General features: G+C 33.4%; 50 protein-coding genes (2 of these 50 cut by a window edge). 34 read left to right on the top strand and 16 right to left on the bottom strand.

What is annotated here, in order from left to right:
- The 3 genes from ABD963_RS09330 to ABD963_RS09320 form a co-directional block, all read left to right on the top strand.
- Positions 1-978 carry the 3' portion of a S41 family peptidase gene (locus ABD963_RS09330; protein ID WP_345276682.1) on the top strand. It extends 606 nt beyond the left edge of the window, so 978 of the gene's 1584 nt are visible here — the last part of the coding sequence; its start codon lies off the left edge, out of view; its stop codon occupies positions 976-978.
- 125 nt (positions 979-1103) lie between these two features.
- Entirely contained in the window at positions 1104-2504 is a 1401-nt protein-coding gene (gene lpdA / locus ABD963_RS09325) for a dihydrolipoyl dehydrogenase (RefSeq protein ID WP_345276681.1), read from the top strand.
- 255 nt (positions 2505-2759) lie between these two features.
- A complete protein-coding gene (locus tag ABD963_RS09320) occupies positions 2760-5381 on the top strand; it encodes an MGH1-like glycoside hydrolase domain-containing protein (protein WP_345276680.1) in 2622 nt (873 codons plus the stop codon).
- 50 nt (positions 5382-5431) lie between these two features.
- On the opposite strand, the gene ABD963_RS09315 is transcribed toward ABD963_RS09320, so the two are convergent.
- The 3 genes from ABD963_RS09315 to ABD963_RS09305 form a co-directional block, all read right to left on the bottom strand.
- Positions 5432-6211 carry a S1/P1 nuclease gene (locus ABD963_RS09315; protein ID WP_345276679.1) on the bottom strand — a complete coding sequence of 260 codons (780 nt, stop codon included), beginning with the start codon at positions 6209-6211 and terminating at the stop codon, positions 5432-5434.
- 65 nt (positions 6212-6276) lie between these two features.
- Positions 6277-6588 carry a GIY-YIG nuclease family protein gene (locus ABD963_RS09310; protein ID WP_345276678.1) on the bottom strand — a complete coding sequence of 104 codons (312 nt, stop codon included), beginning with the start codon at positions 6586-6588 and terminating at the stop codon, positions 6277-6279.
- 41 nt (positions 6589-6629) lie between these two features.
- Complete coding sequence (locus ABD963_RS09305) at positions 6630-7982, bottom strand: DEAD/DEAH box helicase (RefSeq protein WP_345276677.1); 1353 nt, start codon at positions 7980-7982, stop codon at positions 6630-6632.
- A 228-nt stretch (positions 7983-8210) separates the two neighbouring features.
- Between ABD963_RS09305 and ABD963_RS09300 the strand changes: the two genes are divergently transcribed.
- Positions 8211-9587 (top strand): APC family permease, encoded by a 1377-nt coding sequence (locus tag ABD963_RS09300; RefSeq protein ID WP_345276676.1) that lies wholly within the window; start codon positions 8211-8213, stop codon positions 9585-9587.
- Positions 9588-9759: 172 nt separating this feature from the next.
- Here ABD963_RS09300 and ABD963_RS09295 read toward each other — a convergent pair whose 3' ends face one another.
- Entirely contained in the window at positions 9760-10650 is an 891-nt protein-coding gene (locus tag ABD963_RS09295; RefSeq protein WP_345276675.1) for an aldose 1-epimerase family protein, read from the bottom strand.
- 80 nt (positions 10651-10730) lie between these two features.
- Between ABD963_RS09295 and pabB the strand changes: the two genes are divergently transcribed.
- Positions 10731-12023 carry an aminodeoxychorismate synthase component I gene (pabB, locus tag ABD963_RS09290; RefSeq protein WP_345276674.1) on the top strand — a complete coding sequence of 431 codons (1293 nt, stop codon included), beginning with the start codon at positions 10731-10733 and terminating at the stop codon, positions 12021-12023.
- On the opposite strand, the gene ABD963_RS09285 is transcribed toward pabB, so the two are convergent.
- Positions 12020-12712, bottom strand: coding sequence for a hypothetical protein (locus ABD963_RS09285; RefSeq protein WP_345276673.1), 693 nt, complete (start codon positions 12710-12712; stop codon positions 12020-12022). The two genes, pabB and ABD963_RS09285, sit on opposite strands and share 4 nt — an antisense overlap.
- A gap of 124 nt (positions 12713-12836) precedes the next feature.
- Between ABD963_RS09285 and tilS the strand changes: the two genes are divergently transcribed.
- The 27 genes from tilS (at position 12837) to ABD963_RS09150 (ending at position 45590) form a co-directional block, all read left to right on the top strand.
- On the top strand, positions 12837-14156 hold the full coding sequence (gene tilS / locus ABD963_RS09280) for a tRNA lysidine(34) synthetase TilS (RefSeq protein ID WP_345276672.1): 1320 nt from the start codon (positions 12837-12839) through the stop codon (positions 14154-14156).
- A gap of 93 nt (positions 14157-14249) precedes the next feature.
- The gene (ade, locus tag ABD963_RS09275; protein WP_345276671.1) at positions 14250-15872 is read left to right on the top strand and encodes an adenine deaminase; all 1623 of its coding nucleotides are present in this window, start codon (positions 14250-14252) and stop codon (positions 15870-15872) included.
- A gap of 3 nt (positions 15873-15875) precedes the next feature.
- The gene (locus tag ABD963_RS09270; RefSeq protein ID WP_345276670.1) at positions 15876-16838 is read left to right on the top strand and encodes a YheT family hydrolase; all 963 of its coding nucleotides are present in this window, start codon (positions 15876-15878) and stop codon (positions 16836-16838) included.
- Positions 16839-16970: 132 nt separating this feature from the next.
- Positions 16971-17426 carry a (2Fe-2S)-binding protein gene (locus ABD963_RS09265; protein ID WP_345276669.1) on the top strand — a complete coding sequence of 152 codons (456 nt, stop codon included), beginning with the start codon at positions 16971-16973 and terminating at the stop codon, positions 17424-17426.
- Between the two features lie 14 nt (positions 17427-17440).
- On the top strand, positions 17441-19654 hold the full coding sequence (locus tag ABD963_RS09260) for a xanthine dehydrogenase family protein molybdopterin-binding subunit (protein ID WP_345276668.1): 2214 nt from the start codon (positions 17441-17443) through the stop codon (positions 19652-19654).
- 14 nt (positions 19655-19668) lie between these two features.
- Positions 19669-21969 (top strand): FdhF/YdeP family oxidoreductase, encoded by a 2301-nt coding sequence (locus tag ABD963_RS09255; protein WP_345276667.1) that lies wholly within the window; start codon positions 19669-19671, stop codon positions 21967-21969.
- Positions 21970-21973: 4 nt separating this feature from the next.
- Entirely contained in the window at positions 21974-22558 is a 585-nt protein-coding gene (locus ABD963_RS09250) for a DUF4202 domain-containing protein (protein WP_345276666.1), read from the top strand.
- A gap of 124 nt (positions 22559-22682) precedes the next feature.
- Positions 22683-23093, top strand: a complete 411-nt coding sequence (locus ABD963_RS09245; RefSeq protein ID WP_345276736.1) for a response regulator — start codon at positions 22683-22685, stop codon at positions 23091-23093.
- Positions 23094-23636 carry a heme NO-binding domain-containing protein gene (locus tag ABD963_RS09240; protein WP_345276665.1) on the top strand — a complete coding sequence of 181 codons (543 nt, stop codon included), beginning with the start codon at positions 23094-23096 and terminating at the stop codon, positions 23634-23636.
- Positions 23633-25633 (top strand): PAS domain-containing sensor histidine kinase, encoded by a 2001-nt coding sequence (locus tag ABD963_RS09235; RefSeq protein ID WP_345276664.1) that lies wholly within the window; start codon positions 23633-23635, stop codon positions 25631-25633. The genes ABD963_RS09240 and ABD963_RS09235 overlap by 4 nt, the downstream gene beginning before the upstream one ends.
- Positions 25620-25937, top strand: a complete 318-nt coding sequence (locus ABD963_RS09230; RefSeq protein WP_345276663.1) for an Hpt domain-containing protein — start codon at positions 25620-25622, stop codon at positions 25935-25937. The genes ABD963_RS09235 and ABD963_RS09230 overlap by 14 nt, the downstream gene beginning before the upstream one ends.
- Before the next feature lie 10 nt (positions 25938-25947).
- Entirely contained in the window at positions 25948-26658 is a 711-nt protein-coding gene (locus tag ABD963_RS09225; RefSeq protein ID WP_345276662.1) for a LytR/AlgR family response regulator transcription factor, read from the top strand.
- Positions 26659-27108: 450 nt separating this feature from the next.
- Positions 27109-28467, top strand: coding sequence for a UDP-glucose dehydrogenase family protein (locus ABD963_RS09220; RefSeq protein WP_345276661.1), 1359 nt, complete (start codon positions 27109-27111; stop codon positions 28465-28467).
- Between the two features lie 52 nt (positions 28468-28519).
- Positions 28520-28906: a response regulator gene (locus ABD963_RS09215; protein ID WP_345276660.1), complete on the top strand. Its 387-nt coding sequence runs from the start codon at positions 28520-28522 to the stop codon at positions 28904-28906.
- A gap of 44 nt (positions 28907-28950) precedes the next feature.
- A complete protein-coding gene (locus tag ABD963_RS09210) occupies positions 28951-30138 on the top strand; it encodes a sugar transferase (protein WP_345276659.1) in 1188 nt (395 codons plus the stop codon).
- Positions 30139-30162: 24 nt separating this feature from the next.
- Positions 30163-30888 carry a TolC family protein gene (locus ABD963_RS09205; protein ID WP_345276658.1) on the top strand — a complete coding sequence of 242 codons (726 nt, stop codon included), beginning with the start codon at positions 30163-30165 and terminating at the stop codon, positions 30886-30888.
- Between the two features lie 252 nt (positions 30889-31140).
- Entirely contained in the window at positions 31141-33516 is a 2376-nt protein-coding gene (locus ABD963_RS09200; RefSeq protein WP_345276657.1) for an exopolysaccharide transport family protein, read from the top strand.
- Between the two features lie 3 nt (positions 33517-33519).
- A complete protein-coding gene (locus ABD963_RS09195; protein ID WP_345276656.1) occupies positions 33520-34896 on the top strand; it encodes a lipopolysaccharide biosynthesis protein in 1377 nt (458 codons plus the stop codon).
- 2 nt (positions 34897-34898) lie between these two features.
- Complete coding sequence (locus ABD963_RS09190; RefSeq protein WP_345276655.1) at positions 34899-36371, top strand: O-antigen ligase family protein; 1473 nt, start codon at positions 34899-34901, stop codon at positions 36369-36371.
- A gap of 80 nt (positions 36372-36451) precedes the next feature.
- Positions 36452-37438 (top strand): phosphoribosyltransferase family protein, encoded by a 987-nt coding sequence (locus tag ABD963_RS09185; protein ID WP_345276654.1) that lies wholly within the window; start codon positions 36452-36454, stop codon positions 37436-37438.
- 29 nt (positions 37439-37467) lie between these two features.
- Positions 37468-38670 (top strand): glycosyltransferase family 2 protein, encoded by a 1203-nt coding sequence (locus tag ABD963_RS09180; RefSeq protein ID WP_345276653.1) that lies wholly within the window; start codon positions 37468-37470, stop codon positions 38668-38670.
- A gap of 4 nt (positions 38671-38674) precedes the next feature.
- Positions 38675-39832, top strand: coding sequence for a glycosyltransferase family 4 protein (locus ABD963_RS09175; protein ID WP_345276652.1), 1158 nt, complete (start codon positions 38675-38677; stop codon positions 39830-39832).
- Between the two features lie 4 nt (positions 39833-39836).
- A complete protein-coding gene (locus ABD963_RS09170) occupies positions 39837-41048 on the top strand; it encodes a glycosyltransferase (protein ID WP_345276651.1) in 1212 nt (403 codons plus the stop codon).
- The gene (locus tag ABD963_RS09165; protein ID WP_345276650.1) at positions 41039-41653 is read left to right on the top strand and encodes an acyltransferase; all 615 of its coding nucleotides are present in this window, start codon (positions 41039-41041) and stop codon (positions 41651-41653) included. Before ABD963_RS09170 ends, ABD963_RS09165 begins: the two co-directional genes overlap by 10 nt.
- A gap of 9 nt (positions 41654-41662) precedes the next feature.
- On the top strand, positions 41663-42853 hold the full coding sequence (locus ABD963_RS09160; protein WP_345276649.1) for a glycosyltransferase family 2 protein: 1191 nt from the start codon (positions 41663-41665) through the stop codon (positions 42851-42853).
- Positions 42854-42907: 54 nt separating this feature from the next.
- Positions 42908-43384 (top strand): glycosyltransferase, encoded by a 477-nt coding sequence (locus tag ABD963_RS09155; RefSeq protein ID WP_345276648.1) that lies wholly within the window; start codon positions 42908-42910, stop codon positions 43382-43384.
- 172 nt (positions 43385-43556) lie between these two features.
- Complete coding sequence (locus ABD963_RS09150; RefSeq protein ID WP_345276647.1) at positions 43557-45590, top strand: LruC domain-containing protein; 2034 nt, start codon at positions 43557-43559, stop codon at positions 45588-45590.
- A 160-nt stretch (positions 45591-45750) separates the two neighbouring features.
- Here ABD963_RS09150 and moaA read toward each other — a convergent pair whose 3' ends face one another.
- From moaA to ABD963_RS09105, 9 genes are read right to left on the bottom strand one after another with little or no spacing between them, the layout of a single operon-like run.
- Positions 45751-46758, bottom strand: a complete 1008-nt coding sequence (gene moaA, locus ABD963_RS09145) for a GTP 3',8-cyclase MoaA (protein ID WP_345276646.1) — start codon at positions 46756-46758, stop codon at positions 45751-45753.
- Positions 46758-47669, bottom strand: a complete 912-nt coding sequence (gene moaCB, locus ABD963_RS09140; RefSeq protein ID WP_345276645.1) for a bifunctional molybdenum cofactor biosynthesis protein MoaC/MoaB — start codon at positions 47667-47669, stop codon at positions 46758-46760. Before moaCB ends, moaA begins: the two co-directional genes overlap by 1 nt.
- Positions 47670-47672: 3 nt before the next feature.
- A complete protein-coding gene (locus tag ABD963_RS09135) occupies positions 47673-48116 on the bottom strand; it encodes a molybdenum cofactor biosynthesis protein MoaE (RefSeq protein ID WP_345276644.1) in 444 nt (147 codons plus the stop codon).
- Positions 48116-49201 carry a molybdopterin-synthase adenylyltransferase MoeB gene (gene moeB / locus ABD963_RS09130; RefSeq protein WP_345276643.1) on the bottom strand — a complete coding sequence of 362 codons (1086 nt, stop codon included), beginning with the start codon at positions 49199-49201 and terminating at the stop codon, positions 48116-48118. The genes ABD963_RS09135 and moeB overlap by 1 nt, the downstream gene beginning before the upstream one ends.
- Before the next feature lie 4 nt (positions 49202-49205).
- The gene (locus tag ABD963_RS09125; protein WP_345276642.1) at positions 49206-49442 is read right to left on the bottom strand and encodes a MoaD/ThiS family protein; all 237 of its coding nucleotides are present in this window, start codon (positions 49440-49442) and stop codon (positions 49206-49208) included.
- Positions 49426-50010: a molybdenum cofactor guanylyltransferase gene (gene mobA / locus ABD963_RS09120; RefSeq protein WP_345276641.1), complete on the bottom strand. Its 585-nt coding sequence runs from the start codon at positions 50008-50010 to the stop codon at positions 49426-49428. The genes ABD963_RS09125 and mobA overlap by 17 nt, the downstream gene beginning before the upstream one ends.
- Positions 50011-50751: a sulfite exporter TauE/SafE family protein gene (locus ABD963_RS09115; protein ID WP_345276640.1), complete on the bottom strand. Its 741-nt coding sequence runs from the start codon at positions 50749-50751 to the stop codon at positions 50011-50013.
- A complete protein-coding gene (locus ABD963_RS09110; protein WP_345276639.1) occupies positions 50751-51089 on the bottom strand; it encodes a winged helix-turn-helix domain-containing protein in 339 nt (112 codons plus the stop codon). The genes ABD963_RS09115 and ABD963_RS09110 overlap by 1 nt, the downstream gene beginning before the upstream one ends.
- 2 nt (positions 51090-51091) lie before the next feature.
- Positions 51092-52270 (bottom strand): molybdopterin molybdotransferase MoeA, encoded by a 1179-nt coding sequence (locus ABD963_RS09105; protein WP_345276638.1) that lies wholly within the window; start codon positions 52268-52270, stop codon positions 51092-51094.
- A gap of 98 nt (positions 52271-52368) precedes the next feature.
- Here ABD963_RS09105 and ABD963_RS09100 point away from each other — a divergent pair, with 98 nt between their 5' ends.
- Positions 52369-53904 carry a YifB family Mg chelatase-like AAA ATPase gene (locus ABD963_RS09100; RefSeq protein WP_345276637.1) on the top strand — a complete coding sequence of 512 codons (1536 nt, stop codon included), beginning with the start codon at positions 52369-52371 and terminating at the stop codon, positions 53902-53904.
- Positions 53905-54027: 123 nt separating this feature from the next.
- Here the strand turns inward: ABD963_RS09100 and ABD963_RS09095 are convergent, their stop codons facing one another.
- Together ABD963_RS09095 and ABD963_RS09090 are read right to left on the bottom strand one after the other, a co-directional pair.
- On the bottom strand, positions 54028-55101 hold the full coding sequence (locus ABD963_RS09095) for a hypothetical protein (protein ID WP_345276636.1): 1074 nt from the start codon (positions 55099-55101) through the stop codon (positions 54028-54030).
- Between the two features lie 209 nt (positions 55102-55310).
- A complete protein-coding gene (locus ABD963_RS09090) occupies positions 55311-56633 on the bottom strand; it encodes an ATP-dependent 6-phosphofructokinase (RefSeq protein WP_345276635.1) in 1323 nt (440 codons plus the stop codon).
- A gap of 150 nt (positions 56634-56783) precedes the next feature.
- Here ABD963_RS09090 and ABD963_RS09085 point away from each other — a divergent pair, with 150 nt between their 5' ends.
- Positions 56784-57671 carry the 5' portion of a DUF2891 domain-containing protein gene (locus ABD963_RS09085; protein ID WP_345276634.1) on the top strand. The gene runs 225 nt beyond the window's last position, so the window shows 888 of its 1113 coding nt (coding positions 1-888); it begins with the start codon at positions 56784-56786; its stop codon lies off the right edge, out of view.

The raw sequence follows: 57671 nt of genomic DNA, 5'->3' as shown, positions 1-57671 counted from the left end.
TTAAAAGTAACGATCAAGAATAAAGATTCTATTTTCACTAAAAATTTCAAACGCATTCTAAAAGAAGAAAAAAAGGAAGATAGTACTTCTGTTAAAAAAGCGAAGACAAAACCCGAAAATTTAACAAAACAGGAAAAAAGACAAAATCGATTATCAAAACGTAAGAAAAGAAAGGACGACAAAAAATATGGTTACCTGTCGAAAACTAAACAGTATACAAGAAATTTTGATTTCATTGGTAAAGATTCCACAGTTGCTTACATGAAAATTAGGAGCTTTACAAATGGCTCCTACAAAAAATTCTATCAAGAAAGTTTTTCTAAAATAGATGCTGCTAAATCAAAACATGTAATCATTGATTTACGCGAAAATGGAGGTGGTAGAATAGCCGAAATTGACCACCTGTATTCCTTTTTGACAGATAAAAACTATCGGTTTATTAACGATAGCGAGGTAACCAGTCGAATTCCATTTTTAAAATCGTTTATGACCAACACAACACCTATAGGCTTAAAAGTTTTGGGATGCATAGTATCGCCCATTATGGTGGTTCATAACTTGCTAAAAACTAGAAAAGAAGATGGTAAACTTTATTATAGATTTAATAAACATACAAAGGTAAAAGAACCCAATACCTTAAGTTTTAAAGGTAATATTTTTGTGTTGATTAATGGAAATTCTTTTTCGGCTTCATCGCTTATTTCTACACATTTAAAAGCTAATAAAAGAGCAGTGTTTGTTGGAGAAGAAACAGGTGGAGCTTATAATGGAACGGTTGCAGGAGTATACAGAGTATATGAATTGCCAACTTCTAAAATTAAAATTAGAATGGGTCTAATGCAAATTGAAGCGCCTCAAAAACAAATTCCTGATGGATATGGTATAAAACCTGACATAGAAATAACACCAACAATAGAGGATATAAGACAAAAAAGAGATGTTGAATTGGAATGGGTTTTAAATGATATTTACAAATGATATATCCTTAATTTTAAGCTTGTTTTTTTTATGGTCTTCCAACAAAACATTTGTATTTTTGCACTTCAGGTTTAGCTTTGTTATCGTGATAGTAGACAAAGCATATTTTTAAATAAAAATAATTTATGAATTCATACGATGTAGCCGTTATTGGCTCAGGTCCAGGAGGATATGTTGCTGCCATACGTTGCGCCCAATTAGGCATGAAAACTGCCATTATAGAGAAATATGCAACCCTTGGTGGTACATGTTTAAATGTTGGTTGTATACCAAGTAAAGCACTTTTAGATTCATCACACCATTATGAAGATGCTGTAAAGCATTTTGAGGAACATGGTATAGATATTCCTGGTGATATCAAGGTAAATTTAGAAAAAATGATAGCTCGTAAACAAGCTGTGGTTGATCAAACTACGGGTGGTATTGATTTCTTGATGAATAAAAATAAGATTGATGTATATCATGGATTAGGGAGCTTCAAAGACGCAACCCATATTTTAATTAAAGGTGATAAAGAAGAAGAAATTGAAGCTAAAAATACCATTATTGCAACAGGAAGTAAACCATCAAATTTACCTTTTATAACCCTTGATAAAGAGCGTGTTATCACTTCAACTGAAGCATTAAAGCTGAAAGAAATACCTAAACATATGATTGTTATAGGTGGGGGAGTTATTGGATTAGAATTGGGACAAGTGTACAAACGCTTAGGTGCTGAGGTGACTGTAATAGAGTACATGGATAGAATTATTCCTACCATGGATAGTGGACTTTCTAAAGAATTGAATAAGGTTTTCAAAAAGGCGAAATTTAACATAGAAGTATCACACAAAGTAAAATCTGTTGAGAGAAAGGGAGATGAAGTCATTGTAAAGGCAGATAATAAAAAAGGCGAAGAAGTAGAATTTAAAGGTGATTATTGTTTAGTTTCTGTGGGGCGTCGTCCTTATACCGATGGTTTAAATGCTGAAGCTGCAGGTGTGAAATTAACCGATAGAGGACAAGTGGAAGTTAACGCCCATTTACAAACGTCTGTAAAGAATATTTACGCGATTGGTGATGTGGTTAAAGGCGCCATGTTAGCGCACAAAGCAGAAGAAGAAGGTGTTTTCGTTGCAGAAACTATTGCTGGACAAAAACCGCATATCGATTATAATCTGATTCCAGGAGTGGTTTATACATGGCCAGAAGTTGCCAGTGTTGGGAAGACTGAGGAAGAACTTAAGGAATCAGGTATTGAATATAAATCTGGTCAATTCCCAATGCGTGCATTAGGTAGAAGTAGGGCTAGTATGGATTTAGACGGTTTTGTGAAAATACTAGCAGATAAAAAAACGGATGAAATTTTAGGCGTACACATGATAGGTGCCAGAGCTGCAGATATGATTGCTGAAGCAGTCGTAGCTATGGAATATCGTGCTAGTGCTGAGGATGTATCGCGGATGAGTCATGCGCACCCAACCTTTACCGAAGCTATCAAAGAAGCCGCTTTAGCCGCTACCGAAAATAGAGCTTTACACATATAACGGCCATCGCGAGACATTCCTTTATAACTGAATAACGTGACTATATCATTAATAAGAAAAGGCAAACCCAACTGGGTTTGCCTTTTTTGTAATATCATTTCTTTAATTTATTTAAACTTTCTTTATAAATTTTGCAAATTATCTTTCCATTTAAATCAATTAGACAATACTTACTAATGGAGCAAAAATATATTTGAAAAAGCATTATTTTTATTTTGAAACTCATTTACAACATAATACTAATTCATCTAAAATATGATTCAAAAAGGAACGGAGGCAGAACGATTAGCCGTAGAGGATACCTATAAGTACTGGAAAAAATGGGGGCCATATTTAGCCGATAGACAATGGGGAACTGTTCGGGAAGATTATAGTGAACATGGAACATCTTGGGAATTTATAGACCACGATAAGGCTAGGAGCAATGCTTACCGATGGGGCGAAGAAGGTATTGCGGGTTTTTGTGACTCGCGCGAAATTTTGTGTTTAGCACCAGCCTTTTGGAACGGTAAGGATGCCATTTTGAAAGAGCGTTTATTCGGGTTAACTAATAATCAGGGTAACCACGGTGAAGATGTTAAAGAATTGTATTTTCATCAGGTGTCTTCACCCACTCATTCCTATTGTAAATTTTTGTACAAATACCCACAAAATGAGTTTCCTTATGGCGATTTGGTTGGCGGTAATCAGAGAAGTCGAGACGAATTTGAATATGAATTGTTAGATACGGGAGTATTTAAAAATAGCGCGTATTTTGACTGCTTTATTGAGTATGCTAAGGCCGATGTAAACGATATCCTTATGAAGGTTACTGTTGTTAATAGAGGTTCAAAAGCTGCTGATATCCATGTGCTGCCACACCTTTGGTTTAGAAATTTCTGGAAACATAACAAAAGGCATACACGACCAACCATGAAATCGATTTCCGATTCTAGTGTTATGTCCCGAAGCACCAGAAATGGGCGGTATTACTTTTATCATGAAGGTGGTAAGCAATTATTCTGTGAAAATGAAACTAATAACAGTCGTATTTATAATATACCCAATGATGTTGAGTATGTAAAAGATGGTATAAACGAGCACGTTATTCATGGAAAACCAACGGTTAATCCTGAAAAAAATGGTTCTAAATTTGCAGTTTGGCACAAATTAAAACTGAAAGCGGGAGAAGAAAAAACCATTAGAATTCGATTAAGTAAAATTAAATTGCAGGATCCTTGGACAAATTTTGATGCGATATTCTCGCAACGAATAGCTGAATGTGAAGATTTTTACAATCAAACCATAAAGAAAGATATGCCAGAAACGCATCAAGCAATAGCTAAAAGTGCTTTTGCTGGCTTGTTGTGGACTAAGCAATTCTATTACTACGATGTATTCAAATGGCTTTTTGGGGGCCCCGGCGAAATCAGACCTAACCGAACGAACCTCCGAAATTTTAGTTGGCAACACCTCACCAACAGACATATCATTTCTATGCCCGATAAATGGGAATATCCATGGTATGCTGCCTGGGATTTGGCTTTTCACATGGCATCGTTTGTTGAGGTGGATCCGTTTTTTGCAAAAGAACAATTACTGCTTGTCTTAAAAGAAAACTACATGCATCCCAATGGGCAAATTCCAGCTTACGAATGGAATTTTAGCGATGTAAATCCACCAGTACATTCTTGGGCGGTCTGGCATGTTTTTGAAAAAGACAAAACCTACACTGGCAAGGGTGATATCGAGTTTTTGGAAAAAGCTTTTCAAAAACTATTGCTCAATTTTACATGGTGGGTTAACCAAAAGGATAAAAGTGGTACTGATCTTTTTGAAGGTGGTTTTCTTGGCCTTGATAATATTGGGGTTTTTGACAGAAACCACATGCCACCGGGTATAACCAGAATGCAACAAGCGGATGCTACAAGCTGGATGGCTATGTTTACCTTGAATATGTTGCGCATGTCATTAGAGCTCTCCAAAACTAATAAAATTTATGAGGAAGCAGCAGCTAAATTTTTTAGACACTTCTTAAATATTGCTTGGGCTATGCATCATATTGGTAAAAAAGATATTTCGCTTTGGGATGATCAAGATAACTTTTATTACGATGTGGTTGAGATGTCTAGCGGTGTAACCGATCGTTTAAAAGTAAGGTCCTTAGTTGGTGTGATTCCTATGTTTGCTGTAGAAATTATGCACAAGGACTTGTTCGAGGAACTAAAGGAATTTAGAATCAGGGCCAACGAAATTATAAGAACTCGCCCCGATTTAGCATCTTTAATTTCTAATCTGGATGATCCCAATGAGGAAGGTAACTACCTGTTTTCAATAATGAGAGGATTTAGATTAGAACATTTGTTAAAACGCTTGTTGGATGAAGATGAATTTCTATCAGATTATGGCATTCGTTCACTTTCTAAATACCATGAAAAAAATCCATTTGTATTTCAATATCATGGGTACCATCAAATCCAATACGAACCCGGTGAAAGTCGTTCGAATATGTTTGGGGGCAACTCCAATTGGCGTGGACCTATTTGGATGCCTATCAATTATATGATTATCCAATCACTTCGTAAATACTATACATTTTATGGACCAACTTACCAGTATGAATTTCCAACAGGATCTGGTAAAAAATTAAATTTGAAACAAATAGCTAATGAATTAACAAAACGGCTAATTAAGCTTTTTGAAGCCAATTCAAATGGTAAGTTTCAATATCATGCCGATGATTCCAATAAAACATTTACCAAAGATGAACATTTTAAAAACCTTCATTTGTTTTATGAGTTTTTTGATGGGGATAATGGTAAAGGTCTTGGAGCGTCACACCAAACTGGTTGGACTGCTTTAATAGCTAATTTAATTATGGAAATGGATGAGGATTGATAAATTTAGATTTTCTCGTCTACCTTCTCTGGAATGACCGCTTTTAAAGTCTAAAACAAATCATTTAAAATCTTTGCTAATCTTATTCCTGCAATTTGGAGTTGACTTCTAACCGTTTTAAAATTATCGTAAGAATAGCGGCTTCTTAAATTTTCATCAGGTTTAACATTTGCGTAAACTTTTCTGGTAAGTTTGTGCGTTTCGTTTACCCAATCTATAATACTACCTTTTTGTATCTCCTTTATTTGTTGTTTAGTCACATAATTTACATTTACAGCCAATTCAGTATAGCTCATACCATATTTTTCAATCATCTTGCTATCCCATACGCTATGTAAATTGGTATCGTTATTATACCATTGTACTTTAAAATCATTGCCACCTCTATCTTCCTCCAAACCAATGTGCATAGGTTGATGCAAATCACCAATTAAATGAATTAAAAGTTTTAAATAAAAGGCTTTTTCCTCATCGCTGGAGTTTTTGTTTTTAATAATAGATTGGCAATAGGCTATTCCAGAAACCAAATCGCCTTCAGGATGTTGTTTGGCAGAATCGTATTCAGCATCTAACGGCATATTTATAAAATGCCAATTGTAAAATTTTTTATAGCGCTCATCCGATTTAATTTCATCAGCAAACGTTGAGACAAAAGCTAAAGATTCTCTGTTTAACAATCGCTGTATTTCTTTTTTTGTCTTGTAATTTAAGTATTGATTGGCTATTTCACCAACTACTCTGTGGCCCGTTGCTCCCCATTTTGGTTCTGCGTTAGCGGGTTGAAGTGTTGTGAAAAATAATAAGATGATTAAAACGATTTTTGGTTTCATGCTATTTACTTCTTTTATTTATATTTTTTATATGTTCTTGTCATTCCTGCGAAGGCAGGAATCCATTATTCAATTAAACATGACCAATCTGCTGATAAATCATCCCATTTAGAGTTTTTCTGCTCTATTAAATCAATTTTCCATTGACGTTTCCATTTTTTCATATTCTTTTCTCTTTTTATGGCATCATTTACGTATTGGAATACTTCAAAATAAACCAGTTTATCCAAGCCATATTCTTTAGTGAACCCGTCAATCAATTTATTTTTGTGCTCAAACATTCTGCGTTCCAAATTATTGGTTACACCAATATACAAAGTTCCATTTTTTTGATTTGTTAAGATATAAAGATAGTATTGATGAATGGTTTTATACATATACTATTAAAAGTGGATTCCTGCTTTCGCAGGAATGACAATCATTTTCTTTTATTTCGTTTATTATAATTTTTATCACCTCTGGTTTTAGGTTTTTTGTATTTTTTTGCAATCTCCCGTCTGTATGAGCCCCCCAAATTTTCCTTCCGGTTTTTTTCAGCTTTGTCATGGTAAGCTGGTCCAGGAATATCGTCATCGCTTCGTTTGGTTGGGTTGTTACGTTCCTTTATTTGGGGTCGTTCTTCTTCTATAAGCTCATTTGAAATTGAAACACTTTCTGGGATTTCCCACAACGGAATTTCCATTTGCATGAGGGCTTCAATGCGTTTAACAGACTCTTGTTCTATTTCCGTTGAAAGCAAAATTGAAATCCCTTTACGTTCTGCACGTCCTGTTCTACCAATACGATGCATATAATTTTCAGGAAAATCAGGGGTGTCAAAATTAATGACATGGCTTACATGGTCAATATCTAAACCGCGAGCCATTACATCGGTAGCTACCAAAATTCGGTTCTCACCTTCTCGGAATTGCTCAATACTACGCAAGCGGTAATTTTGTGTTTTATTGGAATGGATGACGCAAAGTTCTTCCTTGAAATGTTTATCTAGAGCTTCAAAAAGGCGGTCTGCCATTCGTTTTCGAGCTACAAAGACCAATACTTTATTAAAAGTTTCAGTATCGTTTAGCAAATGCACCAACAAGTTCACTTTAGTGTAAAAATTAGGTACATTGTAACGTGATTGCTCAATATTCTCAAGCGGCGTGCCAGAAACCGCAATAGACACACACTCGGGACTTTTAAAAAATTCGTTAATCAAAACATCCACATCTTGCGTCATGGTTGCCGAAAACATAATGTTTTGTCGCTTTTGGGGAAGGATATCAAAAATATTAATCAATTGATGCCTAAACCCTAAATCGAGCATCACATCCACTTCATCAATCACCAATTTTTGTATGGATTTAAGCTGCAATACCCTGCTGACTGCCAAATCGTATAATCTTCCTGGTGTTGCCACAAGGATGTCTAAACCTTCTGCAATCGCTTGTTTCTGGGTGTTAATATTGGTGCCACCATAAACGCCTAAAACACGATTATTGATGTATTTTGAGAGCTTTTCAATTTCCTCAACCACTTGAACTACCAATTCTCTAGTTGGCACTAAAACTAAAACCCGTGGATGCTCTTGCGTTGCGAATTTTAAATCTTTCAAAATAGGCAGCATATAGGCAAAGGTTTTTCCCGTGCCAGTTTGTGCGATACCCACCATATCTTTACCCGATGCCACCACATTAAAAGCTTCGGCTTGAATGGGCGTAGGCGTGGTAAAACCTAAATCGGTTAAAGCGTTGTAAAGGGGTGTATTTAAATTTAAATCTTGAAACGTCAAAACAAGTAATTTTGCGCAAAGTTACGTTTATTATTTTTTAGTTATAAGCTGTGTTTTAAATAGTTTGTTTATAACTTTTAGGTAAATTCTTACTTGAATTATTGATTTTTATTTTTTGGAAAACTAACTTCGCTTATAGGTGGATATGATTAACCTGTACTGAGCAAAGACGAAGTATTAAAACGAATTCATATCCCAAACGTAATGTCCAATTGAAAAATTAAAGGAATGACCAATAACAAAAATTCAAACAACAACCTTAAACGCTCATTAGGTCTAACTTCACTTATTGCTATTTGCGTCGGGATAGTTGTTGGTCAAGGTCCTTTAATTACAATTTTACAGGGAGTAGGAATAAATGCTACTGGATTTTTTTTAGCTACTCTTATAGCTTTTGTACTAGCATTAGGTTATGTTTTTACGTTTTCCGAACTCACTCTGATGATGCCAAAGGCAGGAGGGATCAGCACCTACACGGAAGTTGCGATTGGACATCTCCCTGCCATCATTGTAACCATTGCAGGCTATTTAGGTATAGCTGTTTTTGCGGGTGCAGCAGATCTCTTCTTACTTGATTATGTCATGGACACTCTTTATCCCGACACCTTTAGCCGTTTTGGGCTTTGGATTTATATTAGCATAATTATTCTGAATATTCTGGGTATTGAAGTTTTTGCGACCGTACAAAACCTTTTGGCATTCATCATGCTAGCTGCATTATTTATAATTGGGATTGCCGGAGTAAGTAGTTCACAGGTTCAGGATATTCCTTTTGACAACTTATTTTTGGAGCTTGGCTCATTGGACTGGAATATACTTTCGTTAACAGTGCTTGCAGTATGGGCTTTTGTGGGAATGGAATTTGTTTGTCCTTTAGTTGAGGAAACAAAACAACCCGAAAAGAACTTACCTAAGGCTATGATTATTTCATGTTTCATTTTGTTATTAGTTTACGGGTTGGTTGCTTTGGCTGGTTATCACAAAGTACCCGGTAAAGAATTAGTTGAATCTTCAATCCCTCATTGGGTTTTGGTCAAGTCAATTTTTGGAGAAAATGCCAGATTCCTAATGGCCGTTCTTGCCATAACGGCAGCTTCAACCTGTTTTAGTACTGGAATAGCCTCTATCTCCCGCATGTTGTATGGTATGGCTAAGAACAATCAATTGCCGGCTGTCTTTAAGCGCCTTCATCCAAAATTCAAAACACCTTGGTTTGGAATTCTTTTTCCATGTAGCCTTGCCATTGGAGTTTATCTCATTTTTCAAGATTCACAAAATGTCATTATCCTATTGATGATTTCTTGTTCTACTATATTCCTGCTTATATATATCACGGCCCACATAGACATTATTATTTTGAGAAAAAGATATCCTCAATTCCATCGCCCTTATCGAACACCTTTTTATCCGGTTCTGCAAATTCTTGGCATCATTGGGATGATCTATCTAATAATTAATAACTCTCCTTCTCCTGAAATGACCAAAACCGTCTATCTAAATACTGGTTTGGTAATAGTGATCACGGGACTTTATGCGGTTCCTTGGATAAAGTACAAGATGAAAAAACCTTACTTTAGAGGAGAGCCAATTGAGAAAGTGCAATAGATGAAAAAAAAATGGACATAACAATGTATATAAAAAATAGACGAATCAATATTAAATCCTGTATATGGATTTCGTCTTAAATTTTGTGCTTAACTAAAAGTTATGTATGTGGTTTGCATTCGTCTACTTTTCATATACTAACCGATAAACGTAACCTAAAATACCTAACTGATTAACTAAGATTTATGTTTTGAATTTCTATGGTATAGCTAGCTTCAAAAGTTTTTCCTGAATCCAACTTTAAAATACCCTCTTTAGTTTTAAAATCTTGGTTTGTATTTTCGCTATCAGCAATTCCCAACCAAGGTTCGATACAAACATAGTTTCCAGTTGGTTTTGCCCAAATGCCCAAGTAATTAAATTCTGGAAAGGAAACCGTTAAAATAGTACCATGATTTTTACTTTTCAAACTTACTTTTCTGGACTTCAAATCTTTAAAGACCAAAGCATCTTTTTCAAATAATTCATGCTGTAATGCTATTTGGTTTGAATGGTTAAAAACGGCTTCGGTTTTATTGGAAATGAGTCCGTTTTCCATATTGATGAGGTGTCTTTTGGAGTTTTCAACATGTTCAAATTCCAAGTAATAATCCTCATAAGTATCATTTTCAAAAACAGGACATTTAAAAGCAGGATGCCCACCAATCGAGAAATACATGGTTTTGGTATCGCAGTTTTTCACTTTATGGGTTACGGTTATTGCATTATCAATAAGCGTGTAAGTGATGTGAAATTCAAACTTAAAAGGATAGCTTTTTAAAAGCTCATCGTTATAAGTTAACTTAAAGGTTAAACTATTTTGGGTTTGTTTATGCAATTCAATATTTTGATTATGACGCACAAATCCATGCTTGGGAAGTGTATATTTTTTACCTTCAAAAATGTAAGTATCGTCTTTTAAAGCCCCAATAATGGGGAATAAATTAGGCGCATAACTACCCCAGATATCTGGTTTCGCATCCCACATAAAATTTGTTTTGTTTTTAATCGCCGAAATTTCACAAAGCTCAGCACCTGTTTTTTTTACGACTATCTTAAGATTGCTATTTTGAAGGGTGTACATACTTTTATATTTAAATCTAAGGTACAAAAATCTTAATTTTTTAAGTATTCTAAGTAACTTTGTTTAGTAATTTCTGTTTATTGAGAACGAAGCATATCCATAACATAAAAAACGCCCAATTATTTAAAAATCAGTTACTGGTTTGGGCGCAACAATTTGATGATGTTGTCTGGTTAGATTCCAATAATTACTCACAAAAATATGGCGATTATGATGCGGTTTTAGCGGTTGATGCCTTTACAAGTATCCAAACCGATTTTCAAGATGGTTTTGAGAAATTAAAAGAATACCAAACCCTAGTTAAAGATTGGATTTTTGGATATTTAACCTACGATTTGAAAAACGATGTTGAAGCGTTGAGTTCCAATAATTTTGATGGTTTGGAGTTTCCAGATTTGTATTTTTTTCAACCTAAAAAACTGTTTTTTCTTAAGGATAACCAAGTTGAAATTCAATATTTATTTGCAGTTGATGATGATATTGAAAGCGATTTAAATGAGATTCGTCATTGCCAGGACAAAGGACGTGGCAATCTAAAAAATGATATTAAAATCCACTTGCGAATCCATAAAGACGCCTATTTTGAGAAAGTAAGCGCCATGTTGGAACATATCCATAGAGGTGATATTTACGAAGCCAATTTTTGTCAGGAGTTTTATGCTGACGATACCGAGATCAACCCTTTGGATACTTACAACAAGTTGAATACGATTTCCAATCCGCCATTCGCAACTTTTTTAAAATGTTATGATAAGTATTTGTTATCGGCATCGCCCGAGCGTTATTTAAAAAAAGAGCAACAAACCATTATTTCGCAACCTATAAAAGGCACTGCAAAACGTTCTGAAAACATTAAGGAAGACGAACAGTTGAAATCTGATTTATTGAACAATCAAAAAGAGCGAAGCGAAAATATTATGATTGTGGATTTGGTGCGAAACGATTTATCTAAAACCGCCATAAAAGGAAGCGTTAAAGTGGAAGAATTATGCAAGATTTACACCTTCGATCAAGTGCATCAAATGATATCAACAGTTACATCAAAAATTGATGAGACCGTTCATCCAGTGGATATTGTTAAAAGTACGTTTCCCATGGGAAGTATGACAGGTGCTCCAAAAATTTCAGCAATGAAAATTATTGAGGAATTAGAGGAAACCAAACGTGGACTATACTCAGGGTCTATTGGTTATTTTTCACCTGAAGGCAATTTCGATTTTAATGTGGTCATTCGAAGTATTCTTTACAACCAAACCAGAAAATATGTGTCCTATTCCGTTGGTAGCGCCATCACTTCAAAAAGCAATCCGTTACACGAATATGAGGAGTGTTTAGTTAAAGCCAAGGCCATGCGCACCGTATTGGAAAATTAGCCCAAGTTACTTTTTAAAGATTCTATGGCTAACGTTAAAATACGTCTTACACGATTCGTTTCAATATTTTTTATTTTTGCGATCTCATCATAATCTAGTTTGCCAAATACAAAAAGATCCACAATATCCGATACGGTAAAGGGCAAAACCGAGTAGAATTTTCCGAGGATTTTTCTATTATTAACAGCAGATAAGTCTTTAATTTCAAAGGCATTCATAACGGTTCTATTCTCATCATCGTACAAAAATAAATGTTTGTGGTTGTTGCCTTGTTTATAGGAAATATCATTTAATTCTTCTTTCATAATAAAATCAAAATCCTCATCAACTGTATAAACTTCTTCTAATCCCTCTAATTCTTCTTTTAAAATGGTATCGGTACTGGTGGTGTTTTTGTGAAAAGCCTCTCTTTTAAAAAGCTCATCCAAATCAGCATCTACAATTTTAAACAGTCTTAGTTTTATGTTGGAGACATCCATATCAATGTCGTATCCATTTTCATAAAATTTTGCAATGGCTTCATCAATCAAATCGCTAGAAGTGTACATATTTTTTGGGATAACACGAGTAGATTCGGCTATATAAAGTCGATGTTTAATATAAGCTTGTAAATGTTGCGTTACTGAAACCACCTTTTTATCAAAAGCAGTTTGAGTTGCTTTGTCGTTTAATCTTTCAAGTGAGCTCATAATAAAAAGTTTTAAATTGATATTTTAAAGTTACAAAACCCTTGATATTATGATATGATAATTATCATGTGATATAAAAAAGTAAAAGCTTTAATTAAATAGTCAAAGTTGTATATTTGAGTTCATGCTTGAGCAACTGAAAAACCATATAGATCACAAGCTTGCTTTTCTACATGAAAGCAAAATAATTATTGCCATTTCAGGTGGTGTTGATAGTGTGGTTTTAACCCATTTGTGCCACAAAATGGGTTTGAATATTTCGTTGGCGCATTGTAATTTTAATTTACGAGGCGATGAAAGCGATGCCGATGAAGATTTTGTTTTGCAATTGGCAGAAAATTTGGATTTAGAAGTTTTCATTGAAAATTTTGATACCGAACTGTATGCCAAAGAAAACAAGCGTTCCATCCAAATGGCAGCTCGTGAATTGCGGTATCATTGGTTTGAAGAATTGGCAGAACAATTGAAATTCGATTATATTTTAACGGCACATCATGCCGATGATAATCTAGAAACGTTTCTAATCAATTTTACACGCGGCACTGGTTTAGAAGGTTTAACGGGAATCCCCGAGGTTAATGGGAAGTTTGTGCGTCCGCTATTGCAATTTTCAAGTGAAACTATTCAAAATTACGCCAAAGAAAACCATATTAAATGGCGAGATGACAGCAGTAATAAATCGGTTAAATATCTGCGCAATAAATTAAGACATGAAGTCATTCCTGTTTTAAAAGAAATTAACTCGAGTTTGTTGGATAGTTTTCAAAGTACCCTAAATAATTTGCAAGATTCATCTGATATTATTGCGGATAGCTTGGATGTTTTTCTGAATAAAGCCATTGAAAGTTTAAATGAAAATGAGGTGAAATTTAAAATTTCAGAATTTAAAAAAGTGGCTAATCCTAAAGCGTATTTGTATGAATCGTTCAAAGAATTTGGCTTTACACAATGGAATGATATTGTTGATTTATTGGATGCCGAAACTGGGAAACAAGTGTTTTCGACGACACATCGTTTAATTAAAAACAGGAAACATTTATTGTTAAGTAGTATACAAGCGTATGATGCTGATGAAGTTTTAATTTCTGAAATTAAAAGCGAGGTTAAGACATCTTTTGGCATTCTGTTTTTAGAAGAAGTTGATGTTGTTTTACAAAAAAATACTAATGTGATTTATGTCGATAAAGACACTTTGAAGTACCCCTTAAAAATTAGAAAAAAACGCGAAGGCGATGTGTTTTACCCCTTGGGTATGAGTGGAAAAAAGAAACTCAGCAAATATTTTAAAGACGAAAAAATGTCCTTATTGGATAAGGAAAACACTTGGTTATTGTGTTCAAGTGATGACATTGTTTGGGTAATAAACAAACGCTCCGACAATCGATTTCGAGTGACCGATAGCACCAAACATATTTTAAAAATAGAATTGAAAGCCAACTTATAAAAGATCAAGTCACACTGAGCTTATCTAAGTGTTTAATAAATAATTTGTCATTCCTGCCTAGGCAGGAATCCACTTTGAACAACAAATATTAAATTGAAAATACAGGGAAATATAGTAGATATACCAAACAAACGCATTTATAAAGGTGAAATCACTGTAGTAAATGGTAAAATAAAAGCTATTTTCGAAAAAGAACATGATGTTAACCATTTCATTTTGCCCGGTTTTGTTGATGCCCATATTCATATAGAAAGTTCCATGTTGGTTCCTAGCGAATTTGCTAGATTGGCAGTTAAACATGGTACCGTGGCAACGGTTTCCGATCCACATGAAATCGCCAATGTTTTGGGTATTAAAGGTGTTGAGTTTATGATTGAAAATGGAAAAAAAGTCCCTTTTAAATTTAATTTTGGCGCACCTTCATGTGTTCCAGCAACAACGTTTGAATCGGCTGGAGCAGTCTTGGATTCGCATGATATAAAAACGCTTCTTCAAAACGCTGATATCAAATACTTAGCAGAAATGATGAATTATCCGGGAGTCCTTTTTGATGATGAAGAAGTGATGAAAAAAATAGCTTGGGCAAAACACTATAACAAACCAGTTGACGGGCATGCCCCAGGCTTAAGAGGTGACGATATATCAAAATACATTAATGCAGGTATTTCAACCGATCATGAATGTTTTACCTATGAGGAAGCTTTAGAGAAACTTCAAAAAGGCATGAAAATACTAATCCGTGAGGGGAGTGCCGCTAAAAATTTTGAAGCCTTGATTGATTTGTTGCCCGAACATTTTGATAAAATGATGTTTTGCAGTGATGACAAACACCCTGATGATTTGATTATCAATCACATCAATAAACTCTGTGCTAGAGCTGTTGAAAAAAGCATAGATGTTTTTAAAGTATTGCAGGTGGCGTGCATAAACCCCGTAAAGCATTATAATTTGGAGGTTGGTTTATTAAATGAAGGAGATGATGCCGATTTTATAATAGTTGAGGATTTAAAACACTTTAAAACGATTCAAACCTACATTAATGGTCACCTGGTTTTTGATAAGGATAAGGCGCTCATTGAAAGTGTTTCATTTAAAAATATTAATAATTTCAACTGCGATAAAAAGAAAGTATCCGATTTTAAAGTTGCATCCTCTGCTAATAAAATACGCGTTATTGAAGCTTTAGAAGGGCAATTGGTGACCAACGAACTTATAGAAGAAGCATTAATCGAAAATGAAAATATCATTTCAAATATTGAAAAAGATATTTTAAAAATGACGGTTGTAAATCGTTACAACAATGAAAAACCAGCCATCGCCTTTATTAAAAATTTTGGATTAAAAGAAGGTGCTATTGCCAGTTCGGTGGGTCATGATTCTCATAATATAATCGCCGTTGGGGTTTCAGACGAAGCTATTTGTAAAGCAGTGAATTTGTTGATTGAAAATAAAGGTGGTATTTGTGCAATTTCCAATTCCGAAGAAAAAGTAATGCCTCTTCCTATTGCTGGTATTATGAGTGATCAGGAAGGAGAAACCGTAGGTAAACTATATGCCGAATTGGACCTAGTGGCAAAACAATTAGGCTCAAAATTACAGGCACCCTACATGACTTTATCCTTTATGGCATTGTTGGTAATTCCATCATTAAAACTAAGTGACAAAGGCTTGTTTAACGGAAATACTTTTAAATTTACACCTTTAGAAGTCAACTAGTTTATGCCAGTAATTCAATCAACTTATAAACCTCCTTTTTATTTTAAAAATGGATTTGTTTCTACGGTTTATTCTGGGTTAGTAAGACGCGTTTCTTTGCAACAAGAACGCGAGCGAATCACTTTAAGCGATGGCGATTTTCTAGATTTAGATTGGAGTTATTCTAAAGAAAAAACCAATAAGCTTATTATTTTATTACATGGGTTGGAGGGTCATGCACAACGCCCTTATATGACAGGCGTTGCGAAGCTTTTCAATGAACATGGTATAGATGCTATCAGCATGAATTATAGAGGTTGTAGCGGTGAAGCCAATCTAAATTATTACAGTTATCACTCTGGGTTTACAGACGATTTGGAAGCAGTGATAAATCATGCAATCTCAAACAAAGGGTACTCAGAAATTTATTTGAATGGCATTAGTTTGGGAGGGAATGTTATTCTTAAATATTTAGGAGAATCAACTGCGATTCCATCACAAGTAAAAGCAGGGATTGCAGTTTCAACGCCCTGTGATTTGTATGGCTCATGTAAAGAGTTGCATAAAATAAAAAACAAGTTATTTCATGATCGATTTTTGAAAGATTTAGTAAATCATTTAAAATTAAAACAAAGCCTTTTTATAGAAAAACTAACCTTGGAGGAAGTAAACTCAATTAAAACACTATTAGATTTTGACAATGTGTATACTTCAAGAGCCCATGGTTTTAAAGATGCTTTAGATTATTATGAAAAGAGTAGTTGTTTGCAATATCTTCCAAATATTAAAACCCCATCATTAATAATTAATGCACTTAACGATTCGTTTTTGTCCTCAGAATGTTATCCCGTGAAAGAGGCAAAAAACAATTCTAATATTTATCTTGAAATGCCCAGTTATGGAGGACATGTTGGTTTTATTGATAAAAACAATGTTTATTATAATGAAAAGCGGGCATTAGAATTTTTAAGCCATATAAATTCTTAAGCCATTGAGATAAAATCTTCAATGAATTATTTGGGTTTTATTTAAAATAAATGTTAAAACCCAATTGTTCTCAAAAATAACCTTTATTTTTTGTATTTTTATTAGCATCATTAATGACTTACTTCTAACACTATGCCAACATTCAATTTAAAAATTAATAAAAAAAGTTATTCTGTGGAAGCAGATATGGATACGCCCTTATTGTGGGTGCTAAGAGATCATGTAAATTTAGTAGGTACCAAATATGGCTGTGGAATTGGTCAATGCGGTGCTTGCACGATTCACGTTGATGGTAATGCGATGCGCAGTTGTATGCTGCAAGTTTCCCAGGCTCAAGGAATGGAAATAACAACCATAGAAGGACTTTCAGAAGATGGCGACCATCCAGTTCAAAAGGCTTGGTTGGAACATGATGTACCCCAATGTGGCTACTGTCAAGCAGGACAAATTATGAATGCAGCTTCCTTGTTGAAAAACAACCCAAACCCATCAGATGATGATATCGAAGCTGCTATGAATGGTAACATTTGCAGATGTGGTACATATGTAAGAATTAAACAAGCCATAAAAACGGCAGCAAAACTTTAAACTAGCAACAAACCATGACAAAAATAAAAACACAATATAATCGTCGTTCATTTATCAAGATATCAGCTGCCGCCGGTGGAGGCATGCTTATAGGTTTTAGTTGGTTAACGGGATGTACTTCAGATAAAAAATTAAAAGAAAAGATAGCTATTCCAAATGAATGGTATGATTTAAACGGATATATTAAAATTGGTGATACGGGATTAGTTACCATATACTCGCCAAACCCAGAAATAGGGCAGAATGTCAAAACCTCCATGCCGATGATTGTTGCCGAAGAATTGGATGTAGATTGGGACAATGTCGTGGTTGAACAAGGCTCTTTGGATGAAGATGCCTTTAAAAACCCTCAATTTGCGGGAGGAAGTTTATCCATTAAATTAAGTTGGGATGCGTTGCGAATGGCCGGAGCTACCGGAAGACGGATGTTGTTGGAAGCAGCGGCTAAAGAATGGGGGATTTCTGTTTCAGATTTAGCTGTGAGTAAGGGCATTATTAAAGAAAAGAATGGAGATCGAACCATAAGTTATGGAGACATTGCATCTAAAGCAGTAGGAATTGAAATCCCAGAAGAAGTAGAGCTTAAGGATGTTAAGGATTTTGAAATAATTGGTACCAGCAAAAAAAATGTAGATGGCAAGAAAATTGCTACGGGTGAGCCTTTATTCGGTTTAGATTTTCAACGTGAAGGCATGAAATTGGCTATGATTCAACATCCACCTGCTTTTGGTATGCAAGTTAAAGATTTTAATGTAGATGAAATTAAAGCCATGCCTGGGGTATCCGATGCCTTTATTATTGATACAACTATTGGTGATTCATCTTGGTCTGACGAAAAAGGATTCAATCAACTCATCGCTGTTGTTGGAGATTCAACTTGGCAATTAATGAAAGCTAAAAAAGCCATTAGAGCCAATTGGGAAGTGGTGAGCGACCTGGAAAGTTCGGAAACCCATCAAAAAAGCCTAGAAAAAGCTTTAATGTCTGGTAAAGTTAAGGATATTAGAAAAGATGGTAACCCAGATGAAGCTTTTAAGAAAGCAGTAAAAATAATTGAAAGAACATACAGCTCACCTTTCATACCTCACAATACTTTGGAACCGATGAATTTCTTCGCCAATGTCACAGAAGATTCAGCAGAATTAATTGGTCCAACACAAACTCCAAAAGCTCTTGAAGATTCTGTTTCAAAATTATTAACCTTACCAATTGAAAAAATTACGGTTGATATGACCCGTATTGGAGGTGGTTTTGGGAGAAGACTCTATGTGCATTTTGGTGTAGAAGCTGCAGCTATATCAAAGAAAATAGGTAAACCTGTAAAACTTATCTATGCAAGGGAAGATGATATGACTCAAGGGACCTATAGACCGGCATATTTATCAACTTACAAAGCGGGTTTAGATGAAAATAACAACCTTATTGCATTATCTGTAAGAGGTGCAGGGTTACCAGAAGGACCTGTGTTTCCTAATCGCTTTCCTGCTGGTACTATTGATAATTATATAGCTGAAAAAATTGCAGGAGAAACCAATGTTACCACGGGTGCTTGGAGAGCGCCGCGTTCGCATTTTACAGCAGGAGCCGAGCAAGCTTTTTTAGATGAAGTAGCAGAAGCTGCAGGAAAAGACCCCATAGATTTTAGATTGGAGTTGTTCGATAGGGCTATTAATAATCCAGTTGGAGAGAAACATGATTATGATGCTGAACGTTATGCAGGCGTTTTGAAATTGGTTAAAGAAAAATCCAATTGGGGAGAAAAAAAACCTGGTGTTTATCGTGGAGTAGCGGCTTATTATTGCCATTTTTCTTATGTAGCCGAAGTCGTTGATTTGGTTATGGAAAATGGTGAACCCAAAGTCCAAAAAGTTTGGTGTGCCGTGGATTGTGGTATCGTAGTGAATAAAGATGCTGCGATAAATATGATTCAAGGTGGTGTTGTTGATGGAATAGGTCATGCTATGTATGGCCAATTGACATTTGATAATGGGTCACCTAATGAAATGAATTTTGATAGATATCAGCTCATTCGTCATTCCCAAGCTCCTAAAGATATTGAAGTGTTTTTTGTAGAAAATGATATCGCTCCAACAGGTCTGGGAGAACCTGGTTTGCCCCCAGCAGTAGGGGCTTTAGCCAATGCACTTTATCAAGCCACTGGTAGGCGACTTTCAAAACAACCTTTTTCACGTTATATGAATGTTGAAGATAAGCAACTTATAGGTTAAACTGTTACTGCCCCATGAGCAAGTCTCCTGAAGAAAAGTCTAAAACACCTGAGACGTTTTTGAATTTAGAAATACGGAATCCGCCTAATAATAGCGCAGGTTTTAGTGCAATAAAATCATCGATAAGTCATGCCACCAAGTACTTAAAAAACACCGATGCTTTAAAATTATCGCTAAAAATAAACCAAAAAGGAGGTTTTGATTGCCCAGGTTGTGCATGGCCAGATCCTGATGATGACCGTTCATCTTTAGGGGAATATTGCGAAAATGGCATTAAGGCAATTTCAGAAGAAGCCCAAAATAAAACCATAGGCAGACAGTTTTTTGCAAAACATTCGGTTGATGAATTATCAACTTGGTCAGATTTTCAAATAGGCAAATCGGGTCGTTTAGCTGAACCTATGTTTTTAGAAGAGGGAGCTACCCATTACCAACCTATTTCTTGGGAAGATGCTTTTGAAAAAGTAGGTAAGCATTTGAATGCTTTAGACAATCCTGATGAGGCCGTATTTTACACATCAGGTAGAACCACCAACGAAGCGGCCTTTTTATACCAATTATTTGTACGTGAATACGGTACTTCTAATTTACCAGATTGCTCCAACATGTGTCATGAAGCTAGCGGAAGTGCTTTATCTGAAACTTTGGGAATTGGTAAAGGCTCGGTAACTTTAGATGATTTATATAAAGCTGAAGTCGTTATGGTAGTTGGTCAAAACCCAGGAACCAATCATCCACGCATGTTATCTGCTTTAGAGAAATGTAAAAAAAATGGTGGTAAAATAATTGCTGTTAATCCTTTACCCGAAGTTGGACTCATCAAATTTACCAATCCTCAAAACCCTATAAAATTACTAACAGGTGGTACCCAAATAGCTGATGTGTTTGTTCCAATAACCATTAACGGCGATGTCGCTTTTTTCAAAGCATTACTTCTTAAATTATTGGAAAAGGAAGAGGAAACTAGTAGTGTTTTTGATAAAGAGTTTATTGAGAAATTCACTCACGGATACGAAACTTTCATTTCAGATTTAAAAACTTTTAATTTTGATGACTGTCTTAAAGCCTCGGGTATTTCAAAACAAATATTTGAAGAAGTATTTCATTTGATCTTAAACAACAATAAGATTATAGTTTGTTGGGCGATGGGTTTAACCCAACACCAAAATGCTGTAGACAATATTCGCGAAATAGTTAACCTTTTATTACTTAAAGGGAGTATTGGCAAGGAAGGTGCAGGCACTTGTCCGGTTCGAGGTCATTCGAATGTTCAGGGAGACAGGACTGTTGGTATATGGGAATCGGCGCCACAAGCATTTTTAGACAAGATAGAAGAAAAGTATGGCTTTAAGCCTTTAAATAAACATGGGTATTCAGTCATAGAAGCCATAAAGGCCATGTATGAAAAGAAAGCTAGGGTGTTTTTTGGCCTAGGTGGGAATTTTATTTCAGCAGTTCCCGATACTGATTATTCGGCAAAAGCCCTAGCCAATTGTAATTTAACGGTTCATGTTAGTACCAAACTGAATCGTTCCCATTTAGTGACAGGTAATGAAGCTCTTATTTTACCGTGTTTAGGAAGAACCGAAAAAGATTACCAAAAAACAGGTTTACAAATTCAAAGTGTTGAAAACTCAATGGGTATTGTCTCGTCAACAAAAGGGATTTTAGAACCATGTTCAGAGGCATTATTAAGTGAGGTAGCTGTTGTATGCGGTGTTGCTAATGCCACTTTAAAAAACAAATCAAAAGTGAATTGGTTGCAATACAGAGATGATTATAATTTGGTTAGAAATGATATTTCTGAGGTGGTTGCTGGTTTTGAAAATTATAATAAACGGTTGCAAAAACCCTCCGGGTTTTACTTGCCCAATGGAGCACGTAGCAGAGAATTCAGTACTAATACAGGTAAAGCCCAATTTTCTATCAATAAACTACCCAATTGGAAGCTCACGGATGATGAATTAATTATGATGACCATAAGAAGTCACGACCAATTTAATACCACCATTTATGGATTAAACGACAGGTATCGAGGGGTTTTTAACGAAAGGCGCATAATTTTTATGAACCGAGAGGACATGAAAGCACGGAAATTGGTTGAAAAACAGGTTGTCAATTTAAAATCGGAATACAAGGGTGTTATCCGCGAAGCTCATAATTTTAAGGTAGTACCTTATGATATTCCTAAAAATTGTTGTGCAACATATTTTCCGGAAACCAATGTTTTAGTACCATTAGATAGTTTTGCACATACTGCCAAAACGCCCGCTTCAAAAAGTGTAGTTATTACTGTTGAAGCTGTTAAAAATTAAAAGAATGGAGCCAACAAAATTTGAATCTGCAATCGCGTTAATAGATAAAAAAAACAGTGAGGACCCCAATATATATTCCTTATTTGGTTTGGATTTCCCCAAGGAATTGTTGTATTCAAAACGTATGACCAGAAAACTACTTCAGTTTGAACCAGAAGCTACAGAAGCATTACAAATTGCTACTAGGGCGCAACATATTTGCCGATGGAAAATAGCCAGAGACACCTATTCTATGGATAGAGTAGGGTATTTAAAATGGCGAGAAACCTTGAAGAAACTACACGTGGACTTAACTTCTGAAATTTTGGAACAGGTTGATTATGATTCAGAATTTATTAAACGAGTATCCTTTTTAATCAGTAAAAAAATGATTAAGAAGGATTCAGAAAGTCAGACACTTGAAGACGTTATCTGTTTGGTTTTTTTGGAGTATTATTTTGAAGAATTCTCAGAAAAACATGAGGATGAAAAAGTCATTGATATTTTAAGAAAAACATGGATAAAAATGTCTGATAAAGGTCATGAAGCGGCTTTAAAAATTAATTTTTCTTCTAGTAGCCTGTCTTTGATAAAACAAGCTATATCTTAATTTTAGAAGCCATTCGTCTACAGATAACGGTCATTCATCTACACTTAATCTATTCACAACGAAATATAATATAAACCCATTTCTATTAATTTATTTTTACTTTTAAAATTTGTCTATGAAAGAAATGAAAAATCTGAATATACTATTAATTGAGGATGATATGATTGAAGTTATGAAACTTAACAGAGCAGTTTCCTCTCTTAAACTTGAACATAAAATAATTGAAGCTAATAATGGTGAAGAGGCCTTAAGAATTTTACAAAATAAAAAGAACTTGCCTGATATTATTTTATTAGATTTAAATATGCCTAAAATTAATGGTATTGAATTTTTAAATATTTTGAAAAAGGATGAAGTTTTAAGGTACATTCCAACGATTGTTTTAACTACTTCTAGTAATCAAAAGGACTTGTTGGAGTGTTATGAAATAGGGATAGCAGGTTATGTTTTAAAACCGTTAAGGTATGAAGACTATATTTCTAAAATAGAGAAACTATTAGCTTATTGGAGTATTAACGAACTAAAGAAAATATAAATGAAGGGCATTATTTTTACAGAATTTTTAGATCTTGTAGAAGATAAATTCGGACTAGAAATGGTCGATAAAATTATTAATAGTTCAAATTTAGAATCTGGGGGAATTTACACATCTGTAGGTACCTACAAATTCTCAGAAATGTTACAGTTATTGCAACATTTAAGTGCCAATACAGATATTTCTATTGATGATTTATTATTGGTTTATGCCGAACATTTTTTTGGAATCATTGAAACCAGCTATCCCGGACTTTTGGCTACGTATAGTGATCCGATTGAGATGCTCTCATCTATCGAAAATCATATTCATGTGGAAGTTAGGAAAATATATCCTGATGCCGAATTACCAACATTTGAAGTGCTTGAAAAAACAGATGATAATTTGGTGATGATCTATAAATCGAGCAGAGCGATGCATCATTTTGGTCTAGGATTAATGAATAAAACCTTTGAACATTTCAATTCTAAAGCCTCTATTGTACTTGAAAAACTGAAAGAGGATGGTACTGAGGTAAAGTTTGTGATTAATAAAAATCTATGAGTCAAGAAAAAATTGACATATTAGAACGGGCACTTGCAAGAGAAAGAGCGGCACGAAAACAAGCTGAAAAAATACTTGAAAGTAAGTCTGAAGAATTATATAAATTAACTCAGCAACTTAAGGAATCAAACACCAAACTAGAGAAACTGGTTAGAGAAAAAACATCTGAATTAAAAGGTGTTTTCGAAAATATTGTAGATGCCTACATAGTAATGGATCTTTCTGGCAATGTTATTAAAATGAATGATCCAGCAATAGAATTACTTGGTTATGATAATAAAATTGAAGAATTTAATCTACTTAAATTAGCAGATAGTTCTGAAGTAGATAATATAATTAATGGGTTTCACTCTTTATTTTATGAAGGACATATTACTAACTTCGAAGTAAGAATCAATACAAAATATAATGAACAGAAACTTGTACATATAAACGCAAGTATTATAATAGATGAACAAAATAATCCTATTGCAGCTCAAGGGATTGTTAGAGATATAACAACCGTAAGAGCTGCGGAAGAAAAATTAATTCAATCAGAAGATAGATTAACATCTTTAATTTTGAGTTTAGATGTTGGTATATTACTTGAAGATGAAAACCGCAAGATTGTGCTTACCAATAATAAATTCTGTGAATTTTTTCAGATACCAGCTTCTCCTGAACAATTGATTGGTTTAGACTGTTCAAACTCTGCAGAGGAATCCAAGCATTTTTTTGAAAACCCTGAATCTTTCGTTGATGATATAAATAAAATAACAGCCAAAAGAGAAACTGTTTTAGGCGAAGTATTAACCATGGTGAACGGTAAAATATTTGAACGAGACTATATTCCCATTTTTAGTAATAATGAATATAAAGGGCATTTATGGAGTTATAAGGATGTAACATTAAGGCTTAATTATAAAAAAAGCATAGAGTCGCAGAGGAAAAAATATAGAGATATTATTGCCAATATGAATCTAGGCTTAATTGAAGTTGATAATGATGATGTTATTTTAATGATTAATCATAGTTTTTCTGAGATGTCTGGTTATACAGAAGCAGAATTAATAGGAAGAAAGGGAAATGAAATATTTCCAATAGGAGACGGTTCTCAAAAAATCCATGAAGAAAATAAAAAAAGACTTAAAGGAATATCTAATTCTTATGAATTAAAAGTTAAAAATAAGTTTGGAGAGGTTAGGCATTGGCTAATTAGTGGAGCTCCTAATTACAACATGAATGGAGATGTTACAGGTTCCATTGGAATTCATTTGGATATAACCGACTTAAAGAATTTGCAGTTACAAAAAGAAAAACTTTTGGCCGAACTGGAAAAGAGTAATGATGAATTGCAAGAATATGCACACATAGTTTCTCATGATTTAAAATCGCCTCTGCGAAGTATATATGCTTTAGTTTCTTGGATTAAAGAAGATAATGTAGGGCGATTGGATGACACAAGTTTAGAAAATTTCAAGCATATTGAAAATTCATTGGAAAAAATGGAACAGCTCATTACTACCGTATTAAATTATTCTAAAGCTGGAGTAGATTTTCAGGATCCTGAAGAAGTTGATATTAATGAAATGGTTCATGATATTATTGAATTCTTGTATGTCCCTAAGCATATTTTTATAAAGATATTGAATCCCTTGCCTATTCTTAAAGGAGATAAAATTAAACTTCAACAAGTATTTCAAAATATCATTAGCAATGCTATAAAATATATAGACAAAGAAAAAGGGTTGGTTGAAATAGATGTAGATGAAACAGAGGATTATTACAAGTTTATGATTAGAGATAATGGCATGGGGATTGAAAAGCAATACCATGAAAAGATTTTTAAGATATTTCATACTTTAAATAAAGTTAAAGATTCCACGGGTCTTGGCTTATCTATTGTAAAAAAAATTGTGAATTTACATAAAGGTGACATTTGGTTAGAAAGCGAGCCTAACAAAGGTACTACCTTCTATTTCACTTTAAAAAAAATATATTCAAATGGAGACACCTAATTTATCCTACATAACAAGTATGTCCGGTGGTAATCTGGAGTTTGAAAATAAAATCATAACTATTATTAAAGAAGAATTCCCAACAGAAAAAGAAGAGTTTTTTAATAATTTAAATAAATATAATTTTAAACTAGCGGCAGGAAATGTTCATAAACTTAAACATAAAATTAGTATTTTAGGTCTTGAAAAAAGTTATGGCATAGCTGTGGCATTCGAAAACAATTTATTGGAAGGTAATTCCGATTTAAGTAAAGAGTTTGAGTCCATTTTAAATACCATAACTAATTATTTAAAACAGTTATAATTAGTATTCAATGAATTGTATTATTATTGATGATGAAGCAACCGCAAGGGCTATAATTAGTCAATTATGCGCCAATGAAAAACATCTACATGTTATTCAAGAATTTCCAAATGCAATTCAAGCAATTAAATATCTGAATCAAAATGAAGTAGATTTAATTTTTTTAGATATTCACATGCCAGATTTTACTGGGTTTGATTTTATCGAAACCTTGAAAAATCCACCAAAAATAATTCTTACCACTTCTGATTCAAATTTTGCTATTCAGGCCTTTGAGTATGAGTGTATTGTTGATTATTTGGTTAAACCAGTTTTACAAGACAGATTCAATAAAGCCATTGAGAAGGCAAAATCCTCTTTTGAACCTTCAAAAGTAGTTTCCAATTTAAATAGAGAAGAAACAACATTGGGGAATGATTTATATGTTAATATAGATAGGCGACTTATAAAAATAGATATTCCCAGTATTTATTTAATTGAGGCAAAGGGTGATTACATACTTATAAAAACTGAAGATAAAAATTATACAGTACATTCTACTTTAAAGAAAATTGAGGATAAACTTCCTGAGCATTTATTCCTAAAAGTACATCGTTCATTTGTTATTAATACAAAAAAAATAATTGATATTGAAGATAACAGTGTACTGATAAAAAAAGACGTAATTCCAGTAAGTCGCTCCAATCGCCCAGAGCTAATGAAACGGCTCAATCTTTTATAAAATCTCTTTTCGACATTTATTTTATTTCTGTGTGACTTTGATTAAATCTTTCTGAGAGATTTATATCTAAATACCTAGTATTAATGATTTTGGTAGAATAGAATTTTACTAAAGTTTATTTATCCTTGTTTGTTTTAAAAATAATTATCTCCGACAATTAATTATTTATCAAAGCAAAAGTTCCACTTACCTACACTTATACAGGCATTCATCGAAATATAGCCACCTTAGGTTACATCATGTTTTAAGTTTGCATCATAATTAGTGACCATTTATTTAAAGTTTAAAAAAAAACACTAATGAAAATAAAACAACTAGAAGGAATGGTATTCCTTGAGAAAGATAAAAAATGATTACTAAAAAATAAAAAGGCGGAAAATTATTAGAAATAAATAATTATTTGTAAAAGCCGAAAATAATGTTGTTAATAATTAAAAAAATAATAAAATCATGAAAATAACAATTGTAGGAAGTGGATATGTAGGTCTAGTAACTGGCGCCTGTTTTTCAGAAGTAGGGATCGACGTTGAATGTGTAGATGTTGATCGTAACAAGATAGAAAATTTAAACAAAGGTATTATTCCTATTTATGAACCTGGTTTAGGAGAAATGATTACAAGAAACATGGATAAAGGTCGTTTAAGATTTACAACAAACATTGCAAAAGCAGTTAAAGGTTGTGATGTAATTTTTATTTGTGTTGGTACGCCACCAGATGAAGATGGCAGCGCAGACTTAAAATATGTTATTCAAGTTGCTCGTGATTGTGGCAAATATATGGATGATTATACGTTGGTTGTAACAAAAAGTACGGTGCCTGTTGGTACATCTTTAAAGGTAAAAAGCGCCATTAAGGAAGAATTAAAAAAAAGAAATATATCAATAGAGTTTGATATCGCCTCTAACCCTGAATTCTTAAAGGAGGGAGCGGCTATCGAAGATTTTCTAAAACCAGATAGAATTGTAGTAGGTGCAGATAGTACAAGAGCAGAAGAATTGTTGAGGAACTTATACAAGCCTTTTACGCTAAACGGTCATCCCATAATCGTCATGGATGTGGTTTCAGCAGAAATGACAAAATATGCTGCCAATTCTATGCTAGCTACTAAAATTAGTTTTATAAACGACATAGCAAACCTTTGTGAAATTGTTGGTGCCGATATTAATAATGTAAGAAATGGCATTGGTTCAGATGGAAGAATAGGAAATAAATTTATTTATCCTGGTATCGGTTATGGTGGTTCATGCTTTCCAAAAGATGTGCAGGCATTAATTAAAACAGGAAAAGAGTATAACTATGATTTACAGGTTTTAAAAGCGGTGGAAGCAGTTAACAAAAAACAAAAGGCAGTACTTTATAATAAAATATTGAACTACTTTAATGGTGATTTAAAAGATAAAACTATAGCAATTTGGGGGCTTTCCTTTAAACCTCAAACTGATGATATGCGCGAAGCACCTTCATTGGAAATTGTAAATAGTCTTTTAAAGGCAGGAGCCAATGTTAAAGCTTACGATCCGGTTGCTATAAATGAAGCAAAACATCATTTTGGAGATTCAATATCTTATTACAGTGATCAATATGAAGCTCTAATTGATGCAGATTGTTTAGCTGTTTTAACCGAATGGTCAGAGTTTAAAATACCAAATTTTAAAATTGTTCAAAAACTCTTGAATTCTCCAGTCGTATTTGACGGAAGAAATATTTATGATAAATCAGAAATGTTGAAAATGGGTTTTGACTACATATGTATTGGTATTAATACGATAAAAAGTTTATTAAAACCTGAATTAAGCTCTGCTTGTTAATATTTAGTTTTATCCAACAATAATTTAAAATCAAAAAATTAAATCTAATATCATGAAGAAAAAAGTATTAGTCGTAGATGATGAGAGAACCATTTGTGTGTTATTGGAAAACTTTTTATCACCAGAGCATATTGTTGTAACAAAAAATTCAGGATTGGAAGCCTTAAATTGGTTAAATACTAATATACCAGACCTTATTATCAGCGATATTCAAATGTCAAATATGGATGGTTTTGAATTCTTAAAAGAGGTAAGATTAAAAGGATTTACTAAGCATACACCAGTAATTATGCTTTCAGGTCGTACCGAAAGTAAAGAACGCGTAAAGTGTTATCAAATAGGTGCACAAGATTATTTAGCTAAACCTTTTAACCCGGATGAACTCAAAGAAGTTGTTAAAAAAAATCTCTTCCCAATTCACTACGCCAGTGCTTGGTAGAATGTATTCAATAGTTAAACATTTCTAATTTAAATTATTTCGACATGATTATATTATATGTAGGGAATTCACCTGAAGAACTTGAGCCGATTGCAAATGACAAGAACATAATATTTAATGCAGTAAGTAACAGTATTGAAGCCATAAATTTTATTAAAAGAAATGATGATATCGACGTTGTAATATGCGAATATAAGTTACCTGGAAATTCAGGTTTGTTCTTCTATGACATGTTAAATAACGGAAACGATTATAAGAAAATACCGTTCATTTTACTATCTGAAGAGTACAATGCAAAACTATTTACTACAGCGTTTAATAAAGGTATTAATGATTATTTTGTGTCAGTTTCAACAGATAAACAGCAAATTATTGAAAGAGCGCAGTCCTTATATAAAATGCAATGTCTTAAAATAGATGTTTTAAGTAATAAAGTTAATGATCAATCCTACAAGCTCCCGTTGTCAAAACGATTATTTGATATTGTTTTTGCCTCATTAGTATTAATTGGAATTGCACCATTAATGTTGTTAACCATGTTGGCAATTCGATTAGAATCCAAAGGAAAAGTCTACTATATAGCTAAAAGGGTGGGACGTCAAACTTTCGATTTTTATAAACTTCGGTCCATGCGAACCGGATCTGATCAAATGATTAAAGATTTGGCGAAGAAGAATAACCAATACAAAAAGGATACAGAAGAAAAGACAATTAATTTCAATGCGCCTTGCCCTGAGTGCAGTAAGTTGGACGATGGTAGTTTTTGTTCTCCAGTATTATATATTAATGAAAACGAAATATGCGATAATTGGTATAGCCAGCAGAAAAAAGATATAGAAACAAAAAACTCGACATTTATAAAAATTTTGGACGATCCAAGAATCACAAGAGTAGGAAAATTTATTCGAAATACAAGTATAGATGAATTACCGCAGTTAATTAATGTAATCAAGGGAGATATGTCTATCGTTGGAAACCGTCCACTTCCAGTTTACGAAGCTGAATTATTAACAAAAGATGCCATGTCAAAACGATTTTTAGCACCAGCAGGAATTACGGGATTATGGCAAGTAGAATTGAGAGGCAGAGGAGGAAATATGTCTGAAGAAGAACGTATGCGACTCGACAATGAATATGCCGATAACTTCACAGGAAATAGGTATTCATTTTGGTACGACATGAAATTAATCTTAAGGACTTTTCCTGGGTTGATTCAAAAAAGCACTGTTTAATTTACCCAAAGAATCATGAAAAATATGTATAAAATAATTGCAATGCTATTTGTTTTTAATGTTGCAAGCAAGGACATTAATGCTCAAAATAATATAGAAAGTAGCATGAACACAAATTCTATTTCATTATTGATACCTCAGCTAAACGAGTTAATAGATTCAGCTCTTGTTCATAATGGGATGGTTAACTATAGAAAATTAGAAATTGAAGCTAAGGAATCTAATTTAAAATATAAACGTCAATATTGGACGACTAATTTTGGAGTTCAAGCTGATACAAGATATGGGACGTTCAATAATTTTTCCTCAATTAGTGGCGATAATTCAACCGTAAATCTAGCAAGTAATACCCAGCAACTTAACTATAATGTTGGCTTGTATTTAAAGATTCCTGTTTTTGATGTAATTAATCGGAAATCTCAAATAAAACAAGCTAAAGCAGAACTAGAACAAGCGAGAAGTTTAGCGAAATCTCAAGAAGATGAATTAAGAGAATTGGTAATTCGTTATTACGAAGATCTACTTTTGAAACAAAACTTATTAGAATTAAGAGCGTCCAATTTGGGAAATGCCAGAGTTAATATGGAAATGGTAGAAAAAGAGTTCAAAAATGGTTTGATTGCCATTTCAGAATATGTAAGGATTTCAGATATGACCTCAAGAATAGCCGCGGAGTTTTCGGAAGCTAAATCAGACTTTGTCGTTACAAAAAAACTCTTGGAAAACTTAACTGGTGTTGAGATTAGATAAACCTAAGGCTAATAAAATTTATTATTAAAGTCTCTCAAAAAATGAAAATTGAGAGACTTTTTTATGAATATCGAAACAATTAGTTAATTGATTTTATGATTTAAGAGTTGTATTTAGTCAAATCACTTAAACTCAATAAAGAGTTCACTCATCTACACATTATTCCAATCCAACGAAATTCAAGGTAATTACCTCTTAGTTGCTAGTAATTTTGAATCAGAAATTATACTTAAAAAATAACATTTGTATTAAATGAAACTTATAGAATTTATAAAACTAGTACTTAAGCATAAGGTCATTCTTGTAATGATTCCTATACTCACTGGGTTTTTGGCAATGCTTTTAACAAGTAATCCGAAGCATAGTTATTATTCGCAAACGATGCTTTATACAGGTTTGGCTTCAGGTTCTTCAATAGAGATGGACAAGTCATTTAACTATTTTGCTACAAATATTGCATTTGATAATTTACTTAATATTATAAATTCAAGAGAAACTCAAGAAGAGGTAGCTGTAAGATTGTTAAGTCAACATTTACTTTTAAACGAGCCTAATAGCAAATTTATTTCTTCAAAGACTTACAACGAAATCAAAGAAGATATCCCACAAGATATTTATAAATATGTCATAAAATCTAATCCAAAAACTGATACCATCAATTCATATTCAAAAGGTGAATCAACTATTAATACAATTCCTCAATCAGTAGATAGTATTGCTTATGAAAAAACGGTCGCTAATTTAATGGACTTAATGAAAAGTGATAACACGAATTTTGTCTATTCATTACTAAATTATGATCATCCATATTATTCAATAGAAGCAATTTCTAAAGTTAAGGCCATACGCGTTACAACAAGTGATTTAGTAAAACTTAGCTATGAGACAGATGACCCAGGAATATGTCAGCAAACATTGGCCATTTTTAATGAGGTATGTATTAAAAAATATAAGGACCTAAAAGAAAATGGATCTGATGCTGTAATAAAATACTTTCAGGCTCAATTAAGTCAATCAGAAAGTAAATTAAAGGATATAGAATCTGTATTGTTGAAGTTTAATCAAGAAAACAGCATTATCAATTATTATGAGCAAAGTAAAGCTGTTGCCATTGTTAAAGAAGATATGGATGTAGAGTACAATAAAAAACGAGCTGAACTTGCCAGTTCGGAGGCATCTGCAAAAAAATTGGAGCAAAAGCTTGAAATTCAAGAACTAGTTCAAGACAAAAGCAATCGCATTCTAGATAACAAAAAACGATTAGGAGAATTGAATTATGAAATTGCCATGCATGAGGCAAAATCTGGAGATTCAAAAAACACCCAAAATGTTGAAGCGCTTAAAAAGCAAGCATCTCTTCTTCAGGACGAAATCAAATCAAGTGTAGCGCAATTATATACTTACCAAAATTCTGTTGAGGGTGTTCCTATTTCAAAAGTATTACCAGAATGGGTTGATAAAGTGGTTGAAACTGAAGGGCTAAAAGCCAAAATTGAAGTAATGAATAAGCAGAATTCTGAATTTCAACAGCAGTATGCAAAATATGCTCCAGCAGGTGCCAATCTTAAAAAAATTGAACGTCAAATTAATGTTGCAGAGCAAGAATATTTAGAAATTTTACATGGATTGAACTTGGCAAAATTAAAATACCAAGACACACAATTATCTAGTAATTTAAAGGCTGTAGATCCACCATACTTCCCATTAAAGCCTATTCCTTCAAAACGAAAAATAATCATAATTGCTGTTGTACTTATGAGTTTTATCTTATTGTTGGGTACTGTGTTAGTGATGAAATTTTTTGATGATACACTAAAAAACGTAAAAGTAGCGGAGGACAAACTTAAAATTCCATCAATGGGAATGTTCTCTAAAATTTTTAAAACCAATAATAAAATAGATTTAATCAGTATTCAAGAAAGACTTTTAGATCTGTTTATGCAGAATTTAAATCATAACCTTAAGCCTGCAGATACAGCTAATAATACAAAAGTTATTACCTTATTTAGTACACAGAAAAATGAAGGTAAAACGGTAATTGCAAAAAATATAGCAAGAAAACTTAAACATGCTGGCAAATCGGTTTTAGTATTAAATCACTCAAATCTTAATAAGCCAGAGATTAGCTCTAATCAATTTACTCTGTTGCATCGATTGTTAGGATATCAAGATCCAAGAATTGATTATAATCATCCATTTTTAGCTCAACGATCAGACTATTTAAATGAATCTGAATCCATGTCTTATGAGGTTGATGAAGCATATTTTAACGCCAAAACCTATAATGATTTAACAATAAAAGGTGTGAAGGTACCAACTCAACATCCAGATTATGTTATTATAGAATTGCCTAATATCCTTGACACTAATTATCCAGCAGATTTGATAGCCTCTTCCAATTTGCCACTTTTAGTTTGTAGATCAAACAGGTTATGGTCAAAGGCAGATGAAAATTTATTAAACAATATTAAGGAGATTGTATCATCATCACTTCAGTTTATAATAAATGGAGTGGAGCTTGATGAGGTGGAAGCACTATTAGGAGAATTGCCTAAGCAACGTTCCAATTTTAGAAAGAGAATCAAAAATATATTGCGCTTCCAGTTTTACACCAAGAGTCACATTTAAAATATGCGTCAAATAATTACTAAAATAATAAAGGAGGACAACTTTTTGTCATTAGCAGGAAATCTAGTTATTGCTGTATTGGGACTTGCTGGTTTTGCGTTGTTAGCTAGAAGTTTTAATCCAGAAGACTTTGCGCAATGGGTTATTTTTATATCAGGTGGTTCATTAATAGAAATGTTGCGATTTGGAATAACAAATAACGCCTTAGTTAGATTTTTATCAGGTGCATCTCATGATCAAAGTGAAAAATTAATTGGTTCAAATGTTCTAATTAGCTTAGTCAGTACCATAGTAATAGCGTTTTTAATGATTATAACTAACGTTATTTTCAATGACATTATTAGCAATTCAGTGTATGAACTATTTTTTACCTGGTATCCAATATTGGCTTTCATTAACTTACCATGGAATAACGCCTTAATTGTGTTACAGGCCAAATTAGAATATGGGAAAATACTATTAATCAAAGGCCTTAATAGTGGTTTGTTCTTTACAATTTTAGTATGTAATACTTTCATTTTTAACCTGTCTATAATTGAGCTTGTTTGGGTTTTATTGTCTGTAAATATTTTAACGTCATTACTTACAATATTTAAAGGATGGGATGGATTGATTTTTATTAAAAGAGCTAATAAATCCACCAACTTAACTTTATTAAATTTTGGCAAATACAGCACATTTACTTTAATAGGAACCAATTTATTAAGGAATGCAGATTTAATTATTATTAGTATTAGCCCATTAGGAAGCACAGCAGTTGCCTTATTTAGTATTCCTTTAAAACTTACCGAATTGCAACAAATACCTTTACGAAGTTTTGCAGCTACGGCTTTCCCAAAAATGTCTAAAGCTAGTTTGGAAGGTAATGTAAAAGAGGTTAAAAGTTTGTTTTATAGTTATTCAGGTGCATTAACTTATTTATTTGTTTTTATTTCCTTGATCACCTTCATTTTTGCTGAACAATTTGTAATACTAGTATCAGGTTATCAGTATTTAGGATTAGAATCAACAGGCTTTGATATTGTGGTTTTAGTTAGAATTTTTTCAATTTATGGTATACTTCTGCCAATTGATCGAATGACAGGAATTGGTTTGGATAGTATCAATAAGCCAAATATTAATGCCATAAAAGTGTTTTTTATGTTGCTTACAAATATCATTGGTGATGTTATTGCAGTATTCATTTTTGAATCTCTGCTTATGGTGGCTATTTCTACGCTTATTTTTACTAGTGTTGGTATAGGTTTAGGAGCTTATTTCTTAAATAAAGAATTTAAAATCTCAAGTATTGAAATTTTTGAATCTGGAAATAGGTTTTACAAAACAATTTGGGAACAATGCCGTAAAGTCTCAAAAGAATTTAATTTTTCTAAAAATTAAATATGAACAACTTCAACAATCATATAAATCCATTTGAAGTCAATTCTGGTTCCAATCGTTTTCTAAACCTAAATATTCTCGCTTCAGTATTGGTATTAGTATTACTAATTACTGTAGTTATTGTAAAAACGGGAGTTATCGGATTTATTGGTTTTCTAGGATTGATTTTTGCCATAGCTTTAATTTATATTGTCTTCAAGTATCCTAAAACAGGAATTATATTATTGATTATTTTAGGTTTTTTTGTTACTGGTATAGCGCGCTATATTCCTGCACCTTGGGGCTTATCTATAGATGGTTTACTGGTTTTAATTTACCTCGCTTTATTCTTTAAAGGATTTGCAAACAAAATACCATGGCATAAAGCAAAATCTCCGCTTACATTGGTTGTGTCAATTTGGATGGGATATATTTTATTACAAATTGCGAATCCTGAAGCGCAGAGTATAGAAGCTTGGTTTTATGCCATGCGTGGCGTGGCATTATATCAATGGTTATCCATTCCATTACTATTTGTTCTATTTAATAAATCAAAAGATTTAGATACATTTTTTATTGTTTGGGGAATTTTATCAATTATAGGAACCCTAAAAGGATTTCAACAATTTCATTTTGGGGTAGATCCTTTTGAACAAAGATGGTTAGACCAAGGTGGTGCTGAAACTCATATTCTTTTCGGAAAATTACGAGTCTTCTCGTTCTTTTCTGATGCAGGCCAATTTGGAGCTTCACAAGCTCATGCAGGTGTTGTGTTTGGAATTTTAGCGTTGTTCAAAAAAGGAAATTTAAAACTTAAATCATTTTTTGCATTCGTTGCAATGGCTGGTTTTTTTGGAATGCTAATATCAGGAACCAGAGGAGCAATAGCAGTCCCAGCATTGGGAGGAATCATGTTTCTTATTTTAAAAAAGAACATAAAAATCCTCATTTTAGGCGGCGTATTTTTAATAGGTGTTTACATATTTTTTGCTCATACAACCATAGGTCAAGGCAATGCTGAAATAAGAAGAATGAGAACTGCCTTCGATCCAAACGAAGCCTCACTACAAGTACGATTAGAAAATCAAAAAAAGTTAAAGGGCTATTTAGCTTCACGACCAATGGGTGGCGGAGTTGGCGCAACTGGTAATTGGGGACAACGTTTTACACCGCATACCTTTTTGGCCAATACAGCAACAGATAGCTGGTATGTTATGGTTTGGTCTGACACAGGAATTATTGGTCTTACCTACTATTTGTTGATGCTATTCTTCATTTTAGGAACAGGTGCCTATCATGTTATGTATAAGCTAAAGGATGATTGGCTGAAAGTACAGATTTCTGCTTTGGTATGTGGAATGGCAGGAATTATGATGGCCTCTTATGGTAATGGTGTTTTTGGGCAAATGCCTACTGGAATTCTGATGTACGTAAGTATGGTGTTTATGTTCATAAGTCCCCAATTAGATCAAAAACTGCAAAAGAATACCATTTAACTACACTTAAGCTTTATCCGTCGAAATATCTCGTAGTACAGTGTCTCTTGAATGTAAATTTGAACTATAAAATTTATATTATGAATTATAGAAGCATAAACGATTTAAATAATACCATCCTTAAACAACTTCACCAAATACCACGAGATATCGATTTGGTGGTTGGAATTCCAAGGAGTGGTATGTTGCCTGCCAATTTATTGGCTCTATATCTTAATTTACCATATACAGATATTCATTCGTTTTTAAACGGTTATATCTACAAATCTGGAGCCAGAAGACAATTCTTTAATGCTTCAGATTATAAGAACATATTAATTGTTGATGACAGTATTGCGTCAGGTTCTGCGCTTAAAGAATCTAAAAAGTACTTGGCACATTTAGAATCTGAATTTGATATTAAATATTGCGTTATTTATTATACCCCAGAAAAGCAACATTTGGCTGATTTTGCTTTGGAAGAAGTGGCAACGCCAAGATATTTCCAATGGAATATTTTTAATCACACAACCTTAGAGAAAGCTTGTTTTGATATTGACGGTGTACTTTGTGTAGACCCATCAATAGATCAAAATGACGATGGTGAAAAATATATTTCTTTTTTACAAAGTGCAGCGCCTTTATACATTCCTGGTTCTAAAATAGGAACTATTGTTACTTCTAGATTGGAGAAATACCGAAAGGAAACTGAGGCTTGGTTAAAGACCAATGGTGTGACTTATAATAAACTTGTAATGCTTGATTTACCTGATATGAAGGCACGTCAAAAAGCCAATAATCACGCAGCACATAAAGCTAAAGAATATCAAGTTAATGGTTATAACCTTTTTGTAGAAAGTGATTTGGGGCAAGCCATGGAAATAAACAGACTTACTAAGAAACCTGTTTTCTGCACAGAGAATTTTCAAATGATATATGATTCCGAGTCCATAGCATATAATATTAAAAGCGGAAAATATTTTCCGTTTTTACGTCGCTTTGCCTTAAAAGTTAGAAACGGAATCAGAAAAGTTAAAGCATCATTTCAGGAAAATAAAACTAAAGTGATTACCAATTCTTTCAATTAAAATAAATCAGGATTTAAACGAATAAAATTATGCAACTACTAGACTTTTTATTGAAAGCAATTGAATATAGTGTTTATGGATATTTTGCAATATCAAGTCTATATGTTTTTGTATTCTCAGTCGCTGGTAATTTTTACAAAAGAAGACGACGAGAAGGGTCAATTACTAAAAACAAAATAGCACTACTAATACCAGCTTATAAAGAAGATGCCGTAATTGTTGAGGTTTCAAAACATGCATTACAACAACACTATCCATCAAATATGTATGATGTAGTTGTCATTGCAGATTCACTTCATAAAAACACAATTATTAAGCTAAAAGAACTTCCTATTAAACTCGTTGAAGTAAGCTTTGAAAAGAGTACAAAAGCTAAAGCACTGAATAGTGCTATGGCAACTTTAAAAGATCACTATGACCACGCTATCATTTTGGATGCAGACAATATTATGGAGCCTGAGTTTTTAAATAAAATGAATGCAGCGTTTGAAGGTGGCTATCAAATTGTTCAAGGACATCGAAAGGCTAAAAACTTAAATACGTCCTTTGCTATTCTTGATGCAGCTAGTGAGGAAATCAATAATCATATTTTTAGAAAAGGGCATAGTGTTTTAGGGTTATCATCAGGTCTTATAGGCTCAGGAATGGGATTTGAATATGGTTTATTAAAGTCTATGATGAAAACCGTAAATGCCGTTGGAGGGTTTGATAAGGAACTTGAATTTAAGTTTGCTGCAGAAAAAATTAAAATTGAATATTTGGATGATGCTGTTGTTTTGGATGAAAAAATCCAAAAAGCATCAGACTTTTCCAACCAACGTAAACGTTGGCTTTCAACCCAGTTTATTTACTTAAAGAAATATTTTATTGAAAGTTGTAGAGCTCTACTATTTGATGGAAACGTTAACTTTTTTGACAAAGCATTTCAAATGATGATTCCACCTAGAATTCTGCTTATTGGAATTACGTTTCTTTTTGCTCTAGGGTATGTAATACTATCAATACTGTTTAAAATAAATACAAATGTAAGCGCTGATTTATGGTTCATTAATCTGGGAATTACTGTAATAGCATTTTTATTGGCAATCCCAAAAACATTTTACAACCTGGAAACATTAAAAGCAATTTTTTCATTGCCTTCAGCTTTTATTAGAATGACCATTTTGTTGTTCAAACTAAAAGGTGCTAACAACAAATTTATTCATACTGCTCATGGAACAATTGAAAACTAGTAAAATGAGAATCGGTATTGAAGCTCAAAGATTGTTTAGACCACATAAGCATGGTATGGATAGGGTTGCCTTGGAGTTAATTAAAAAACTGCAAGTGATAGATAAGGACAATGAGTATTTCATTTTTGTAAAACCAGATCAGGATACAAGTGCTATTTCTGAAACATCAAATTTTAATATTGTTGAAATTTCAGGTGGACCTTATCCATATTGGGAACAGATAAAATTGCCCTTAATTGCAAGTGCCTATAAATGTGACATTTTACATTGTACGAGTAATACAGCGCCATTATATGTTAAATCTCCATTGGTTACAACCCTTCATGACATTATTTATATGGAGGAAAGTGTGCTTAAACAAATTACTAGTAAGGCGTCATGGTATCAAAAAATTGGAAATATTTATAGGAGAATCATTGTAAATGGTGTGGTAAAAAAGAGCCATTGCCTCATTACGGTTTCCGATTTCGAAAAGAAGAATATAACTGGGTTTTTTAATGAAAAAACAATCAAAAACATTAAGACTATTCATAATGGCGTAAGCGATCATTTTTTGAAATCTCCAGATGTAATTGAATTGAATAAAGTCAAAACAAAACACAATCTACCAGACCAATACATGCTCCATATTGCTAATAAAGATCCAAGAAAGAACACTAAAAATGTTTTAAAAGCATTTAAAGGATTTTTAAACACAACAACTGTTGATTATAAATTGGTTTTGCTCGGCTATAATGAAAAAGATCTTTTAACCGTGTTATCTGAAATAAATGCCAAGAATCTTATTGACAAGGTTGTTTTATTAGGGTATGTTTCAGATCAAGATTTGCCAGCCATTTATAGGTTGTCACAACTTTTCTTATTCCCATCTTTAAGAGAAGGATTCGGTATTCCAATTATTGAAGCTATGGCTTGCGGTGTCCCTGTTATTACTTCAAATAGCTCGTCAATGCCAGAAATAGCAGGAGATGCAGCTTGTATTGTAAACCCAATGGAGTCTGAAGCTATTCTACAAGGAATATTGAAAATCAGTTCAGATTCGGAATATAAAAATGAACTTATTAGGAAAGGACTAGAGCGATGCGAGCAGTTTTCTTGGGACAATATGGCATTGCAGGTATTAGACGTCTATAAAAAAATGTTTAAAGAAATTAAAGCATAAAATTATGATAAAAGGTAAAGATATTGTTATTCTAAGCATTCAGCCTTGGGATATAGAAATAGGGAGTAATTGTAAAAATATAGCCCTTGAATTTGCAAAAGAAAATCGCGTGTTATATGTAAATCCTCCAATGGATAGGATAACAAGACTAAAACAAAAAAATTCTAAAAAAATTCAAAAACGTATCCGAATCGCTAAAGGTGAAGAAGCTGATATAGTAAATATTGGAGACAATCTTTGGAACTTATATCCAAAAGACACAATTGAATCGATTAATTGGATTAATTCACAATCGATTTTTAATGCTCTTAACAAGCGCAATTCTAAAATACTATCAAAAAACATAGCATCTGCCATAGAGCGATTAGGTTTTTCTGACTTTCTATTGTTTAATGATAGTTCCATGTTTCTGGGACTTCATTTAAAGGAGTTACTGGAACCTCAATTGTATACCTATTACATAAGAGATTACTTGGTAAAAGTGCCTTATTGGAAAAAACATGGAGAACTTATAGAGCCTAAATTAATTGCAAAAGCTGATGTTGTATTAAATAATTCAACACTTTATGCTGAATATGGATCTCAGTTTAATAAGAACAGTATTATGGTTGGTCAAGGTTGTGATATTGAAATGTTTACAGATGAGGAGAATCAAATTATAGTTCCAGAAGAATTTAATAATATTCCATCTCCAGTTATTGGCTATGTTGGTTCATTAACTACCTTGAGGTTGGATATCGATTTATTAGTGCATATCGCAAAACAGAAACCCGAATGGAGTGTTGTATTGGTTGGACCAGAGGACGAGAAATTTAAAAATTGTGCTTTACATCAGATGCCTAATGTTTACTTTTTAGGATCTAAAGACAGTAAAGAACTTCCTTCTTACATAAAAGGATTCGACATATGCACAAATCCACAAATTGTGAATGACATCACAATTGGTAATTATCCAAGAAAAATAGATGAATATTTAGCCATGGGAAAACCCGTTGTGGCAACCGATACAAAAGCTATGGAAATGTTTAATCAGCACGTGTATTTAGGAAAAACCAAAGAAGACTATGTTAAATTAATTGAACTAGCATTAGCAGAACATTCAAATAGTAAGTCAAACCAGCGTATTGCATTCGCCAAAAGTCATACATGGGAAAACAATGTCAAGGATATTTATAATGCAATTACAACATCTACTCAAAAATTATTATGGAATTAGCAGCACAAATAAAATCGAATAAGCGAATTAAGGCATTGGCGCATTGGTCTATTGTAATACCAAATCAAGCAAGACCAAGACTTTGGATAAAATGGTTTGTAAATCCATTTATTCATCAAAAAGGAAGAGGAGCTTGCATTAGAAAACGCACCAGATTGGATGTCGTACCATGGAATAAATTTAATCTAGGTGCTCAATCTACAATTGAAGATTTCTCCGCCATTAACAATGGAGTAGGTGATGTCATAATAGGAGAACGCACTCGTATTGGTTTAAGCAATACTATTATTGGTCCAGTAAAAGTAGGGAATGATGTAAGACTAGCACAAAATGTTGTCTTGTCGGGCTTAAATCACAATTATGATAAAATTGACAGTCCAATTCATGTTCAAGGTGTGTCAACAAAGCCAATAGTTATTGAGGATGAATCTTGGATTGGAGCAAATGTAGTTGTTGTACCTGGAGTTACAATAGGTAAACATTCTATTGTAGCAGCAGGAAGTGTAGTGACAAAAAACGTTCCTGAATATTCAGTTGCAGCAGGTAATCCTGCCAGAATATTAAAGCAATACGATTTTGAATCAAATACTTGGAAAAAATTATAAATAGAAATTATGGAACTTTTAAAACTACTTTTTTGGATAATGATATTTACTGTGGTTTACACATATATAGGCTATGGGATGATATTATATGTGCTTGTAAAAATGAAAAGATGGCTAAGTAAAAACAAACATAAAGAAGTTTATCAGGACTTTCAGCCTGAAGTCACTCTTTTTATTCCAGCATATAATGAAATAGATTATGTAGATCAGAAAATGAAGAACACAATGGCATTAGATTATCCAAAATACAAACTCAAAATTTATTGGGTGACTGATGGTTCTGATGATGGTACTGATTTAAAATTAAAAGAATACGACAATATTAATCTATTTCACAAGCCAGAACGCAATGGGAAAATTAATGCCATGAATCGTGTTATGCCTTTGGTAAAAACACCAATAGTGGTATTTAGTGATGCCAATACATTATTGGGTAAAGACTCTATTAAACATATTGTGCATTGTTTTTCAAACCCAAAGGTTGGTTGTGTTTCAGGTGAAAAACGAATTTTTAATAAAGACAAAGACATGGCATCAGGAGCTGGTGAAGGTTTATATTGGAAATATGAGTCTACACTAAAAAAATGGGATGCGGAGTTATATTCGGTTGTTGGGGCAGCTGGAGAACTTTTTGCAATACGCACAGATCTCTATAATGAAGTTGAACAAGACACTTTATTAGATGATTTTGTGATTTCGTTAAGAGTCGCACAAAAAGGCTATACTATTCAATATAACCCGGAAGCATTTGCGATCGAAACAGCTTCTGCTAATGTAGGTGAAGAGTTAAAACGAAAAATTCGTATTTCAGCAGGAGGAATTCAATCGGTGGTTAGGTTACGCACATTACTTAATATATTTAAGTACAAAACCCTTTCATTTCAATATGTATCACATCGTGTTCTACGTTGGACACTAACGCCATTATGCTTGCTATTATTAATTCCTATTCTGTCCATTTTAGCCTATAACGAAGGAATGTTAGGCTTTGGCTTTTATGTTGTGCTTTTCTGGTTGCAATTTCTGTTTTACGTGTTTGCATTAATAGGTTGGTTTTTAGAAAATAAGAAAACCAGGCTTAAAATATTATTTGTGCCATATTATTTTTTCATAATGAATCTATCAGTAGTCCTTGGGTTTTTTAGATATATAAATAATAAACAATCTGTAAACTGGGAACGTGCTCAACGTGCTGCGTAACTTTTAATAATATTCTCGAGATTAAGAAATCATAATTAACAATTAGGTAAATCGATGAAAACGGGCATCATAATCATATTTCATAATTATGAAGAGGAAATTGACATGAACTTCTTTTCAGATTATATCAATAAAGCCAAAAATATTGAGATGTGTTTAGTTAATAACTGCAGTAAAGACAATACTTATGAGGTTTTAAAAGAAATAAGTGAATATTGTAACAATGTTTCAGTTTTAAATATCAATAAATTTAAAACTGATGATTCGGCGGTTAGGGCTGGCGCCAGATATCTGGTCAATCAGTTTAATCTAAAAGAAATAGGCTTTATAAACACCAATATTCTTAAATCAAATCAAAAAGAATTAATTAAGGTTTTGAGAGCAATTATTGATAATCGGGATGAAATATTTAAGCATAAAAATCAAGTCAACCAGCAAAAGAAAATAAAACAATCTATGCCTCAAAATGTATTTTCAATACTTGAGTGCATGAAAATTTTTAAAGAAGAAATCAAGGTATTAAATCTATAGCCTTAATTTTAACTGTAAGACTTTTTACCAATAAACCACTCATCTACATAAAAACGTTAACAGGCTACACCGAATCGTATCTAAAAGAAAATTGTAAATCTTCCTCTTTTTAGTTCATAGTTTTGGTTTTAAATTAATAATCCTAGAAATAAAAAATCAAATTTGATATAGTATGAAATCTATTTTTAAAGTCATTTTATTAGTGTTTATGTTAAATGCATGCAGTGTTCCCGAAGTAAATAATGATACAGAATCACAAGATATTGGTATCGATGAATCTAGTATTAAGATGGTAGCAATTCCTGATGGGTTTGACTTTAGCACAAATCAAGAAGTTAAAGTTACAATTAATGATAATTCAAAATATGTGAGATATGATGTTTTTGCATATTCAGAAGAATTAATTTTTATAGGTAATGAAACTTTTGAAAATCAATCAGGAGAAATTGTAACGGAGGCAGTTTACAAAACAGATATAATGAATAGATTGATTTTTTCTGGAGTACCAAAAGATGGTACTTTCACGCAAACCATCAGTTTACCCAAACACTACGATAAGCTGTATATCCGAAGAAATGATAATTTAAAATATTCTGCATCCATATTGAATATAGTAAATCAAGAAGTAACGTATAATCAAGTTTCGGATGGTAAAAGTTCTAATAAAAGCTCAAATACAAAAGCAGCCAGAGGAACTATTTTTACTGATGTAGTTAACGATTATTTGTTTTGTGTAAATGGATCAGGTGAATTATTCCAAGTAGATCCCACAAAGGGCGATTTAACATATTTATCTGATATGCCTATGGGAAGTTACACTTGTGCTGTCGATCAAGAGAATAAAGTACTTTATTCAATTGGTAGAAGTAGCCCATACCCCTTGATGAAATATTCAATTGAAAATAACTCTTGGGAAATTGTTGCTAATATTGGTAGGGGTGGCCCAAGATTAGACTATAATTATAGGGATGGGTTGCTTTATTTTTCAACAGGTGCAAAACTATATACATATAATCCAACAAATGGTACAAATGTTAATGTTTGGGATATCGCTGGTTTAGATAGTACAAGTGGTGGGGATCTTGCTTTTGCTGAGGACGGAACTCTTTATCTTTGCACCTTTTCAGGCTTATACAGATTGGAATTAGATGATAATAATATTTATCAAAGCTCAAGAATAAGTGCTGATAATTTACCCTTTCAACCAACATCAATGACTTTTGATTCCAATCAGGAATTATGGTTAGCCAATAATGCAAACAGTTCCGATTTGATAATTATGGATACTCAAACTGGGGGATGGAAATATATGTATGGAATTAGTGCCAATAATAACACAGATTATGGAAGAACAATTAATGATTTGACGACTTTTAAGGTTTATATACAAACCAATGATAACCCAGATACTGATGGTGATGGAATCTTAGATAGAGATGATAGCTATCCAAATGACGCTGATAAAGCTTTTGAATTGTTTACACCGAGTAAATATGGATGGGGAACCGTCGCTTTTGAAGATTTATGGCCATCAAATGGTGATTATGATTTTAATGACCTAGCCGTAAATTATAGAGTCATTGCTGTTTTAAATTCACAAGGACTAGCAGTTCAATTAGACTTTTTGATTAACACTAAATCAAATAGGGCAGGTTTTACAAACGGTTTTGGTATTGAAATAGAATCCTTAACACCAAATCAAATAGAAAGTGTTTCAGGAAACATTTTGACTAAAAATTATATAATTGAAAATGCCAACGGTACAGAAGCTGGACAGGCCAATGCAGTTGTTATCATGTTTGACGATCCAAATTCAATGCTAAATAAAGAACATAAAATTTCTGTTAAATTCAATGGTCCCATAAGCACAGAACAATTGGGTTTAGCACCTTTTAACCCCTTTATAATCATAAACAAATCAAGGGAAAAGGAAGTGCATTTAGCCTATATGAAAAGAACAACTTTGGCTTCAAATAATATAAATACAACCGGAGTTAACAATGACGAAGACGGTAACTTTATAAGTAATAATGGATTTCCTTGGGCCATAAATATAGTTCATGATTTTAAAGTCCCTAAGGAAAGAATAGCTATTAATAAGGCTTATAATCATTTTAATACATGGGCAATTTCTGGAGGTGTTAATTTTAAAGACTGGTATAAGGATAGTGCTGGATATCGGAATAATCAAAATATTCAAGATTAATATATTATTTTTTAATTAGCTTAAAACTTAGATATCACTTATCACGCTAGCGACTAAGGTACCATTGACGACTATTGAAAAAAATATAATAACATGTTGAATTTACCGCTTGAGCAACGGATTCCTTTAGTTTAATTGTTGAAAATATAAAATTTATTTTCTATCCTCCAATGGTTATCATACTACGGTTATTGTTGTGCAATTTGGGCTCTTGCAGTTTTTCGAGCGTATCCATGCCACCACGAATTTTTAACTTGGCTCCAACGGCTTTCTGTATAATGGGTTCTATAGATTTTCCCTCACGTAAAGTAGTTAGTAAGTCTGATTCTGTTGCAGAAAACAAACAGTTTTTTAATTGGCCATTGGCTGTTAAACGCAATCTATTACACGAATCGCAAAAAGGATTAGTAACCGAACTAATAATAGCAAAACTTCCTTTGTAACCTTTTATTTTGTAGTTTTTCGAGGTATCATTTGGCGCATCTTTTAAACGTTCAATTTGTTCTTTTGAAAATGATGTTTGCACGTATTCCATAACTTCTGCATAAGATACCATTTTACTCATATCCCATTTATTTCCATCAAAAGGCATAAACTCTATAAACCTAACCGAAATGGGTAAATCTTTGGTTAGGTTTATAAAATCGATAATTTCATTATCGTTAAACCCTTTCATTAAAACAGCATTTACCTTTACTTTAAAACCTTCATTAACAAGTAGTAATATGTTATTATAAACTTTTTTGAACTCGTGTCGTCTCGTGATATGCTGAAATTTAACTTCATTTAAAGAATCTAAACTCACATTGATTTTATTGACTCCGTTAGCCTTCAAAACATCAATAAACTTATCAATGATCACGGCATTAGACGTAATAGATAACTCCACTGGTAGTGTTGCTAATTTTTCTAAAATAATGGGAATGTCTTTTCTAATTAAAGGTTCGCCACCAGTAAGTCTAATTTTTGTAACCCCATGTTTTACAAAGGTTTTTGCGATGTCGTAAATTTCTTCGTAAGTCATTAAGTGACTTTTAGGCGATAGTTTTACACCTTCTTCGGGCATGCAATACGTACAGCGCAAGTTGCATCTTTCAATTAAAGAAATACGCAAATAGGCATGGTTTCTACCAAATGAATCTTGTAATATGTTTTTGTCTTCTTTCATTAATCGTGTCTAGCGCCTTTTAAAATTCCGAAAACATGTAAAACCGATGGAAAAATGGCATCCATCGATTCTTTGGCTCCATTGGTTGATCCGGGTAAAGCCAATACCAAAGTGTTTTTTATAGTTCCTGCTACACTTCTTGAGAGCATAGCATAGGGCATACGTTCTTGACCGTAGTTTCTTATAGTTTCTTCTATTCCTGGAATTCTTCTGTCTAAAAGCGGAATCAAAGCCTCTGGAGTGACATCTCTATTTGATAAACCTGTGCCACCGGTATAAATAATTAAATCAACACCTTGTTTTTGATAGCTTTTTACCTTTTCTTGAATGATGTCTTTTTCATCTGGAATAATAATATAATCAGCAATTTTTACATCACAAGATTCTAGCTTTTCAATAATGGCTTTTCCAGCCTTATCTTCCTTATCACCCGCTGAGATGGTATCACTACAAACGATTACAGTTGCGGTTAAATCTTTTCTAAATCGGTTTTTATAATCTGATTTTCCACCTTTTTTATTCAATAATTTAATGTGATGAATTTCAATGCCTTTATCTATGGGTTTTAACATGTCGTACATGTTAAGAGCTACCACACTGGCACCATGCATCGCTTCAACTTCAACTCCTGTTTTATAAATAGTTTTTACTGTAAATAAAACGGTAATTTCAAGACCATCGATTTCATATTCCACCCCTGTGAACTCAATTGGTAATGGGTGGCAATCTGGTAGAATATCGGGAGTGCGTTTAACACCCAATAAACCTGCTGCTTTACTCATGGCAAATACATTGCCTTTCGGTACCGAGTCGTTAACAATAGCCTGTATTGTTTCTATTCTACTAACTTTAACAACAGCTTGAGCAATCGCGGTTCTTAGGGTGGTGTTTTTTGTCGTTATGTCAACCATGGTTTAACTATTTATTTTCCATTGATGGGTGTCGTCTTCAAATATCTCTTTACCAAAAACAGGAACATTTGCCTTAATTTCTTCAACTACATATTCCAAGGCTTCAAAAACCACTTTGCGTCTGGGTGATGATACAAATACAAACAAACATATTTCGCCTGCTTTAACCTTACCTAAACTATGGTAAATATGCATGCATGTGAGTTCGAATTTATCAAAAGTAGCTTCTCTAATCTCGTGGAATTTTTGATTAGCCATAGCTTCATAAGCGGTGTATTCAATAGCCGAAATGGATTTGTCATCAATATCATCGGCTCTAACTTGACCTAAAAAAATATTATGGGCGCCAATGCTAGTTTGTGTTTGATGTTTGTATATAGAATTGCCTATAAATTCTGAGGATATAGGGCCTTCTATAAACACATTTTTTACTTTTTTATCTGACATTATGTTGATATTTTCTTTAGTTCTCCTAAATATTTTATAATTTCTGATGCACTTTCTTTGACGCTGTAACAATTTGTGACATTGAGTGCATTTAAAATGGATACCGCTTTTTTGCTTCGAATTCCTGATTGGCAAAAAATTAGTTTTTGTTTCTCTGGATGAATATTTTCTAGCTGTTTTTTTAAATCATTTAAAGGTATCTGTGTTATGGAAAAGTCATCAATTTTAGGCTGTTCGTGTGCTTCCCTAACATCAATAAACTGAATGTTTTCGCTTAACGACATGTCTTTGATTGAAACTTCAATAGCTTGAATTTCACAGTCGTTATTTAGTTGTTTTCTATGAAAATTATCTTTTTCTTTTAAAACCAAATCAAAAATAGGTTCCAACTTATGGATTTTTAAAATGGTTGATTTTGTGCTCAATGCATTATATAAAAGTAATTTACCTGAAAGCACATCTCCTATACCTATTACCATTTTCAAAACTTCATTCGCTTGCATGCTCCCAATAATACCAGGTAATACCCCAAAAACGCCAATTTCTGAACAGTTAGGGACAGTATCCTTGGGCGTTTCAGGAAATAAGCATCGATAACTTGGTCCGTTTTCATAATTAAAAACAGAAACTTGACCCTCAAATTTGTAAATGGCACCGTAAACAACCGGTTTTTTGGTTATTATACAGGCATCATTTACCAAATAGCGGGTTTCAAAATTATCTGAACCATCAACGACGATGTCATAAAGTTCGAAAAGTGATAACGCATTTTGATAAGTCAATTTTTCAGAATACGCCACAATTGAAATGTCATCATTCAAATCTTCCAAATGCTGTTTTGCTACTAAAGCTTTATTTTTTCCTAAAGATGACTTTCCAAAGAGTATTTGACGTTGTAAATTAGACTTTTCAACCACATCAAAATCAATGATGCCAATCGTTCCAATACCAGCAGCAGTAAGGTATTGCAAAACAGGGCAACCCAAGCCGCCAGCACCAACAACCAAAACTTTGGCTTTGGAAAGTTTGTTTTGACCTTCTTCGCCAATTTCTGATAAAATAATATGTCTGTTGTATCTATCCATAAATTTATCCTCCCGAAAATGGTGGTAATAAAGCTATTTCGGAACCAGTTAATTTAGTGTTTTCATCAACTAATTCTTGGTTTTGGGCCACTTTAAAATCTTTAGTTTTAAGGGTGTTGTATTTTCTATATAATGTATCTAATAGTTCTGAAATGGTTTGATTTTCCGAAACCTCAATGGTTTCCTCATTCAAATGAGTGATCTCAGTTAATTGTCCGAAATATTTAATCGTTACAAGCATGTTCAATAGCTTTTAAATCCTGTTGTGTATTTATGTTTTTTGTAAAAAAGTCAAGTTCCTTATCTAATGTAATGGTTTTAGCTTTAAATTGATTAACAGCAAATTGTAAACGCTTTTCTCCTTTTCTCAATAGATTAAAAAACAAGTCCTTGCAAGCTGTTTTGTAGATAGCAATTAAGGGCATTTTTTTGCCGTTACTCTCAACTTGAATAATTTCAGAGTTATCATTTACATTATGAATTAAAATGTTTAAAACTTCAGAGTTAATCAAAGGAATATCACAACTTAAAATTACATTATATTCGGTTTTAGAGGCGTTTAAACCTGAATATACTCCAGCTAGCGGCCCAGCATTTTTAATTTTATCTTCAATTCTTATGAATCCAAACATATCATATGCAGGATTACTTGAAACAATGATAATTTCTTCAACTAAAGGCTTTAACGCATCTATTACGTGTTTGATAAAAGGTTCGTCGTTCCACAGTAAAAATCCTTTATCAGTACCCATACGGGAGCTTTTTCCACCTGCTAAAATAATGCCTGTTATGTTTGTTTTATCAATCATTTACGTGAAAAATAGTTTAACTGATGCGATTACCAACACAAAAGCCAGTATATATCTTAAATTTTGATAGTTTATTTTTTTACTACCAAAATATCCACCTAATACACCACCTATTAAGGCAATGGCCACTAATAAAAAGGATTCTTTTTCAAGTAAAACGCCACTACTTAACTGACCAATAAGACCTGCGGCAGAATTAACCCAAATGAATAATGCCGAAACTGCAGCGGCTTCCTTCATATTGCCCCAGTGTAAAAGTAAAATTACGGGTGTTAAAATAATGCCACCACCAATCCCAATAAGTCCTGAAAACAAACCAATAATACCTCCAACCATAAGTCCTTGCCACAATTTTACCTGTTTAATGGAATCACTTTCTTTACCAAATACATTTAGCATTTTTAAAATTGCAAATACTAAAAGTATGGCCAATATTTTTTTATAAATAGAGGCATCAATCTCGATGGTACCTCCCAAAAAAGCCAAAGGAATGGATGCTAGGGCAAAATACAAGAACAATTTTTTATTAAAATAACCTGCTTTGTAATAGTAATAAAACGAAATACCAGCTACGAATAAGTTTAATAGTAAGGCAGTTGGTTTCATGGTTTCCGGCGAAAACGAAAACAACGCCATAAGCGCTAAATAGCCACTGGCACCACCATGCCCAACACTAGAATACAAAAACGACACAACGGGTAGTGCTAACAGAAAAAGGTATATGTTTTCGGTTTGTAGCATTATAAAGTGTTAAATTTTTCCAATTGTTTATCTAAAAATTCGTAACAGTTTTTATCAATTTCATCGAAAGCTTTGATTAAGCATTTGCCATAATCAGTCAATTCTGTGCCACCACCACCTTTTCCACCTGTAGTGTTCAAGGTTACGGGTTCTTTTGCCGATTTATTAACCGAATCTATCAAATGCCATGCTTTTTTATATGAAATATCAAGTGATTTTGCAGCTTTTGACAGTGAGCCCATTTCTTCAATAGCTTTCAATAATTGCACTCTACCTTTTCCTAAAAGAACATGGTTATCAGATTCTATCCAAATGCGACTTCTAATTTTATAACTCATGATTAAACAGGTAATAATATGGTTTCTACAAAATCTCCAAAATGGAAATGATTTTGTTCTTCAGGACTAAAAACCAAAGCATTTGATATCGCAAACGTTTGTAACATTGATGAATTTTGACCTTCTAAAATCTCTACATGGCCATTATCAAAAATGGCTTTTAAAAATTGTGGCCGATCGCCATTTTTATAAAAATTTGATATGGATTTGGCTTGAACACAGGGTAGTTCAATATCATCAATACCCATCATTTTTTGAAGTGCTATATATACATAAACATAAAAGCAGGTTAATGCTGCTGCAGGATTTCCAGGTAAAGCAAATATGCTCGTGTCTTCTTTTTTTCCGAAGAATAAAGGTTTTCCGGGTTTTTGTTTTACTTTATAAAACACTTCATCCACTTGCAATTCATTTAAAGCTTTCCCTACAAAATCATAATCTCCAACTGAAATACCACCAGTTATAATTACCAAATCATTATTTGATACGACTGATTTTAAGGTTTTTACAGTTTCTTGGTAATCATCCTCAACTTTATGGATAGTTACATCATAAAACTTCAAACTGTAAAGGGCACTCAAGAGCATTTTAGAGTTGCTTTCGTATATTTTTCCGTGTGTTAAATCTTGACCAGGTTCTATCAATTCATTGCCCGTGGTTACAATAGCGATAGTCGGTTTTTTAAACACCTTCACATCCCTAATACCCAATGATAATAAATACCCTATGGAAGCAGGCGTTAACTTCGTGTCTTTTTTTAAAGCGATATCGCCTTTTTTAACTTGTTCTCCAATAGGGCGAATATTGTGACCTTCGTCTAACTGTTCTTCAATACTTATTTTAGTGGCATCAACTTTTACTTTTTCCTGCATCATAATCGCATTGGCCGAATCTGGCACAGGAGCCCCTGTAAAAATTCTAACAGCTTCTCCTGGTTGTAAAGTCGGTTTAAAATTATCACCAGCTTTAACTTCTCCAATAAGTTTATAAGTTAAATTATCATGTAAATGCAATGCATAACCATCCATAGCCGATTGCCTAAAAGGAGGCATATTAATAGGTGAATATATATCTTCAAACAAATAATAGCCACCAGCTTTTTCAACAGGTTTAATAGTTTCTTTTAGAAGTGGTTTTACATGATTTTTAACCAATAATTTAGCTTGATCTATAGAAATCATCTTCGAATGCGTTATGTCTAACCAAATATAACGAAAATAAATCTCATAAATCTTGAATTTAAATTACATTTCTTACATTTAAGCAGTAAAGAAAAAGCATGCTTAAAAAAGTTTTTGGAAGCGCTGTTTTTGGTGTGGAGGCCACGACCATTACAGTTGAAGTAAATGTAGATTCTGGTATTGGCTATCATTTGGTGGGATTGCCAGATAATGCCATCAAAGAAAGTAATTACCGCATAGCAGCGGCACTTCAAAACAACGGCTACAAAATACCCGGGAAAAAGATTACGATTAACATGGCACCTGCCGATTTACGTAAGGAGGGTAGTGCTTATGATCTTACTTTAGCTATCGGCATTTTGGCAGCATCCAAACAAATTGAAGCACCTGATTTGGAAAAATACATCATTATGGGCGAACTCTCACTGGATGGTAGTTTGCAACCCATAAAAGGCGCATTACCCATTGCGGTTAAAGCCCGAGCCGAAGGTTTTAAAGGTTTTATCCTGCCTTCCCAAAATGCTAAAGAAGCTGCTATTGTGGATGATTTGGAAGTTTACGGTGTTGATAACATTAAGCAGGTTATCAATTATTTCGATAAAGGCGAACTCCTAGAGCAAACCATCATCAACACCCGAGAGGAATTTTATAAAAACCTCGATTTTCCTGAGCATGATTTTAGCGATGTGAAGGGACAAGAAGGAATCAAACGCTGCATGGAAATTGCGGCAGCCGGTGGTCATAACATTATTTTAATTGGGCCACCGGGCGCAGGAAAAACCATGTTAGCAAAACGTTTACCTAGTATTTTACCACCCATGACGCTCCATGAGGCTTTGGAAACCACTAAAATCCATTCAGTAGTTGGTAGGGTGAAAGATACAGGGTTGATGGCACAACGACCGTTTCGTAGTCCGCATCACACGATTTCAGATGTGGCATTGGTTGGTGGTGGCGCCTTTCCGCAACCGGGTGAAATTTCCCTATCGCATAATGGCGTACTGTTTTTAGATGAGTTACCCGAATTTAAACGGGGCGTTTTGGAAGTGTTGCGACAACCTTTGGAAGATAGGGAAGTGACTATTTCACGCGCGAAGTTTACGGTAACATATCCATCTTCGTTTATGTTGGTGGCGAGTATGAACCCGAGTCCGGGTGGGTATTTTAACGACCCTGATGCGCCTGTAACTTCCAGTCCTGCCGAAATGCAACGCTATTTAAGTAAAATTTCTGGTCCCTTATTAGACAGAATTGATATTCATATAGAAGTGACGCCCGTACCTTTTGAAAAGCTCTCGGAAGATAGAAAAGGGGAAACCTCGGTGGAAATTAGAAAGCGTGTTACCAAAGCCCGAGCGCTGCAAACTAAACGTTTTGCCGAAAGTGAAACGGTGCATTACAATGCGCAAATGAGTACCAAACAAATACGTAAATATTGTGTATTGGATGAAGCTTCCAAACAACTTTTAAAAACTGCGATGGAACGCTTAAATTTATCAGCTCGTGCTTATGATAGAATTTTAAAAGTTGCCAGAACCATTGCCGATTTGGAAGGTGTCGAAGCCGTAAATGGTTCGCATATTAGTGAAGCCATACAATATAGGAGTTTGGATAGAGAGGGATGGTTGGGGTAAAAAATTCCTCCGAAGGAAGGAATCTATTTTGAATGGTTTATAGGCTATACGTTGATGCCACTAAGCGGAGCTTAGCGATAGTTGGGGGAAGACAAGATTGATTATCGCAATTACACAAACAATCTAAAAACTTTTACAAGTAAAAATACCTTCCAGATAAATTTGATGGTTTTTTACATCAATATTCAGCGTTCTTCCATAGGTTTTTAAGGCATTTTCCTGTAATTTAGAAATACTTTCTTTTCCGTAATAATCGGAAACTTTAACGAACTCAATGTCATATTGCCTATGTAAATTGTCTTCAATTGTAAAATTTTCGAAAGTTAGTACGGGTGATGTTAATAATGTTTTACGATTTCCAATAAGCGTTATATATATGCTTACCTTTTTTCCACATAATTCCAGAGCAGAACTAATACTATTGTCAAAATTAATATCCGATTTTATTAAGAATTCACTATCTTCTTGAGGGATACTTAGTATTAAACTTTCACTATTGTTATTATTGTAATCGATTCGATAATTAACAGTATGCTGAGATTCTGGATTTGTTAAATCAAGTTTGGTATTATATTTCCAGTATAAGTAAGGTTTTTGTTTTTCAGTCTGTTCATCTAATAAATTATCCCCAACCGTTATACCTATGTAAATACTCAAGTTATCAAAAAAATCTCGAAATTCTTTGCTATAGTATTTTTCACTATACCATTTACTCATAAATTGAAATGTGAATTCACTAGCTCCAGGATTATTAATATCATCGGAAAATGAATTAACAACTTGAGCTGTTTTATATAATTCATTGATTTCAGGGATAAAATCAATAAAACCTTTTTTCTCAATGTTTATCTTCAAAAATTTCATTTTTAACTCAATTGGTAGCGGTTGGGAAAGTGCTTGTATTTTTTTGAGAGATATAGAATCGTTTTTGTCAATTGTATTTTTTAAATTAGAGTTAGAGATATCTGCAATACTACCAATAATAAAACCTATAAATAAAAGTAATATGGGATAACCAATTTGAAAAATACTAGTGCTGTAAAAAGATTTTTTAACGTGATTTTTTTCAATGAATTTATCTATTTTTTCAGCAATTTTATTTTTAGGGAGCTTCCCTGTTTCAATCCCACATTTTTTAGCGATATCGTCTAATGATGATTTCCTAAGTTGCCTTATTATTTTTTGAAAATTATCCATTTAATATTATTTTCAATTTTGCAGTACACTACCATCCAAAGATAAAATTAAGTAGTCATAGATGACAGTTATAGTTATAAACATTTTAAACAGGTTTTTAACCTAGAAAACACTTACTTAACCTCATTAAAATTAAGTGTTTTAAAAAAAATGAATAAAATTAGCAAAAGTTTAAATTAAGGATGCGTTTCCAAATAGTTAGGGATCTTCTACTTCATCGAAAAAGGTTGTCCGGTGCTTTGTAATGTCCCAAACCAAAACCCACCTTCCATATCAATTTTTTTGCGTTTTTTGGTAACATCGGTAATAGGTAAGTAAACAAAGGTATTATTGACGCTTCCCACCACAAAATTTGTTTTTCCCGCCATGGCACCGTGCACAGCATGATATGCTAAGTGGTTGCAATACAGACTGTCATTGGCATTGGCAGGTGCACTTCGAATGATATAACTTGGGTCAATGTATTTTATGGTAGTTTTCATGTTGATGCTATCAAAATAGGCTTTAATTTTTTGCTGGAGCAATAACCCAATATCCTTATGCTGAATGTTTCCAGAGGCGTCCACTTCGTTGCTTTCGGCATTGAATAAATGCTGACCAGCACCCTCTGCCACCACAATGACGGCATGTTTTTTTGATAGCAATCGTTTCTTAAGATTTTCAAGAAATCCGTTCGCTCCCTCCAGTTCAAAATCCATTTCTGGCACCAAAACAAAGTTTACCACAGGCATGGAAAGTGCGGTTGAGGCTGCAATAAAACCACTGTCTCTTCCCATTAATTTTACAATGGCCATTCCGTTGTATGCGCCATTGGCTTCATTATGGGCGTCTCTTACAATAGGGCAAGCCACATCAAAAGACGTTTCAAAACCAAACGATTTGTCTATAATATCAATATCATTATCAATGGTTTTGGGAATTCCAGCTACTACAATTTTTAAACCTCTGTTTATGATTTCAGTACCTATGGCATTAGCCCCTTTTAAGGTTCCATCACCACCAATGGTAAATAAGATATCTATGTTGTTGGCCACAAGCGTATCAACCATGACAGATACATCTTGTCCACCTCTTGACGAGCCTAATATGGTGCCTCCAAACTCATGGATATTTTTCACTTTTTCTGGTGTGAGCTCTATGAAATCGTGACCACATTCCGGATTCAATCCTTCATATCCATAGGGAATTCCAATAACTCTTTTAACCTTGTAAAAGTAATGGAGGTTCATAACCAAACTGCGAATCACATTATTGATGCCAGGGCAAAGTCCGCCACAAGTCACAATAGCAGCCGTTGTGTTCTTACCCTCAAAAAACACGTTTTCACGTGGTCCTGCACGCTCATAGGAATCAGGAAGTATGCCGTTCTCCAATGAAGAAGTAAAATTGTTCAACTGTATATCGGCTAAAATCCGGTCCTTATCATCAATAAAATTAAAAATATTGTCACCTTTAGTTTTGCTTAAGTGTATGGGTGATATTTTAGTAGGCTCACCTAAGTTAAATATTCTGAAATTATTATAGTTTTCCATGCAGACTTTTAGTTATTAAAAGAGATATAAAAGTAGCATAAAATAAAGAATTTTGATAGTGTATGATTGATAATTAAACATTTTATAACACCAATAGGTAGTTTATATAAAATTCCGTTTCTTTATAATATATAATCCTAAATTTATAAAATGAAAAAACACATCATAATATTTTTGGTACTTATGGTCTTTAACTGCAACACATCCAAAGAAGAAAAAAAAGACAGTACAGAAATTCCAAAAGTTGAAATGGCACCAAAGCCGCTTCTTAATTTAGAGCAGGCCAATAAATTAGCACAATTACCTTTACATTGTTTAAATATTGAGTATCCAAATCGTTTATCTCAAACCTTGGGTGGGGATAATGATTTATTAGCTCCCAATGTATTGCATCCAGCATTTTATGGCTGTTTCGATTGGCATTCATCGGTTCACGGACATTGGAGTTTGGTGAGTTTGTTAAAACAATTCCCAGATATAGATGATGCCGAGGGCATTAAACAACGTTTACTTAACAATATATCGAAAGAAAACATTGAAACTGAAGTGCAATATTTTTACACCGAACACAACAAATCTTTTGAGCGAACTTACGGTTGGGCATGGTTGTTAAAACTCGCCGATGAATTGCATACCTGGGATGCACCGGTAGCGCGAGAGCTAGAGAACAATTTACAACCTTTAACCGACTTGATTGTTGGAAAATACATCGAGTTTTTGCCTAAATTAAACTATCCACAACGTGTAGGAACGCATCCAAATACGGCGTTTGGGCTAAGTTTTGCTTATGATTATGCGACAACGGTTAATAATGAAGACCTTAAAAAAGCCATTAAAGAACGTTCAATGTATTTTTTCTCAAATGATCAAAACTGCCCCATAACTTGGGAGCCTAGTGGTAGTGATTTTTTATCACCATGCCTGGAAGAAGCGGCTTTAATGAAGCGGTTATTGCCTGTTGAAGAATTTAAAACTTGGTTAAATACTTTTTTACCGCAATTAAAAGACGAAAAATATACTTTGGAGGTTGGGTTAGTT

Source organism: Litoribaculum gwangyangense, assembly GCF_039543505.1.
GTDB classification, from domain to species: Bacteria; Bacteroidota; Bacteroidia; order Flavobacteriales; family Flavobacteriaceae; genus Litoribaculum; species Litoribaculum gwangyangense.
Note: the sequence above shows the minus strand (reverse complement) of the source record. Positions and strands in the feature narration are given on the sequence as shown.

Excerpts from the sequence above, each read along its gene's own strand:
- mobA (WP_345276641.1), bottom strand. The coding sequence starts at position 50,010 with ATGATTGATAAAACAAACATAACAGGCATTATTTTAGCAGGTGGAAAA.
- ABD963_RS09090 (WP_345276635.1), bottom strand. The coding sequence starts at position 56,633 with ATGGAAAACTATAATAATTTCAGAATATTTAACTTAGGTGAGCCTACT.
- ABD963_RS09095 (WP_345276636.1), bottom strand. The coding sequence starts at position 55,101 with ATGGATAATTTTCAAAAAATAATAAGGCAACTTAGGAAATCATCATTA.
- ABD963_RS09265 (WP_345276669.1), top strand. The coding sequence starts at position 16,971 with ATGCCAACATTCAATTTAAAAATTAATAAAAAAAGTTATTCTGTGGAA.
- ABD963_RS09285 (WP_345276673.1), bottom strand. The coding sequence starts at position 12,712 with ATGAGCTCACTTGAAAGATTAAACGACAAAGCAACTCAAACTGCTTTT.
- ABD963_RS09220 (WP_345276661.1), top strand. The coding sequence starts at position 27,109 with ATGAAAATAACAATTGTAGGAAGTGGATATGTAGGTCTAGTAACTGGC.
- ABD963_RS09165 (WP_345276650.1), top strand. The coding sequence starts at position 41,039 with ATGGAATTAGCAGCACAAATAAAATCGAATAAGCGAATTAAGGCATTG.
- tilS (WP_345276672.1), top strand. The coding sequence starts at position 12,837 with ATGCTTGAGCAACTGAAAAACCATATAGATCACAAGCTTGCTTTTCTA.
- ABD963_RS09150 (WP_345276647.1), top strand. The coding sequence starts at position 43,557 with ATGAAATCTATTTTTAAAGTCATTTTATTAGTGTTTATGTTAAATGCA.
- ABD963_RS09260 (WP_345276668.1), top strand. The coding sequence starts at position 17,441 with ATGACAAAAATAAAAACACAATATAATCGTCGTTCATTTATCAAGATA.
- ABD963_RS09230 (WP_345276663.1), top strand. The coding sequence starts at position 25,620 with ATGGAGACACCTAATTTATCCTACATAACAAGTATGTCCGGTGGTAAT.
- ABD963_RS09245 (WP_345276736.1), top strand. The coding sequence starts at position 22,683 with ATGAAAAATCTGAATATACTATTAATTGAGGATGATATGATTGAAGTT.
- ABD963_RS09125 (WP_345276642.1), bottom strand. The coding sequence starts at position 49,442 with ATGCTTGTAACGATTAAATATTTCGGACAATTAACTGAGATCACTCAT.
- ABD963_RS09160 (WP_345276649.1), top strand. The coding sequence starts at position 41,663 with ATGGAACTTTTAAAACTACTTTTTTGGATAATGATATTTACTGTGGTT.
- moaCB (WP_345276645.1), bottom strand. The coding sequence starts at position 47,669 with ATGGTTGACATAACGACAAAAAACACCACCCTAAGAACCGCGATTGCT.
- ABD963_RS09295 (WP_345276675.1), bottom strand. The coding sequence starts at position 10,650 with ATGTACACCCTTCAAAATAGCAATCTTAAGATAGTCGTAAAAAAAACA.
- ABD963_RS09235 (WP_345276664.1), top strand. The coding sequence starts at position 23,633 with ATGAGTCAAGAAAAAATTGACATATTAGAACGGGCACTTGCAAGAGAA.
- ABD963_RS09105 (WP_345276638.1), bottom strand. The coding sequence starts at position 52,270 with ATGATTTCTATAGATCAAGCTAAATTATTGGTTAAAAATCATGTAAAA.
- ABD963_RS09225 (WP_345276662.1), top strand. The coding sequence starts at position 25,948 with ATGAATTGTATTATTATTGATGATGAAGCAACCGCAAGGGCTATAATT.
- ABD963_RS09185 (WP_345276654.1), top strand. The coding sequence starts at position 36,452 with ATGAATTATAGAAGCATAAACGATTTAAATAATACCATCCTTAAACAA.
- moaA (WP_345276646.1), bottom strand. The coding sequence starts at position 46,758 with ATGAAAGAAGACAAAAACATATTACAAGATTCATTTGGTAGAAACCAT.
- ABD963_RS09100 (WP_345276637.1), top strand. The coding sequence starts at position 52,369 with ATGCTTAAAAAAGTTTTTGGAAGCGCTGTTTTTGGTGTGGAGGCCACG.
- ABD963_RS09270 (WP_345276670.1), top strand. The coding sequence starts at position 15,876 with ATGCCAGTAATTCAATCAACTTATAAACCTCCTTTTTATTTTAAAAAT.
- ABD963_RS09255 (WP_345276667.1), top strand. The coding sequence starts at position 19,669 with ATGAGCAAGTCTCCTGAAGAAAAGTCTAAAACACCTGAGACGTTTTTG.
- ABD963_RS09135 (WP_345276644.1), bottom strand. The coding sequence starts at position 48,116 with ATGTCAGATAAAAAAGTAAAAAATGTGTTTATAGAAGGCCCTATATCC.
- ABD963_RS09320 (WP_345276680.1), top strand. The coding sequence starts at position 2,760 with ATGATTCAAAAAGGAACGGAGGCAGAACGATTAGCCGTAGAGGATACC.
- lpdA (WP_345276681.1), top strand. The coding sequence starts at position 1,104 with ATGAATTCATACGATGTAGCCGTTATTGGCTCAGGTCCAGGAGGATAT.
- ABD963_RS09200 (WP_345276657.1), top strand. The coding sequence starts at position 31,141 with ATGAAACTTATAGAATTTATAAAACTAGTACTTAAGCATAAGGTCATT.
- ABD963_RS09215 (WP_345276660.1), top strand. The coding sequence starts at position 28,520 with ATGAAGAAAAAAGTATTAGTCGTAGATGATGAGAGAACCATTTGTGTG.
- ABD963_RS09180 (WP_345276653.1), top strand. The coding sequence starts at position 37,468 with ATGCAACTACTAGACTTTTTATTGAAAGCAATTGAATATAGTGTTTAT.
- ABD963_RS09240 (WP_345276665.1), top strand. The coding sequence starts at position 23,094 with ATGAAGGGCATTATTTTTACAGAATTTTTAGATCTTGTAGAAGATAAA.
- ABD963_RS09250 (WP_345276666.1), top strand. The coding sequence starts at position 21,974 with ATGGAGCCAACAAAATTTGAATCTGCAATCGCGTTAATAGATAAAAAA.
- ABD963_RS09310 (WP_345276678.1), bottom strand. The coding sequence starts at position 6,588 with ATGTATAAAACCATTCATCAATACTATCTTTATATCTTAACAAATCAA.
- ABD963_RS09115 (WP_345276640.1), bottom strand. The coding sequence starts at position 50,751 with ATGCTACAAACCGAAAACATATACCTTTTTCTGTTAGCACTACCCGTT.
- moeB (WP_345276643.1), bottom strand. The coding sequence starts at position 49,201 with ATGGATAGATACAACAGACATATTATTTTATCAGAAATTGGCGAAGAA.
- ABD963_RS09155 (WP_345276648.1), top strand. The coding sequence starts at position 42,908 with ATGAAAACGGGCATCATAATCATATTTCATAATTATGAAGAGGAAATT.
- ABD963_RS09205 (WP_345276658.1), top strand. The coding sequence starts at position 30,163 with ATGTATAAAATAATTGCAATGCTATTTGTTTTTAATGTTGCAAGCAAG.
- ABD963_RS09190 (WP_345276655.1), top strand. The coding sequence starts at position 34,899 with ATGAACAACTTCAACAATCATATAAATCCATTTGAAGTCAATTCTGGT.
- ABD963_RS09170 (WP_345276651.1), top strand. The coding sequence starts at position 39,837 with ATGATAAAAGGTAAAGATATTGTTATTCTAAGCATTCAGCCTTGGGAT.
- ABD963_RS09210 (WP_345276659.1), top strand. The coding sequence starts at position 28,951 with ATGATTATATTATATGTAGGGAATTCACCTGAAGAACTTGAGCCGATT.
- ABD963_RS09195 (WP_345276656.1), top strand. The coding sequence starts at position 33,520 with ATGCGTCAAATAATTACTAAAATAATAAAGGAGGACAACTTTTTGTCA.
- ABD963_RS09110 (WP_345276639.1), bottom strand. The coding sequence starts at position 51,089 with ATGAGTTATAAAATTAGAAGTCGCATTTGGATAGAATCTGATAACCAT.
- ABD963_RS09315 (WP_345276679.1), bottom strand. The coding sequence starts at position 6,211 with ATGAAACCAAAAATCGTTTTAATCATCTTATTATTTTTCACAACACTT.
- ABD963_RS09300 (WP_345276676.1), top strand. The coding sequence starts at position 8,211 with ATGACCAATAACAAAAATTCAAACAACAACCTTAAACGCTCATTAGGT.
- ABD963_RS09175 (WP_345276652.1), top strand. The coding sequence starts at position 38,675 with ATGAGAATCGGTATTGAAGCTCAAAGATTGTTTAGACCACATAAGCAT.